Below are 57,671 nucleotides of genomic sequence, written 5' to 3'. Positions count from 1 at the left end.
TATCGACGCCATAGCGGTCTCCGCAGGCCCTGGGCTGGCTGGATGCCTGGCAGTGGGAGTTTCGGGCGCCAAGGCGCTCGCCTGGGCTGCCAACAAGCCGATTTACGGCGTCAACCACGTCATCGGGCACATTGCAGTCACCCAGCTTCAGTTCGGTTCTTTCCCGCCGGACACGTTAGCCCTCATCGTTTCTGGCGGCCATACCTCGCTGCTGCATGTGCAGGACGTGGCTCGGCACGTGGACGTGGTCGGCACCACGCTTGACGACGCCGCAGGGGAGTGCTTCGACAAAGTGGCGCGCCTGCTGGGCTTCCCCTACCCGGGCGGCCCTCACATCGACCGGCATGCCCGGCTTGGCGACCCGCACGCGCTCAAGGTGCCGCAAGGGCTTACCCAAGGGCGTTCCGGTAAGGAGCACCCGTATGATTTCAGTTTCTCGGGCGTCAAGACCGCAGTGGCTCGCTGGGTTGAGGGACGACGAGACCAGGGGCTGGATGTGCCGGTGGATGACGTGTGCGCATCCCTTGCCGACTCGGTGGCCAGCGTGCTGGCTAGCAAGGCGATGAAAGGGTGCGAAGAGTACGGCTCGAACACTCTGATTGTTGGCGGAGGGTTCTCGGCGAATTCGCAGCTGCGCGCAAAACTGCTCGAAGAAGGGGAGCGGCATGGGGTGCAGGTGCGTATTCCGGAACTCAAGCTGTGCACCGACAATGGTGCGATGGTGGCCATGCTCGGCTCGAACCTGGTGGAGGCCGGGGTGAAGCCGTCCAATCCTGATTTTTCCATTGATTCGGCGATGCCGATGAACGTGGTGAGCGTCTGAGTGAGTGGTTCGATGAACGTTAGGCTTGGTGCGACACGCCAGAGTTGGCATTTGGAGTGAAGTCATGTAGTATTTATGTCTTGTGCGGTGGTGATAACAACGCACAGCAGGACATTCCCGCATAGCTCAGTTGGCAGAGCGTCTGACTGTTAATCAGAATGTCGCTGGTTCAAGCCCAGCTGCGGGAGCCGATAAACGGCGGAAATCCAAGGTTTAAGCCTTTCGGATTTCCGCCGTTTCTTTATCCCAGACAGGATTGGACACGATCGTGCAATCTCAGTTAGATTTGGAGCTATAGGAACTGAACGCGGTGTTTTAGAATCCATTTTCATCGGGTTATGGGGTTATTGGGTTAAGTAGCAAAAGGTGTGCTTTATGGAGCGCCTGTCGGGCGTTTCATGTGGTGGTTTTGGGTTAAGTAACAAAAGGTGCTTTGTGATCTATAGGAACTGAACGTGTTGCTTTAGCTCTCATAGACGATATCGTTCCGGCTTGCGGCAAACCTGCAATACTTCTGAACCGGCGAATAGAGTAGACGGTGTAAATGAGACGGACGAATTCTGCGGTGGCTATGAAAAACGATGACAAGCATGTGCTGATGGCGTTCAAGGCGGCGTTCCCGTACACCGTACCCATTTTTGCTGGGTTCTGGTTTTTGGGAATCACCTACGGTGTATATATGCATTCATTGGGATTTTCATGGGTATATCCCACAGTGATGGCTGCTGTTATTTTCGGAGGCTCCCTAGAATTTGTGGTGGCCGACATGCTGCCTCTGGCATTTGACCCGCTCACCGCGCTTATCGTGGCGTTCATCGTGCAGGCACGGCACCTGTTCTACGGTATTTCCATGCTTAAGAAATTCTCCGGAACCGGATGGATGAAACCGTACCTTATCTTTGGCATGTGCGACGAAACCTTCTCGATTCTCTACACCACGGACCCACCCAAAGGCATAGACCGCCGTTGGTTTATGTTCTTCGTCACGCTGCTCAATCAAGTGTATTGGGTTTCCGGTGCCGCCATCGGCGGTCTGGTAGGCGGCATGCTGCACGTCCAGATTCGAGGGCTTTCGTTCGTCATGACGGCTCTGTTCACCGTGATTTTCATCAATCAATGGCAAACTGACAAGCATCACGTCAGCGCCATCATCGGCGGAGTCGTCTCGATTGCATGCTTGGCTGCGTTCGGCGCGGACTCGTTCATGTTACCGACATTGGTCGGTCTGCTGGTGGTCTTTACTGTGATGAGAGCCCCGATGGAGCAGAAGGGATGGCTGGATTGAAGGGATGGTTGACTTGATGGGGGAGAAGCAGTGCGAGCGGATGATAAAGGCGGCAAGAAGACGGGCGACGGATTGAGCGACATCAAGCAACACCGGATTAAGCAACATTGGATTAAACAGTATCGGACTAAGCAACATCAGATCGAGCAATATCGGAAAGGATGTTTGGCATGACTGTGACACAGCAAATCATTACGATCGCCCTATGCGCGCTAGGCACGATGGCAACGCGTTTCCTGCCGTTCCTGCTGTTCGGCAGCAAGAAACCTGTGCCCTCGTACATCACCTACCTAGGCCGTGCCCTCCCTGCCGCTGTTTTTGCGATGCTGGTCGTTTACTGCCTGCGCAACGTCGACTTCCTCTCCGGTACGCATGGCCTGCCCGAGCTGATTGGCATCGCCGTGACCGCTGGGCTGCACCTGTGGAAGCGCAACATGCTCGTCTCAATCGCCGGAGGTACGGCAGTGTATATGGTGCTGTTGGCGGTGGTGTGAGGAGGGGAAAGAATATGATACTTGATAGGATACGTGCTGGGTAGTGTCACAATTTTGAGATGGGGTTTCGTGAACGAGATGTGGGGACTTGTTTTACAGTGTATTAGACAGCTTCCGGTGTAGTCACTGCAATCACCGCAGTCCTTTCTGCGATTGGCGCCGGCATCGCGTACAAAAATCATAATCAGGAGCGTAGTCTGATTGCAGACTTGAACTCTGTTATTCCCAGTGCATCTGGGAAAGTGTCAAATATTGTAGAGGGCGAGAAACGGGATGCAGAGAACGAATATGCGCTTTTATTGTTGCGTAAGCATTTTGCACGATATGTAAAGGAGCGTGTTTCTATTAAAAATTCGAAAGAAAGCGAAGGATTTAAGCTCACAGGAGGCTTTCAATTTAGGGATCGGCTGTTTCAATGGCTGTTTGAAATTCCTAGTTTGATTGTTATCTTCGTAAAGTCTCTTATGCTTCTGGGGTATATCCTGCTCACATTTTCAGGAAAATTTCCGGTGGAGTATTTGGAGAGAGAACTTTCGTCGGAAAGAATTGTATCGACTCTATCGGTGCTTTTACTTCCTGTTGTGCTGATTGGAATAGGTTCAAGTTTTCGAATGCTGAATGTATATATCTGGAGAAGTAGGCTTATCAAGGTTGGCTACAATAAGTATATTAAGCCTGAATTTCTCAGGGTACAGCAACAATCAAGCAATTATGAACTTGTGTCAGGAGCTTATTGCCAATTACGCGAGAGTTTTAGCGTGCTAGTGAATAGTTCAAAAATAGGGCAGCACGCGGGGGTTCGTGGAGGAATAGCTGCTGTATGTTTTGTCGGAGTATTTTATATTTGGGAAGTTAGTACTCTTTTTATCAAGTTATTTGTTCAATCAGATGATTTAGCACGAGTTTTTATACAACTCATATCAGGTACTCTTAGATTAACATGGGTGATGAGTCTACTATTCGCTGACGTTATCTGCCTAATTCAGTATGCAACTCGGAAACGTGAATTGGACTAGGAGACGTTGCATAGGTATGGCATGTAGTTCGAAAGATGATGTGAACATCTTGGTTTTCTGATGAGGATGTCGTCCTGTCTCGTTAGTGTCTTTCCTGATTAGTCTAGAGCGTATTTGTACTCTTCGCGTTGGAGGGCTATGTTAGGTGAGCTCCATTTGCGGTTTCCATATTATTTATATCTTCTTCATTGAACCTGGGGATTAAGGCATTCCGAATAACGATAATATAGTGTTATGGATACTTTACAAGACACACCGGTCTACATTCTCGGTGCAGGTTTTTCAAAGGCAATAAATGATTCTATGCCTTTAATGAACGAGCTTGGTGAGGCAGTTGCCGCTAAATTCAGAGAAAAGACGGGTCGAGAAGTCGGGTATCAGCATGGGCAGTCTTTTGAAGCGTGGCTTTCTTTAGCTTCGGTAGATATGCCGTTTATGAAGAGTTATGAGAATCTTCAGCGTGCAGCGGATGCAGAGTTTTTGGTGTCCTTGATAGCTGAGGAGCTCGATAAGGTTATCGGCGACGGAGATTCCTTTAAGCTTCCTCTTTGGTTGTGTCAACTTATAGATGTGTGGAATGTGGAGCATGCGAAGGTTATAACGTTCAATTATGATATTTTGCTCGAACAGGCCATTAATAGAGTTCGGCCTCTTATTGTCGAGAGCAACCAAGTAACTGCAATGTGCGCTGACCAGTTGGTTTTTCCTAGGCCGAATGCCGAAAGAGATGGCTCGGCCATTGGTTTTGATACTGAAGCTCCCTTTTTGGAATCTATGCAAATTCTGAAATTGCATGGTTCATTAAACTGGTACTGGGCTGCAGATGATGCATTGGGTTCTTCTTTGAGAAGGGTTCCTGTCAGAAATTTGGGTGTAACGGAAGATCATTCGGTTCAAGGACTAGACAGGTTTCTTATTCCTCCGGTTTCCGAAAAATCTAAGTACTATCATCCATATCTAACTCGTTCCCTATGGAGGGATGCGTATGATGCGATTAGAAATGCCTCATCGATTACATTGATGGGGTATTCTCTTCCGAAAACAGATTCGGTTACGGTGGATTTGCTATCCGCTGTAGATCCGACCAATGCGTCGCTTAACATAGTTGATTTAAATCCAACTAAGGGCAATAAAGACTCGTTAAGTAAACGAGCGAGGCGTGCTACAGGTATTAATCGATCAAAGACGCGTGAATATGGTGGGCGTAAGTGTTTTGAACATTTCGTTAACGAACGTGTGAAGAGACTGGCAAGCAATTTACCATTGAAGGAGTTGTTGAGTGGGAATTCTTATTCCGGCGTACTGTTGATGGCGCACGATGCTCAATTATCTGCTTACCCGCGGTTTAAAACCCTTAAGATTCAGGATTCAAAGTTAGTTCCAGGAGATTACGTCGATCCCGGTAATATCAGTGCAATCTCTCCTGGGGACAGTATTTATGACGGGAATAGTGAGGAGCGTTATTATGAAAGCGACGAGTTGCTTGATGTCGAACGCGCCGATAGAATTCTGCAACAGAAAGGGCGTATCGTAATTACTCGTCCAGATTCAGTTGGGAAGAGAGTTCATAAATATAGCGCAATAGGTGCTCAAGCTGTTCCTGTTGGTAATCCTAGGGACATTGCTCTCCAAGTGACACAGATAGGTTAGTCGCAGTTGCAACGCCTCTTCGAATATGTCCGTGCTGTATTCCTCGTACGGAAGGTCGAGGACGATAGGTTTGACCACGTTGCTGCTCATGAATGCCATTGTAGAAGCGTATATTCACAAACATGATTAGCGAATCCACTTTGCAAGACCTACGTGATTTCGTCGACGAACGTGGCTGGGGCAAATACAACACTCCCGATGCTTTGGCGCGCTCCATCAGCATCGAGTCCGGTGAACTGCTCGAGTGCTTCCAGTGGGCACCGGACGCCGCAGATCCTGACATGGAGCATGTCAAGGAAGAGCTCGCCGACGTGCTCATCTACTGCATTGACTTGGCCGATGTCTACGGCTGGGACCTAGACGACGTAATCCTCTGCAAACTAGTGAAGAACAAAGTCAAGTACCCGGCTCAGGCCGTCAAAGGCAGCTTCGGCCAGTACCGAGAGTTGCACGGGGACGCTCGATAGGCAAGTTAGCTCATCGTTCCAAGCCCAGCGCACAACTAAACACAGTCCGCCACATATTGTGGCTGGACATACCGCATGCGCTGTAGTATGCTGGAGCGTATGCGCATTATCATCCACGCTCACGCCCTTGCTCACGGTCTCACGCCAGGGCAAGTGCAGGAGGCATTTGAGACTGGCTCGAACGGGGCGACTATACGCTACCGCGACCGCGCCAGCGAGCCGCAGCGATGGGCGACCGTAGGCTTCGACGCGCAGGGGCGGGCCATTGAACTTGTGTTTATCAGAGGCAACGACAACGCAGTGCTCATCATCCACGCGAATTATCTGACGCAAGGGTTTGCAGGCGAAATACGAACAGGAAGGAAATGAACATGAACAAGGAGCAATTTATTGCGGACAACGGCACGGTCGTCACCGACGAAATGATTGACCAATGGTCGCAAGAAGCCGAAGCGGGGTTCCCGGGTGCCACCATAACCCCGTTCAAGGGGCAAGCCTGGGAAGTCGAAACGGAGCCGCTCAAACCGCGAACCATCCGCGTGAGCGACACACTCTGGAACCTCATCAAGAAGGATGCGGCCGCCGAGCACATCAGCGTCAGCGACTGGGCCCGCCAAGCCCTCACCAACGCCGTAGCCGCACGGTGACCCACTTCTCATACGTAAAGCAATCCCGGGCATAGGGAGCTTACCGTGGTGATTGAGGATCGTTTGAGTCAAATTTCGCTATAACTCGAAAACCTCTATCAGGGCTTGCTCCAGCCTGCCGGTTTTCGCAGGTTGGAGCGTGTCGCAGAGTTTGATGTTGTCGGTTTCGATGCGTATTTCGCTGCTAAACCCGAGGATATAGCGCCGGCAGATCTGGTAGATGATTTCCGTGGGCGCGCAGCCGTACACCTGCTCGGCGAAGATGTGGTTCAGCCGCGCCGCGTCGTCCGGGTAAAGCGCTCGCATGCGGCGGCTACGGAACAGGCGCCGCACGATTTCGGCAACATACATGCCGGATTTCATGTACAAATCAGCAAAAGTGGCGTCCGGATTGTCAAAACACCTCGGATTCTCCCATTCCAGCCCGTCCACCATGTCATTGACCACGGCTAAGCATAGCGGAGTTTCAGATACCACTAAGCTATATGCTTGCGCTGCGTATTTTTAGCTAGCTTAGTTATGTTTTGAAGGTGAAAACAGAGCCAGTTTATTGGTCCCGTACCCTCGAGACGTATTTTGCGTTCAACGCGTTTGATGAGGTTTCTCTCGGCGATTTGGTTAGTTATTCTTTCCATTTCGTTGAGGAGAGTGGCAATTTCTTTTGGCAACGGGCTCTTCTGTATGGTGTTTAACTCATTCTGCTTACCATGTAGTGGTATCTTAGAAAAACTGTTATCGATGCTTTTCCGGTAAACATGATATTTGTACATGTTCAAAAGAACATCGGCATAGCAGTCGATGAAATCTGAGAAATTAGCAATATCGGATTGCCTGAAAATAAGTCTCATCTCATAAGCCACGTTGCGCATGTTTTCAAGTTTCATCAGCAGTGTTCGCTGCGATTCCGGTTCCAGCGGGTGATTTACTGCTCCTTGAATGCTTTCGAGGAAGGTATTGTTGGTTAGCCAATTAAATTCATCCTGAAAAGTGAGAGCGTAACCGTCTTCTTCTATCAGTTTGCAGGAACCAATCAACAATGACCGATTATCTTCATACAAGGTTAGGAGTCCCTTGCAAATACTCCAATCTTTGAGGCGGAGTTGGAATAGTTCTTGCCGGTTACTAAGGTGCCCTTGCCATACCGTGAGTCCGAGAGCAACCATAGCTGCCATTGCAGTAACGATACTTGTTACTAGTTGTAATGAAGCCTCAGGCATGACGATATTCCTTAACACTTAAACGGCCTTCAAGCAGAAGTTTGTGCATGAGGTTCTTACCATGATCTTCGTTATCCAGAGTTCCGCCATATCTGGTAAGAAGCTTCGTAACTTTTTGGAACATGCTTTGCTGTGCTTCGGTAAGTGAGCAGGGCGTTCCACTATCGTCTATTTGGTACCGTTTGTAGTAGAAGATCAATCGAGTCTGACTGTGATAAAGATTCACGGTATCAAAGATTGCTTGGAAGTATGAGTAATCGGCCTCATTAAGCGAATGGCCATAAAATTTAATCAGCGATGTCGGCTCTTGGTCGTCGTTTCTATGTACAAGTTTCTTACGGTCGGGATTATTGAGAGCCAGTAAACGGTAAGTTTTGGTAAATAGCAGTGCCTGGGAGTCTTTTTTCAGGTTTGTGCCGTCAATCCCTATGATGATATTGGTGCTATCAAGTCTTCCGTGGATGTTGACTTCTGTATCATCAGGGGAGAGAACTCCGGCTATTCCCAACCTTGTATAGTTGAAATTTAACACCGATGTGTGAACTTCTACTGTCGGGCCTATAGGGAAGAACTCATCATTTGCCAAGGTGCGAAGCAGGGAAACTGACTTTTGTGTATAAGCGGCGTGCTGATCTTTTTCTTCGAGGTAAAGATAAGTAGCAAAGGCATTTTCGAAGGCATGTAAATCGTCGAGTAAAAACTGATAAATATTTCTTAGGTAATCTGCCTGAGTGTCGTATGGATTATTTACAGTCCTCAGATATAGAGCAACGGCCAAATCGCAGTCATTACGATAACCTGAATTTTCACCCAGCAGACTTACCATTTCGGATGGAGATTTGTTTATCAGTCTTATGGCCTGTTCGAGTGGACTCAATATTGAAGAAACGAGATTATTTCCGTCTTTCGAAACGCTGTCATCGTTAGCGGAAGAGTCTGCAGTCCATACGGTTATTAAGCGCTCTATGTCGCACCAGTTTTCTTCGTTCTTCTTCGTAAGACGCAAAATAACATCCCAAACTGTTAAAGCAAGGTCTTGTAAATCTTCCCCCCATGTCTCGCTAAAAGGTAGTTGATTAAGTTTTGCTTCTCTTTCTTCAAAGAAATCAGTGAATCTGGACTTCAAACCACATTCTAGGTCGAATCCATTACCCAGCACGATGAGTTGATGTTCTATCGGTAGAATTCCGAGCTTATCAGTGGTGGGCTCATATCGCATAATGCACTTCCTCAGATTTACGCAAGTTGCAGCTGATAGTTCTCTTCTATGGGAAGCTTCGACGGCTCAGCTTCTCCATTCGGCGGGCCAGTTGGCGGGTTGGGGGAGTTCCTCTAGGGCGGGGAGGGTTTCAACGATGTCGAGGGTGTTCATGCTGACGGTGATGACGCTTTCGACCAGATCCGCGATGTAGCGCGGGTCGTCGGAGTACTCGTTCGGGTCGTTGACAATGCCGGACTTCTTGTCGGTGGTGACCCTGTAGCGGTCGATGAGCCAACCGATGGCGCTCTTGCCGTTGACCACATAATCGTAGGCGCGCATAGGGATGCCCTCGATGGTGAGGTTCTCGGCCACCTGCAGCACCGTCATGTCCGGGACCTTCTTGCCTGATTCCGAGTCCTTGACCTTCTTCGGATAGGTCATCTTCTCGGTGCGCCCGGGGTCCATGCTGTCACCGATTTCGTGCACCGGCCAATGGTCGATGGTCTCATAGTCCAAGTGCAGATGGGCGAGTTCGCGCCCGGCTTTCATGAACGCCTTGAAATCCTTGGCCAGCGGGATGCGAGGCAGCTCCTTCTTGAGATTGTTGCCGAAGCGCTCGCGGTATTCGGGGCTGTGCAGGATGCCGTACACGTAGTAGAAGATGTCCTCCTTGGTGATTTTTGTGTGAGGATATGCTTCGCGGAAGACTTTCAATCCTGCATTCGTGATTGCATCATGGCGTATATAACCATGCGAGTCTGCGTTCGCTGAGTTAAGACCTGTGAGCAAATTTATATTCTCTTTACCTGAATCTTCATACCAGTTTAGAGGGAAATATTGTCCGTTAAATTGCAGCTGAATATCTGGCATAAACTGCGCCATAATTGGATATGAATCGCGGCCTTTTGGCAAGCATATTTCGAAATTCATTACTTCAGCGTATGGGAACAGCTTGGGTTGCTGATAAATCATTTCATTTGTTTGTCTATCGAACCATAGAAATTGTTTGCAGAAAGGACGATAGATGGCAGTGATTACATTTCCTAGGCGTTTGTTTATCTGGTTTCCCTTTGCAAAGCTTTGTCTAAATCCGCGTGTCCAGTTGATGTGTGGATTGTCATTTATATAAGAGGATTTATTCTTGCCTGGTTCCGTATTGTTTTGGAGAGTAAGTTGCTGATTATAATAATCTATCGTGTCGTTCATGGAGTTGACGACTTGGTTATAGGAGAAGTTGTAAGCCCAAGCATCGCGGCCAGATTGAATTCCACGCGACCATGTTTTGAAGAGGCCGGTAGGTAATTTCTTTGAGCCATCCTGTATGCCCATGGGTATGAACTGGGTGTAGCTGTCGTCGCGGTGGTTGAGCCAGTCGCCGTGCTTGTCTTGTTCAAGTCGATTCCACTCCGGGTCGGCGGTGGTGCAGTCTTTGAGGATGTTGAGTTTGGTTTCGCGGCTGAGGTAGTCGCCGATATTGTGGTAGTAGATCGCCCCGTGCTCGTTGGAGGTGGGGTTCTTGACTAGCATGGTGATGGTGATGGTTGTTCGTGTCCCCGCGCCGAAGACGTTGTCCTTTTCTTTGCGGCGTTGTTCTCCTTGGGTTCTGGCGTTGCCGCGTAGGTTGTAGACGTGGATGGTGTTGAATTCGCTGCTGAAGCAGCGGCGGACGCCGGCTCCTGAGTTGCCGGTGAGCCAGCCGCCGTTGGAGACGAAGCAGACGATGCCGGAGTCGCCGATGCGGTCGGAGGCCCAGCGGAAGGCGCGGATGTAATGGTCATACAACGAGTTGTTGTTATTTGCGTCTGACCCTATTGCGTAGGTCTGTTCGATGCGCTGGTCGAGAGAGGGGTATTTGGTGTTCTGGTTGCCGGTGTTGTCGCTGTCGCCGGCGCGGTAGGGCGGGTTGCCGATGATGATCCTGATGGGAAGGTCCATCTGCTGCCTGACGCGCTGGGTGTTCTCGGTGAACATGGTGTCGTCGAGGGTGTCGCCTTCCTCGTGCATCTGGAACGTGTCCGTCAGGAGCGCGCCGGGGAAGGGCTGGTAGTCGCCGCCCATGCGTTTGTGGTAGGACTGTTCGATGTTGATGTCCATGATGGTTGCCGCAAGCGGCACGATCTCGTTGGAGTGCAGGTCGTGCGCGTACTTGTAGGGCAGGTCCCGGTCGCTGATGAGGGTCTGGTCCTCGATGAGGCGGCAGATGTAGGTGCCGGTGCCGGCGAACCCGTCGAGGATATGCACGTTACGGTCGCCTAGCGACTGGCCGAACTCGTGTTGCAGGGCGCGTTGGACCATGTGGAGCTGGGCGTCCACGACCTCGACGGGCGTGTAGACGATGCCGAGGCTGTCAGCGGTGTCCTTGAACGCCTTGGTGAAGAACTCGTTGTAGATCTCTTTGATGAGGTTCTGCTTGGCCGCGTCGCTCTGCACCTGGCTGGCCGAGAGCCGAACCGAAGAGTACAGGTCGTTCAGGGTGGGGTTGTCGATGGCTTTGGGCAGTCCGGCCTCGTACAGGGAGTCGAGCGCTCGGTCCAGGCCACGCACGATGGGGTTGCCTTCCAGGACCTCCTTGTTGGTGAAGAGCGTCTGGAAGATGGGTTTGGTGATCTCGTGCTGGGCGAGCACTGCGATGGCGTCCTCGTCCTTGTAGCCCGGGTTGAGCGAGTCGCGCAGTCCTTGGGCGAACGCGGTGAACGATTCGCGGGCGGCACCGGTGTTCACGAGGTCAGTGATTTGCGTGATGCGGTGTTTGGCGATGCTGGCGATGTCGTCAGTCCATTCGCCCCAATACATCTTGGTGCCGCAACGGCGCACGATTTCGGCGTTGATGTTGCGTGCCATCTCGCTGGAGACCAGGTCAAACTCTGGCTGCATCGCGCCAGAGCTGGAACTAGATCCGGTATCTTCGCCATCGTGGCCATCAAATTCTCCCGGATCCACGTTGCTGCCGATAGGTGGCACATTGTTGGCTTTGGGTTTCTTGTGCAGGCGCAGTTTGGTTTGGTCAAGCACCTCAACTTCGACGATGCGTTTCAGTGAATCGGTATCTCCTAGTGCGGCCGCGTTGATGACCGCGTCGAGCCTCTCGTCGTGGCTGCGCAGGGCGCGCACGACTTCCCATACGGTGTCGTAGGCGCCAGAGGAGAGCACGGTGTCAGGGTCAGCTCCCATTGGCACAACCACGGGGATAATGATGTAGCCATACTCCTTGCCCGGCGCTTTGCGCATCACGCGACCTACGGACTGGATGATATCCACGCGGCTGCGGCGGGCCGAAAGGTACATGACTGCGTCCAGATCGGGTACGTCGATGCCTTCAGCCAAGCAACGGGCGTTCGAAAGGATATGGCATTCATTGTCAGCAGTATCTCGAGCAAGCCAGTCAAGTTTCCTATGCCGAGTCTGGGAGTCCATGCCACCGTCGACGTGGTCAATTTCGACTTGAACTTGTTTACCAGCCTCAATCATGCCCGCGTTCTCGGCTGTAGGTTCGAGTGACTTCGTGTAATCTGCTATGACCGCGCGGAACTTGTTTGTCAGAGCCTTGGATGCCTTGATGGACGGAGCAAAAGCGATGGCATGATGGAGCACGCGCTTGGCATCATCATGGGGTTGTGTATCCGCCACTTCACTATCTGCACCGGTTTCACTGTTTTCGATGAGGTCGCTAACGCCTTGCGCGTGGCGACGGTCGAAGAGTGCCTTCCAGCAGCCTACGAACTTCATGGCGTCATCGAGCTCTAGTTCCGAGCCAGCGCCTTTGCCGTAATGTTGCTGCATGGTCGAGCTCATCATGTTCTCGGCCACTTGCATGACGACGATTTTGTAATCGGTAAGCAGATCCATATCCACGGCTTTGCCGAAGCTTAGCCGGTAAGCTATATTGCCGTAGGTATCTGGGTCGTCCATGCTGGCAATTTCAACGGCGCCTTGTACGGCCTTGTTTTTCGCGCCTTGGTCGAAGATGCGCGGCGTAGCGGTCATGTAGAGACGCTTGGCTGAGCGGATGAACTCGCTGTCGTGCACCTTTTGGAACGCAGCCTCGCCGTCCATCACGCCGGTGGTGCGGTGCGCCTCGTCGCAGATGGTCAGGTCGAAGTCGAACAATCCTTCCTCTTGCGCCTCGTGGATGACGTCGATGCTCTGATACGTGGAGAAGATGACGTTCAGTGCGCCGTCCTCCCTGTGGAAACGCTCGGCGACTGTGTGCGCATTCGTTGTGGCTGGGAAGGGGATGTCCGTAAGGCTTCCGTAAGACTCATCTTGCTTGACTTCGCTGGCGCGGTGGTCTGAGCACACTACGTACACGTGAATCTTGCCGCGCACCTGGTTAACCCAGTCGCGCATAGACTGCGATACCAAGCTGATGGAAGGCGCGAGATACAGTACAGTGCCGCCATTGCCTACGAACTCCTCGGTGAATCGTAGCGCCGTCAAGGTCTTGCCGGTGCCGCATGCCATGACCAGCGAGCAGCGGTCTGCGGTAGAAAGCTCCTTGCTGACCTTATCGATGGCTTCGCGCTGGTGCGGGCGCGGGTCGAACACCGTGCGATTAGCGGGAGTCTCGCCGTTCATGAAAGCGTTCCAGTCGAGATTCGCGTCGCGCATGGTGTCGAGGTCAAGACGCACTAAATCTTTGCTCGAACTCAGAATGAAATTAAGCGAAAAATCTTCAAGGTTGGAGGTGTAGGACGGTGCGGTATCGGCCAGCATAAGGTGCCCGTAAGTATCGTCTGCACTGGCATTCATGAAGAACGTCGACACATCGCGCTCGCCGAGAGTTTTGTTGTAGCATTTGGCCTGAATTGCCCAGTAGGAGCCATCGGTATCCTTGGCTACAAGGTCAATGCCGGTATCCTGTTTCCCGTGATTCGTAGGCGCGTCATCCCACATCCACACGTCTTCGATGTGCTCAGACCAGCTTGGATCGTTGCGCAGGAAGAACTCCACCGCCCGCTCGAACCTCGTGCCCTGCTCTCGCGTATCAGCCGAGTCCTCTACGATCTTCGCAAAAATCTCATCAATCGACATGCTGTTCCTCCCCGTTGCTCAATACTCCAAGGATACCGTGTGGAGGGTGCATTAGGTGCTTCAATCTACTAAGCTGAAGCTATGGAAGATAATGAAGGTAACAGGAAAGACCAAGATTCTAGCAGTGATGCTACGAAAACTACTGACCAATTTTTTACTATGAATGCATTTGCATGGTTCGAACTCATTTGCGCAAGAGTTTAGTAAAACAGTGAGCCCAACACTAATTGGCGCGTTCGGAATTTAGATACTTTTAATCAGATGTATAAAGGCAATGTGCAAGGCATTCTTAATATACTGACTCCGATACAGACCAATTTGGATAGTCTTACTCGGTTTGGATCGGTTGTAACTGAAAGCATTGATAAAAGTATCAGTATAGGTCTGCAGAACTTCGCCGAGAACATCGCTGGTTTGTCGAAGGTTAATTTCGCACATTTTGCCAAAAGTTTTGAGGCGGGCTTTGCTGGTTTGAATATTGCTCCTCAAATTAATACGGTAGTGACGGACAGCTTTAGCTTAGGGTGCACAGTATAGCTAAGACTTTCAGCGAGAGCAGCAATTATCTTGTCAGCAGTCTGAATGCGGCCCTGCAGAATATATCTTCATTTCAGTACCCGAAGAATTATTACCCTTCAAATATAATGGAAACCGCGGAGAGTTTTTCTTTCGAAGACTTGTATGAGATTGAATATAATGACGGAATTGCTGTGTTCCATGTTATGCGTCCAAGGCTGATTGATTGTTTTTTACGTGCTAAGAAAGGTCAAGAGCGAAGAGTGATTTTGTCTGATGCATACTTTCAGATCTTGGACGACTGCCAGCAAGCGATAGATGAATCCAAAACAGTGGCATCGATTTCCGAGAGAAGGAAGAAACAGGATGAATGAGTGAAGAATGGTTCGTGTCCCTCCTCGAAGAGGCGATATGCGTATTACGAGAAGAGAAGTATGCTGCAGGGGAGTCGCTACTTGCAAATCTAGTAGAGCCGCTTGCGGAGCGTTTAAAAATCAGCTATGAGGGCATGGAAGAAGACATATCCTTAAAGAGAAGCCCTTACAAGCATTACATGCCATTTGCAAAGGAAAAATCCAGTTCTGAAGAATTACTGAAAGAGAAGGATACACGTTTTGTTTTAGGATTCCTTCCGGTTTATGTTGCTATGCAGCATTTCAGAGTAGAAAAAGGGGATGGAATGCCCAAGGAATTCTCCCGACACGCTATTGCACATAAGCCCACCAAACAGCAATTCTCAAAAACGAACGCAGCTCAAGGTGCTCTATGTGTGACTTCATTGATGGCATACCACTTTCAGTGGGACCTGCGGTGATGGAGTAAGTTCTCAAGTCATGTAGTATTGCGTGTTTGATAATAACATCGGTAGCAAAGTAGATATGCTACTTACGACATCTCCTAAAAGCAGCAGCGAGATACTGCGGCACGGTGCTGCTGATTAATGTCTTCAAGAGGGAAAGATGAGCCGGAACTCATCGAGCCGCTCCAGCTGATCTCCGAACTCGCGGTACGCATACATCGAGAACACCGACGAGGCAACCGACACCTTGTCGCCGCTCTTGATGGTGCGCACCAAATCGTCCTTGACCAGCTCGGTCCGGTTATCAATGAATCCTGAAGGCATAGGTACCAGTGTAGCTGTGCATGGATAAATTGCAGCATGCCATAATTCTGCACTGTGCTATTTCGAAGCAGCGGCTTCCTTGAGTTCCTCATTCCAGTAGTGGTCAAAATGATTTACATCATCTAGGGTTTCGAAGTACCACTGTGCGACTTCAATGATTTGTTCTCGATCGTAATCGTTTGGATTAATTTCGAAGTCGTATAGTTCGTGAGAGTTAACGTCCATACCTTTTTTCAGCTCTGAAACGATATCATACCTGACAGGATCATCACTATTTTGAGTAATAAGTTCTTCGATGCCTTTGGCACCGTTGAATTTTGCGTATGTTGTTAAGATGCGGCGCAGAGGGTTCCACATGAGACCGGGTTCGTTCGCTTCGTAAGCGTGGTGAAGTTCATGCCATAGTGACGTATAGCCAGTTTGAATGTCCTCTTCGGGTCTAGTAATTTTCTGCAGCTGTGTTGAATTATTGTGCTTGTAGAGTGTAAAGCACGCAACCCTTCCATCGTTGGGGGTCCATCCATATGGTCTGCAGTTCAAGAAGAAATGCGTGTTGTGAGTAAGCACAACCAGGATGTCATCATCTTTCATTATTGAGGGTGACCGTTTTTGTAAGCCGTAGTAATGTTGAATGCAACTGTACATGAGATACTGGGAAGTTTCGTCATTGCTATTCATTGGATCATCAATAATTGTTAAAACTGGTTTCTCAGCAGATATGGCTGTCAATTGTTGCATGAAGTACAGGAAGGCAACAAGATTCATTTCTCCAGTGCTCAAGGAACTGATTTTTCTTTCCTCACCATCGCTTATGATGCGGTACTGGCCAGAGCTGGTTCCATCGCCATCATCAAGAAGGCGCAGTTCGAACGATGTCATTCCAATGGATTGAAGTAGTTTCGTGATATTTTCTGCTGCGAGTGAAGTGTCAACTGTACTTTTCCGAATTTCGTCCTTTTTACGTTTCAGAATTGATAACTGTTTTTCGGCCTCGTTGTAATCGGAATCTGCGGTGTCTAAAAGTGCCTTGGCTTGAGTGATAGCATCGCACAGTTCCTGGTGGCTGTGGCTGTCGTATTTTGCAGAATCTAATAGCTCGGCGACCATGCTTAAACGCAGTTTTTCCTTGGCTCGCCGCTGCTTTTCTTCAAGCGCGTTTCCGTATGCAATATTCTCGGCATGTAGCGCGTCAAATGCAGACTGGTTTTCTGCTAATGTGATTGTTGGTATTTGCTTGGTTATCTTTTCGAGCGTGGCAAAGACATCATCTTTTTTCTGCTTCAATTGTGAAAGAAGGAATTCTAAATAAGATATCGCCGCTGAAACATTTTCTGATACAGATAGATTCAGATCTGTAATCTGCTGTCGGTACGGTGAGTAGTAAGTGGAACTGTCGATTGAGACAACTGATTTCAATTCGCTTATCGCATTATTTATGGCGTCGTACTCTTGTCCTAAATCATTTTTGAAATCTGCTGTAGCTTTGCTAAAGAGCCTGTCGAGCTCTCTCCAGCGGTCATCAGTGAGCGGACCTCCGCAGAACGCACAATATGAGTCGTGTTGTCGATCATGACATTTCATGCCTTGTTCAGCGAATCGTCTTTTCGCCGGGTCATCGCCAATTCCTCGTAATTCTGCCGTTGCTGTGATGCTTGTAGTTACTAGTGTGTTGACGGATTGAGTTAATTCTTGGAGATTAGGAGTTGGATATGTTATCTTCACTGGTTCCGTAAGTTGCTCGCTCAAACATTCAGACTTAGCGGCTTCTATATCTGAGTCGCTAAGTCGGAGAGCATTAGACCTATCTTGCTTAAAATTGTTAATGTTATATGTTGGAATCGATATGGTCGGGTTGCTTGTTCTTTTAATCTTGGCAGCTTGTTCCGTGTAAAAATGAGTTAATTTATTGCCGGCAGTTGTGTAATTCTTCTGTGCGCGGTCGCGTTTGCTGTATAGATTTTCTATTTCTGAGTCCACAGATAGTTGCGAAACGATCTCTGCAATTTTGGGGTTCAATTCATTAATCTTGTTTTGCGCAGAAGTGTTGATTTCCCCCATTGTGATGGCGTTCAATTCATCATTTCCTGCCACTAATCCTTTGAAACCGTCAAAACGTTTCACTTGATAGGAGTCCATAAACTGCTCGTATAGCATATTGGCGAGTGAGGTTTTGCCCGTTCCGTTCTTGCCGTAGAAAAAGTTCACCCGGCTTAGCGAGATATCTTTCGACTCAAAAGTAGGGTGGGCGGAAGTTGAACAATCTAGTTTTAGAACGGGCATGGTTGGTTTTCTTTCATGAGTTATTGTTTTTGGACGTGCGGAGAGATATGAGAGTTGCCTTTACTGAGCCACTGTATTAGCTTTCCACCTCCTCAAACTTCCTCTTCATGGTTTCGTTGCCGCGGGTGAGTTTGCGGATGGTTACGTCGTCGGCCTTTTTGCTGGCGAGTTCTAGGTTGCGCTGGGAGCCGACCAGGTTTTCGCGGATTTTGTTGAGGTGGTCAATGGACTTGTCGATCTCCTCGATGGCGGTGTTGAACTTGCGGGCGGCCAGGTCCACGTTTTTGCCGAACGCGGTTTTGAACGTGTCGAGCTGCTCTTCGAAATGCGTGATGTCGATGTTCTGTGCGCGCTCGGCCGCCAGCGCCTTCTTGTACTGCAGCGACCCGAGCGCGGCGTTGCGCAGCAGCGTGATGATCGGTATGAAGAACTGCGGCCGTACCACGTACATCTTCTCATACTTGTACGAGACGTCCACGATGCCCGCGTTGTACAGCTCGCTCTCCGGCTCCAGCAGCGTCACCAGCACGGCGTATTCGCAGCTCTTGTCGCGCCGGTCCTTGTTAAGCTTCTTGAAGAAGTCCTCATTGCGGTGCTTCTTGGAAAGCGTGTCCTCGTCGTTCTGGTTCTTCATCTCGAACATGATTGAGATGACTTCGGTGCCAGCTTCGTCGCTTTCCCGGAAGATGAAGTCGCCCTTAGTCCCGCCGACGCTCGTGTCGTTGTCCTTCTCGAAGTAGGCGGTGGGGAAGGCGGCGGCGCGGATCTTGTTGAATTCGCTCTGGCAATACTGCTCGAGCGACTCGCCGATCTCCTTTGTGCTCAGTTTCGACTTCATGTCGCGCAGCCGCTCTATCTGGTCGTCCCGATCCTGGATCTGCGTCTCGTACTTTTCCTTGAGCGACTTCGCCTCAATACTGTTCTTGAGTTTCGCCTCGTCCAGGCTGTGCTGCAGCTCGAGTATCGTGCCGTCCTTCTTTGCGGCCGCCTCCTGTAGTGCGGCCTTGCGCTCGGCTTCGGCAAGTTTGGCGGCGGCGACCTTCTCACTATTCGCTCGTTCCAAGTCGTTCTTGAGCTGGTCGCGCTCCTTCTCTACGGCGCTCACGGCATCGGTTATTTCGTGCTGTTTGGCGCTCTGCGCGCCGTCCAGCTCGTTCTTGAGTGAGCTGATCTCTACGTCCTTCTTGGCGATTGCCTCGTTGAGCTTTCCGGTAGCCTGGCTTTGCGCCAAGTCAAGCGCCGCCTGCCGCTCATGCTCGGCCTGGTCAAGCTGCGCCGTTAGGGAGCTGACCTGCTCTTCCAACGGCTTGAGTGCATCGTTCACCGCGAGCTTGCGCGCGGACTCCTCGCCATCCAGCTGTGCCTTGAGTTCCTGGGCTTTGGTATCCAGCTGTGCCCGGAGCTCCGCAATTTCGGCATCCTTGCCGGCGGCCGTCTTCTGCAGTTCGCCTGCAGCCTCGGCCTTGGCGAGCTCCAGCTCTTTCTGCCTCGCGTCTTCCGCCGCTTCCAGCCGCTCGTGCAGCTGCTTGTCGAACTCCTTATCGCGCACCTGCTTGACGATGTCGGCGTAGCCCGCTTCGTCCACTGTGAACATCGCTCCGCACTTCGGGCATTTGATTTCATGCATTGCGTCCTCCGATGCTTCATTGCATGCTTCGGATATTTGAGGTATCCCACGCAAGCTTTTGTACATAATATACTATGTTGCATGAATATGATTCGAACCCAGTGAAGATGGGTAAGCGTGAGGTATGTGACAGCTTTGTCTATTCTGTGGCTTTCGAGATTTATACAAGGCCGGGATTGTGTAAGTATGAACATTTACTTTGATTGAAGTGCATCAATGACGTGTGAATACGAATCATAAGTCACGTAATTAGTGTCCATCAGCACAAGCATTCGCTCACGTGACGTATGTACTATTCGCTTTTGCAAATTTTCCCAAACGCACCACAACCCCACCCCTTCATGTCGGTTGCCAACCGCCGTAACCGTGTTCTGAATGTGGCGTTTCGCCTGCCGCTGCGCCATATTCTGAATATTGACAAGGAGGTTGACGATGGCGTTTCATGAGCAATCCGTGATGGATTATCTGTCGAACAGGCGTGATTTTGTGCCGGCTGCCGACTTGGCTGAGGCGCTTAATGTTTCTGCACGCACGGTGGAGCGAGCCGTTAAGCATATCAACGCTTCGAACCCCGGAGCGGCCCCCATTCTTTCCCGCCGGGGCAGGGGATACCGTGTTTCCGATTCCTACGCGGCTCCGAGCGCCGACCCGTTCGCCTTGCCGGTTGACGCCGTGGTGGCATCATCGTGGCGAGATGGCAGTGGCAGCGGTAACAGTAATGGCAACGGCAGCAGTAACAGAGGAAACAGTTCCAGCCGCTCCAGCAACAGCACCAACGGTTCCAGCGGCGACACAGCCGGCAGAGAGCGCATGGGCGGCCTGACGTCCGTGGAACGCCGCAGCGAAGTGTTGAAAACATTGCTCATGACCGCGCCTCAGCATCACCGGGTCACGGACTTGTGGGGCAGATATTTCATCAGTGATTCCGCCATCGCCATGGATGTGCGCAAGTTGCGCGACATGCTCGCCGGCTACGACTGTACCGTGGAGCGCAGCGGTGACATGGTGTGGGCCGCCGGCCCGGAGTCCGGCATTCGCAAGGCCATTTGCGACCTGCTCTCCAGCTCTGACGTGGTGAAAACCGGACGGTTTCTCAAAACCGATCAGCTGGTGCAGCGCCGTGACGCTGCGTTCGTACAGCGCCAGCTCGAGCACATCGAACAGCTCACCGGCGCCAACATCACCTATCCATACAGCGTGAACTTGTTCACGCACCTCTACATTCTCATCGAACGTTACCGTGAGGTGGGGGTGCTGCCCGCGGAGAACATTCCCGCCGAAGCGCGCGCGGACCTCGAGCGTCACCCCGGCTGGCTGGCGGTATGCCGGTCCATCATCCACAACGTCAACGTGTATCTTGACACGTCCCTGCCCGAAATCGAAACGTACTACCTCTACCAGTACCTCTCATCCTCGCGCATTGACACCGCTCTGCCGCAATCCCAATCACAGGAGATGCCGCAGCTGGTGGGCGAAGTGACGCACTGTCTTATCGCCGAGGTGCTTGCCGCACCGCGATACCGTGACATCGATGGCGACGAGTTGTTCGTGAGCCTGGCGAAACACATGAAACCGCTCATCAACCGGCTGCAGAACAAGATTCGTGTCAACAACAACCTGCTCGGTCAGATCATCCTCGAATATCCCGACCTGTTCCAAACGGTGAAAGAGGCGGTGGCACGCACGGCGGAACGGTTCGGATTGCCTCAAGTGGACGACGAAGAAGTGGGATTCATTGCCGTGTATTTTGCCAATGCATTCGACACGGTGCGCCCCAAGGTCAATATGCTGCTGGTGTGCACCACCGGCATGGGCACCGCTCAGCTGCTGCAAGGCAAAATCGAGCGCAGGTTCTCCGAATTCAACATCGTGAGCACGGTGGCCTCCAAAGATTTGCGCAACGTGTTGGCGCAACACCCAGAGGTCGATCTCGTGGTCTCCACAGTGGCGTTGCCGCACGACATCAAAGCGCCGGTTCTGGTGGTGAGTGCCATGCTCACCATCGAAGACCAGCAGCGTCTGGAACGGCAAGCGGACACCATTCGTTCCGAGCGCTTGGCCCGGGACGCAGGGGGTGAACAATGAAGCGACTCGTGAACTGGAACGATACCGAGATGCAAAGGTGCCAAGACATGCCGCATGCGTTGGAAACGGTGGCCGTCTATGCGCAGCGTCAAGGGTTGACGGGCGACCAGGCCGCGCTCGCCGCCGCACTGCGCGAGCGCGTGGCCGTGGGAGACGTGACGCTTGCCGCCGGTCTGGTCAATCCGCACGCCAAGAGTTCGTGTGTGAAACACAGCGCGTTGATATACATCAACTTTGGCACTGAAGCGCGGCCGCGAACCCTTGGGTTTGACCGCATGATGGTGACGCTGCTGCCCGAACGCCCCGACGCCGAGGACGTGCAGGAGATGAAAGCCTGGTATCGCGCTTTGGCCGACGAGACCATGTTGGCGCATCTGGCCAACGGAACAGAACAAGAAATCCGGTCGCTGGTACTGGAGGAAGGGGAATCATGACCGAACCGAGCGAAACTGACACGTCGGCGCTGGCCGAGGTGCTTGATGAGAGAACGATCGTAGCGGGTCTGGAGGCGCATAGCAAAGATGAGGTGTTCCAAGACCTCACCAAGCGTCTTCTTGACGCCGGGTACATCAGCAATGCCGATGCGTTCATCGAAGCTGTTCACGAGCGTGAACGGCAAGGTGCCACCGGCATCGGCGACCATGTGGCCATTCCGCACGGTCGCAGCGATACCGTCGTGCGTAACGGCATCGCCATCGCCATTCTGCGCAACGAAGTGGCATGGGAATCCTTGGACGACACCGGTGCCAAAGTGGTCGTGCTCTTCGCCGTCGGCTCCGACGACGCGGATTCGAAACGGCACCTGCGACTGCTTTCGCTCTTCGCGCGCAGACTCGCCAAAGCTGACGTGGTCGCCGCGCTGACAGCGGCCGACAGTGTGGGCGACGTCAGGCATGCGCTGCTTGGGCAGTGACGTGCGTGCGACCTGTACCGGTCTCAGCGTCATAGCGTCGCAGCGACACAACACTTTGGGCACACCTTGCGGAAGCTCAACACAACAAGATACCAACCAAACACAAGGAGAACCAGATGAACATCGTAGGAATCACCGCATGCACCATCGGCATCGCGCACACCTATCTGGCGCAGCAAAAGCTCGAGGATGCCGCGAAAGCCAACGGAGACAACATAAAGATCGAAACCCAAGGCACCATCGGCATCGAGAACGCGTTGACCGCCGAAGACATTGCCGCCGCAGACGTGGTGATCTTGGCGGTCGACGTCAAAATCGCCGACGAGGGCAGGTTCGAGGGCAAGAAAGTGGTCAAGGTCTCCACTGACACCGCCATCAAATCCCCGAACAAACTCATCGCCAAACTTCACGAAATCGCCGAGAAATAAACCGTAAGGCAACACCACATATAACGAAAGGAAAGGAGAAGTTCAATGAAGAATTTCTGGAAGCAAGCAAACTTTAAGGGCCATCTACTCACGGCCATCTCGTACATGATCCCGATTGTGTGCGGAGCCGGCTTCATCATCGCCATCGGCATGGCGTTCGGCGGCAAGAGCCAGGACTCGCTCGTCATGGGCAAGTTCGACTTCTGGCAGGCACTCGCCACCCTCGGCGGCAAGGCCTTGGGCCTGCTGCCTGTCATCATTGCCACCGGCATCGCCTTCTCGATTGCCGGCAAGCCTGGCATCGCTCCCGGTTTTGTAACCGGTCTGGCGGCCGTTTCAATCAGTGCCGGCTTCATCGGCGGCATCTTGGGCGGTTATATCGCCGGCTGGCTCGCCTTCGCCGTGCTCAAGTATTTCAAGGTGCCGAGTTGGGCGAAAGGCCTCATGCCCACGTTGATCGTCCCGTTCTGCGCCTCGCTGGTCAGCGGCCTGATCATGGTCTATATCATCGGCACGCCGGTCTCGTGGTTCACCAACTGGCTCACCAACTTGCTCACCAGCCTCAACGGCACCTCCAACCTGGTGCTCGGCGGCGTCATCGGCGGGCTGAGCATCGTCGATTTCGGCGGCCCGATCAACAAGACCGTCTTCGCGTTCGCCCTCACCCTGCAGGCCCAGGGCATCAACGGCCCCGTCACCGCGCTGCAGCTGACGAACACCGCCACCCCGATCGGTTTCGGCTTCGCCTACCTCGTTGCCAAGCTGCTGCGTAAGCGCATCTACACCAACGAAGAGGTGGAGACCCTGAAGTCCGCGGTGCCGATGGGCGTGGTCAACATCGTCGAAGGCTCCATCCCGATTGTCATGAACGACATCGTGCGTGGCGTCATCGCTGCCGCCTGCGGTGGCGTGGTCGAAGGCGCGATCCTCATGTCCCTGACAGGCGGCAAGGGTGCGACCGTGCCCTTCGGCGGCTTCCTCATGCTGCCCACCATGGGCGGGCTGTGGTGGGTCGGCCTGCTGGCCATCGCTGCCAACATCGTGGTGACCGGCATCGTCTACGCCATCATCAAGAAGAACGTCCCCGCCGAGGAGCTGGAAGGCAAGGCCGCCAGCGCCGAGGATGAGGACGATCTGGATCTGGACGACATCCAGGTCATGTAACCACACTTGCCGCCGCACATTGCCTATCCTCGCGCGGCGGCATCCCCGTCCACATGATGCTCCTGCCGCAACGCCGCAACGGCACGGCAGGAGCGTACGAACGAAAGGACCACAATGACGACAACTTCCACCGCAGACCTTAAAGCTGGTCGTCCCATCCAGCTCGCCCCATCGTTGATGACGATGGATCTCGACCAGTTCAAGGAACAGATCGAGTTTCTCAACCCGCGCGTCAACATGTACCACATCGACATCATGGACGGCCATTTCGTGCCGAACATCACGCTTTCTCCCTGGTTCATCGAGCAGACGCGCAAGATCTCGAACGTGCCCATGAGTGCCCACTTGATGGTGACCGACGCTCCCTTCTGGGTGCAGCAGCTCATCGACATCAAGTGCGAGGAGATCAGCATGCCCGCCGAAGTGACCAACGGCGTGGCGTTCCGACTCATCGACCAGATTCACGACGCAGGGCTCAAGGCCGGCATGGTGATGAACCCCGAGACCCCGGTGAGCGCACTCATGCCCTACATCGACCTGCTCGACAGCGTCATGGTCATGACGATCGACCCCGGATTTGCCGGTCAGCGCTTCCTTCAGGTGTGCCTCGACAAGATCACCGAGCTGCGCGAGCTGCGCGAAAGGCACGGCTACACGTATCGCATCGAGATGGACGGGTCCACCAACCGTAAGCATTGGAAGATGATCTCGGACGCGAACCCCGACGTGTACGTTATCGGCCGCTCCGGTCTCTTCGGCCTCACCGACAACATCCAGGACTCCTGGAACCAGATGGTGGACGAATACGAGGAGACCACCGGGTATCGCTTCGATACCGGTCGTATGCAATGAAACGCATGAGCATCAGGAGCTGCAATTCTTGCCATCATGGCGAGGGTGTTGCAACCGTATTCGTTGTGCGGCAGGTGGGCATATCTGCCAGCCGCACAACGAATACGAATCACTATGAATCACATGGCATTGATCGATGACAATCATGCCGGTACTTACGCACGATAGAGGAACAATATGGCACAATCATTTACTTTTACGGTTACCGATCCCGACGGCATCCACGCGCGCCCGGCCAGTGAGCTGGTGGCGAAATGCCAGACGTTCTCATCAACAGTGCATTTGGCTCTTGCCGGGCATGAGGCTGACGCCAAGAGCATCCTTGCGGTGATGGGACTTGGAGCCAGGAACGGTGACACCTTGAACGTAAGCGTTGACGGAGACGACGAGCAGGCTGCGGCAGCGCAATTGGAGACGTTCTTTAAGGAGAATCTGTGATGAGGAACATTCAAGGCACTGGAGTATCGGCAGGTGTCATTCTGGGGCGTATCTCAGTGTTCAGAGAAAAGAACGCCGTTGAACGTCACGACGTGCAGGACCGCGATGCTGAACTGGAACGTTTCCACGCAGCGCAAACCCGTGCTGAAGAACAGTTGGACGCACTGCGCATCAGCACAGCGGCATCCCTGAGCGAGAACGAGGCACAGCTGTTCGACGCGCACAAGCTGATATTGCAGGACCCGGAGTATGTCAGCTGCATCGAACAATCCATCAGCGGCGAGGGGGTTAATGCCGAGTACGCCGTCGAAACTGCCTCGAGGACGTTTGAAGACATGTTCAAGGCGATGGACAACGACTATATGCGTGCGCGCGCTGCAGATGTGCACGATGTCTCACAGCGCCTGATATCGGTGCTGACGGGGGAGTCGGGAGATAGTGGCGCTGTTGCCGGTGGCGATGAACCAGTCATCATTGTCGCCGACGATCTCACGCCGAGTCAGACGGCTCAGCTTGACCGTACTAAAATTCTCGCTCTGGTCACAGCCAAAGGGTCCAGCAACGCGCATACCGCAATTCTGGCCCGAACGATGGGATTGCCTGCGGTAATCGGCATAGGTAATGCATTCGATGTTCGCGATGATGGTCATGAGGCCATCGTGGACGGTACCGGCGGCACTGTGCTTATTGACCCGGACCAGGCAAGTCTTGAGCAATACCGCAAGCAGCGCAGCGACTGGGAGGAACACCAGCGCCTGCTGCAAGAGCTGAAGGGCAAACCCACCCAGAGCACCACAGGACAGAAGGTGAAATTGTATGCCAACATCGGGCGCCCCTCTGACGTGGACGATGTGCTTGCCAATGATGCGGAAGGTATCGGCCTGTTCCGCAGCGAGTTCCTCTACCTCGACAGCAGCGACTACCCTACGGAAGAGTTTCAGTTCGAAGCGTATCGCGAGGTGGCGCAACGCATGAACGGCAAACCGGTGGTGGTACGTACGCTTGACATCGGCGCCGATAAACAGGTTGACTATTTCAATCTCGATCATGAGGCCAACCCGGCGCTCGGCTACCGCGCGATTCGCATCTGCCTGACCCGACCCGACATATTCAAAGTGCAGCTGCGCGCCATTCTGCGTGCCTCGGCATTCGGCGACGTGTCCATCATGCTGCCCATGATCACCGCTGTGAGTGAAGTGCGCCAGGCCAAGGCGCTCATTGAGCAAGCCAAAAGCGAACTTATGGACGAGCATGTCGACTTCGACGAGCACATCGCTGTCGGCATTATGGTGGAAACGCCTGCTTCGGTGGTGATGGCGCCGGAATTGGCGCAAGAAGTCGATTTCTTCTCGATCGGTACCAATGATTTGACGCAGTATACGTTGGCATGCGATCGGCAGAATCCCAATCTAGGGCGTTTTGCCGACCCGCACTCGCCGGCTGTGCTTCGCATGATTGAAATGACCGCCAAGGCTGCACATGATGCCGGCATTTGGTGCGGCATCTGCGGAGAGCTGGGAGCTGATCGCGAACTGACCGCCACATTCCTGCAATACGGGATCGATGAGCTATCGGTCACGCCATCGAGTGTGTTGGCAGTGCGAGCAGCGGTGCGTGAACAGTAGTTGTCTTGATTGTCTTCTAGTGATGTAGGCGGCTAGAATTGAAACCATGTAAGTCGGTAGTACACAATTGCATGGGAGATATCATGGTAAACGGTTGCACAACGAACAACAACGAGACGCAGGACAAAGACGGTGAAACGGCGAGTGAGTCGCACAAGGCGCTCATCATCGTAGACGTGCAACCCACATTCTGTGAGGGCGGTGAGCTTGGCGTGGAGGGCGGCACTGCTGTAGCGGATCGCATCGCGAGCTATGTCAACGCCCATCGCGGCGAATACGCCTACATCGCCACCACGCAGGACTGGCACATCGAGCCTGGTTCCCACTTCTCCGACACTCCGGACTTTGTGGATTCCTGGCCCAAACACGGCTTGGCCGGCACTGCGAATGCGGCACTGATGCCGCAGATTAAAGCGCTGAACGTGGAGCATCACTTCAAAAAAGGACAGTATGCGCCTTCGTACACCGGTTTTGAAGGCATCGAAGACAATTCCGAGCGTGTGCAGACCCGCGAAGAGTTTGCACAGCTTCAAGCGCAAGGCAAGACGCTCGCTCAGGCATTGAGACAGGCCGGCATCACCCATGTGGATGTGGTGGGACTGGCTGAATCGCACTGCGTTAAAGACACAGCGATCGACGCGCGCAACCTGGGCTACGACGTCTCGGTAATCGAAGACCTGACAGCACCGGTGAGCGAGGAACAAGGTGTGGCTGCGCGTGAGGCAATGCGCAAAGCCGGTGTGCGACTCGTGTAATTAATTGTGTCGGGTGGTGGTTGTGCTGTCCTGACGGAACACTGTTGTCATCTGCGTGCGCGCCACACCAGCATTCACCCAAGACTGTGCAGGCGCTCGCAGCGAACCGGTTTATCAACTTGATAAAATGGTGCCATATGTATTGCCACTTACGCCGGTGAGAAGGAGGAATGCACTTGGTAGGAATGCGGGATGTCGCCAAAGCGGCCGGGGTTTCACTGAGCACAGTCTCCTTGGTGGTCAACAACACGGGATACATTTCAGACGCCATGCGTGAACGTGTTCAGCAGGCAATGGACGAGTTGGGTTACGTGCCCAATGAGTTGGCCAGGAACTTCTACCGCGACCGTACCAACATCATCGGCATCATCGTCCCGACCATCAACCACCCGTTCTTCGCCTCATTTACCGCTTCCCTCCAGAAGGAGCTTGCCGGTCTGGGCTTCAGCACGTTGCTGTGTTCGACGGTTGATGCCAAGGGCGGTGAGGCGCAATATGTGGACATGTTGCGCCGCCATATGATGGACGGCATCGTCATGGCGGCTCACACATCCCACGCAGCCGACTATTGGACTTCCATACAACGTCCCATTGTGGCATTCGACCGTTACCTGGGCGCTGGTATACCGTCGGTCAGATCGGATCACCCTCAAGGCGGCAGACTCATAGCACAGCAGCTCATACGAACGCATGCCAAGCACGTGGTCAGTGTAGGGGGTCCGGTCAACCAATTCCATGATTTGGAAGATGGCGGGACGAGTCAGAGCGATACTGATCAAGCCAACTGTAATGATCAAGGGAAGGAATCGAGTTTTCCGACGGTACGGTACCACATGATTTTGGAGCGTGAGCTTGCCGCTGCGAACATACGTTACGATTATGTGGATGCCGGCGAGGTGTATGACTGGAAGAATTATCCTGATGTCGCACGCATGATTTTCGAACGGTTCCCGGACGTTGACGCCATCGTCGGCTCTGACCTGATTGCCGCACACTGCGTGCGTGAGGCTGGACGGAGGCGGATGTCCATTCCCGGGCAAGTGCAGGTCATTGCCTACGACGGAACCTACTTGACGCAAGCCGCCGGGAAGGTTATGACAACTATCAGTCAGGATTGCCGGACCATCGCCCGGCATATCGGTTCGTTGATCGTCGAGCAGATTCATTCGTTGCCGCGAAGTCCGCGACGTGAGGTGCCGTCTGTGAAAGGTTCTGGACCTGTATCTTCCGGAAAGGTCTTGGACGACCCTTCGAACGTCGTCCAAGACCTTGATGTCGTTGTTCCGGTCTCTTTGGTGAGCGGCCAGACCACGAAGCGTTGACCGTGGCAGGAGCGGTTCAGGCGTTGTGCATGAACGTCCGTCGCATCCATGCGGCGAAGAGATCGGGCCATGTCTGGACGCAATCCTCCACACCTTTGACCCCTTGCCAGGCTGTTTCTTCGGTGCCGAGGGAAAGACCGTGAATGCCGTTGGAGAATATGTGGATTTCCATATTCACCCCGGCTTTTGAGTATGCGTCGGTGAGCATCAGGCTATTTTGTATGGGCAGAATCTCGTCGGTGTAGGTGCACCATAAAAACGTCGGGGGAGTCTTGCCGTCTATGTGCTTTTCGATGGAAACTTCGTCCAGCGTTGCTTCGTCGTGGCAACGGTCTCCAAGCAAATGCTCGAAACTGCCGCGGTGGCCGTATTGTCCGGAGCTGATGACCGGGTAGCCAAGCATCATCCCGTTGGGGCGGACCGCGTCGGGGTCATACCCGTGGGCTCGAATCACCTCGTCGCTTGCGGTCGTGGCAAGATTGCCGGCCAAGTGGCCTCCTGCGGAAAAGCCCATCACGACGATGGACTTCGGGTCGACATGCCATTCATCGGCATGCTCACGAATCATGCTCATTGCCGCCGCCGCTTGGATCAAAGACACAGGGTACTGCGAAGGCCAGGTCGCGTAGCGCAGGACGAACGCATGGAATCCGCGGCCTACCATGTTGAGCGCCACAGGTTCAGCTTCACGGTCGGAGGTCATTTCGTAGCCGCCTCCCGGAAGAATGAGCACCGCAGGGCGGACGCGATGCTCTACGATTTCTGGACTGTTGTCTATGACGTAGCCACTGAACCGTGCCGTCGAGCCGTCGATTCCTTCGATATCTTCGTTGATGTACTGCATAAAACTCCTTATATATACATGCTCTCGCTTGGGCATGACAGATACGGTTCCATTGCGGTTCAAGGCTCAATGTCGAACTCTCATGAAGCCATGAACCGCAATGGGTGGGGTATTGGCTGATCAGCCTTTGACGGAACCTGCAAGCATGGCTTTGATGAAGTAGCGTTGCAGGAAGAGGAACAGGATTACCGTTGGCGCCATGATCAGGATTGAACCGGCATTCAGGAGCACCACATCCGTTGAATACTGTCCTACGAAGGATTGCAGGGCTCCGGCCATGGTGCGTTTGTCGGGATCGTTGATCAACACAATCGGCAACAGGAACTGATTCCACGTGGAGAGGAAGGTCAGGATGCCCAGCGAGGAGAGCGATGGTATGGCCAAAGGCAGCTCAATCGAGCGGAAGATCCTCCAATGGCTGGCACCATCTATGCTCGCCGCTTCAATCAGGTCACGGGGCATCTGCTCGAAATTGGACCTCATCCATACGATGCCAAACGACATATTCAGGCCGATCATAGGCAAGATAACCGCCCAACGCGTGTTCAGCAGCCCCATGTCGTTGATTTCGTAGTACAACGGCGTCACCAGCACTTCAAAGGGGACGGTCAGTCCCACCATGAACAGGCCGTACAACAGCCCCTTGCAGGGAACTCTCAGCTGAGCCAGGGCATAGCCTCCCATCGCGGAAAACAGTACGACAGCAGGCACTACGCCAATCACTAAGATAAGACTGGACTTGAGCAGGGGAGTGATATTGGCCGCCGTCCACGCCGCCGCAAAATTCTCCCAGTGAGGGTGTGCGGTGAACTGGATGCCGGAGGGGAGCGTGCCTTGCGGCTGCAAAGCTGCCGAAAACATACTGATGAACGGTATGATCGAGAACAAAATCGTCAAAGCCAGCATAAGGCTGCCCATGACGCGTACGGTGCGTGATTGCTTCACTGTCCTCACTCATCCTTTCCTTTAATCAAGGCTTGCAGCGGCCCGACCACCAAGAGCACCAGTACCATGAGCACCGTCGCTAGAGCGGATGCCAGCCCTACCCGGCTTTGGGTGAATGCCAATCGGTACACCTGCACTCCGGGAACCATGGTCGAGGTACCTGGTCCGCCTTGCGTAGACATGAACACCACATCGAAGCTGGCCAAAGCGGCAACGATGGTCATGGTCAGGCATACGCTCAACTGTCCGCGCAGTCCGGGAAGCGTGACTGAGAACAGTTGCTTCCACCAGCCGGCTCCATCCAGTGCGGCCGCCTCATATAATTCCTGGTCGATGGCACCCATACCCGAAAGCAGCAGGATGATGCAGAATCCAAGTTGCAGCCAGAAACCGATGAGGCCAACTGATGCCAGTGCTGTCTTCTGTTCGCCGAGCCACACATGCGACAGGCTGCCCAGGCCGGCGAACTTCAGCAACTGGTTGACTGTGCCGTTGTCGGCAAGCATCCAGCTCCATGCCACCGCGGCAGCGGCACCGGGAATGATTCTGGGCAGGAACAGGCAGACTTGCGCGAAACTCCGCATTTTCTGAGATTTCATATCCTTGATCAATGCGGCAATCATCAAACCGATGAGAATGGGCATGAACGAGAAAAAGATGATCAGGAAGAACGAATGGCCGATACTGCCCAACAACTGTGGGTCGGTAAAGACTTTGATGTAATTGTTCAGCCCCACCCACTTGCTTTGGTCGATGCCGTTCCAGTCGTACATCGAGTACCATGCCGCCTCCACAATCGGCACAATGACGAAGACGAGATAAAACACCAAGCCGGGAGCCAAGAACAGCAACCCCATAAGCGAGGAGTTTCCCTTCGTTCTCGCACGTCGTGTAAAGAGGGGTTTGCGGATGTTGGCAGGTCCTGACTGCGGCTGCGCGCTGGGCGCACCGCCACGCCCGTTGCCGAGCGTGGCGCTACTGTGACTTCCGGCTCTCATCCGTCAGTCCCTTCCCAATTCCGATTCATACTCGTTCTGCACGGCCTTGGTGAAATCCGCTGGTTTCATGGTGCCGTCCAGTAGCTGCTGGGCATTGGGTTCCAAACCGCTTTGCTGCATGCCGGCAGTGGCGTCCGAAATGAAGTTCGTGGTCTCACCGTTCTTGAGAATGCCGTCATATGCCGTGAACAGATCGGATTTGATGCCGCCTTGTACGCTTGGCAGGTCGCCGGTGCCGGAAGGTACATAGCTGCTCTTTGCCGTGACTTCGCGTCCCTCTTTGGAGACGACGAAGTTCAGGAACGCAGCCGCGGCGTTCTTGTTCTTGGCTTTTGCGGGAATGCCTAGTGTGGTGGCGTTCAAAGCGCCCACCACGGGTGAGGTTTCTGTCTCTCCGGGGAAGGCGAAGAAGCCTGTGTGGTCATCCGCGGTCTTGGCCAAGTCCGAAACCGACCAGCCGCCTTGGAAGAAGAAGAGTCCTTCGCCATTTGCGAAGCGGCCCAAAGCCGTTGTGCCGTCGATGGCGTTGACTCCATTGGGCAAGTACCCCTTGCCGGGCCATGCCTGCAGTTCTTCGGCGGTTTTGCGAGCATGTTCGGTGTCGAATGTGGCGCCGTCGCGCTGCAGCACCCATTGCTCCAATTCGTCTTTGCCGTATCGGCTCATCATCAGACTTTGGAAGATAAACGAGGTTCCTCCGTCTTTGCCGTTCACCATGACCGGCAGAATGCCGGCGTCTTTGGCCTTATCCATGTCTGAGTAGAACTCGTCTATGGTTTTGGGGGCCTGGGTCATGCCGATTTTGGCACCAAGCTCTTTGTTCCAGTACACGCCGGTGAAGGAAAGTCCTACAGGCATGCTGTACAGGTCGCCTTTGGCGAGTTCGCCGTTCTTGTTCGCGCTGTAGAAGCGAGTCTGGAAGTCGGGAAGTTTCCACCCGTACGCCTTGGAGTAGGGGGTCAGGTCGGTAACGTGCCCACCTTTGACCGCCGAGGCCACGTCGGTGATTCGCGCGATGTCCGGCACATCGGAGGAGGAAATGATTTTCGGTCCGTTGGTGCGCGTCATATTGTCGGGGTCATAGGTGGCTTTGATTTTGATGTTCGGATATTTCTTTTGGAACGCGGCAATCAGTGAGTCGTCCAGGACTTTCAACCCCGATCCGTCCCAAAGGCGCAACTCATAATCACCTTTGCTGACGTCGGTGCTGACTTGCTCGTTGTTTTCGCTCGCATCGTTTGACGATCCGGGGCCGCAAGCGGCCATGGAGAGCAAAGCCGTCAGGGAGACAACCCCTGCCAGACCTCGTTTGAAGTATGTTGCGAATGACATGGTATTTCCTTTCTCGCGCTTAGAGAGCTGAAACTGATATCAACTTCGATAATCCAATTTAGCTAAGCGCTTAGTACCTAGTCTAAGACATGTCGAACCGGTTTGTCAATTTGCGGATGCCGAGAGCGTGAGTTATTATCAAACCGGTTCGATTTACGCGTCTTTCGACGACGACCCGCGTAACGGCCATTGACACCGCCAAAGGAGAGCGTCATGAACAACCAAGTACAACTTATTGCCTATGCTGACCGATTTGGCGATGGCACGCTGCAATCACTGACCGATATTCTTCGCACTCGATTCTCAGGTGTCTACACCGGCGTGCACATTTTGCCGTTCTTCACGCCCTTCGATGGTGCGGACGCTGGATTTGACCCTATCGACCATACGAGCGTCGATCCTCGCTTGGGCTCGTGGGAAGACGTCACTGAACTGAGCCGCAGCCATAGCGTCATGGTCGATGCCATTGTTAACCATATGTCCTGCCAATCGGCGCAGTTCAAAGATGTCCAAGCTCATGGCGAGCAGAGCCCGCACTATGAACTGTTCCTCACCATGTCGAGCGTATTTCCCGACGGTGCCACCGAAGCCGACCTGACCGGTATCTATCGTCCGCGCCCAGGTCTGCCGTTCACTCCCTACTCGTGGAATGGCACAACACGCTTGGTGTGGACCACCTTCACCCCACAGCAGGTTGATATCAATACCGATTCGGATGAAGGATGGAACTATATTCTCTCCATTTTGGACCGTCTTGCCCAGAGCCACGTTTCATCCGTGCGCCTCGACGCGGTCGGGTATGGAGCCAAGCAGGCGCACACCAGCAGCTTCATGACACCTAAGACATTCGCACTCATCGAACGCATCAAGAAGGCTGCGCAGCAGCGTGGTCTTGAGACCCTCATTGAGGTGCATTCGTATTATGCCAAGCAGATCAGCATTGCCTCAAAAGTGGATCGTGTGTACGATTTTGCGCTGCCTCCGCTGCTCCTGCACAGTGTGTTTACCGGGGATATCGACGCTCTTGCGCATTGGGTCGACGTGCGTCCGCGGAACGCGGTCACTGTTCTCGACACGCATGATGGCATCGGTGTCATTGATATTGGCTCAGATCAAGACGATCGTTCGCTCAAAGGTCTCATCGATGACATTGAAGTGGACCGCATCGTGGAGACCATTCATGCCAACACCAACGGTGAATCACGGGCGGCGACAGGGGAGGCCTCAAGCAATCTCGACCTGTACCAGGTTAATTCCACGTACTATTCGGCTTTGGGCTGCAACGATCAGCACTATCTTGCCGCTCGTGCCGTCCAGTTCTTCCTCCCCGGAGTGCCGCAGGTCTACTACGTGGGAGCACTGGCCGGAGGCAATGACATGGATCTTCTCAAGCGCACGAACAATGGACGTGATATCAACCGTCATTACTATTCCTTCAAAGAGATCGATGAGAATCTTGCCAGACCTGTGGTACGTGCGCTCAACGCGTTGTGCACGTTGCGTAACAGTCTTCCCGCATTCGACGGTGAGTTTTCCTCCCATACTGAAAACCGCACCATAATATTCGATTGGCAGAGCAAGACCAGCCATACCGCTTTGCGTTTCACACCGAGTCTCAGCACAGATGCTCACGACGAGACGCCCATTGCCTCGCTGTCTTGGAACGACGAACGTGGGGAACATGTTGTCGACGATTTGATGGAACTGCCCAAATATGTCGAGTGAGAATTTTACGAGGCGACAAGCAACAGTACCGACGAAATGCAATGAGGAATGATGACAGACAACAATATGTCCGCAGATTGGTGGAAACAAGCGGTCGTTTACCAAGTGTATCCCAGAAGTTTCAAAGATACCGACGGCAACGGGCTCGGTGATATCGGTGGCATCACCGAGAAGATGGGATATCTGCAGGACCTGGGTGTAGACGCGCTATGGCTTTCGCCATTCTATCCGTCCGAATTGGCCGATGGCGGTTATGACGTGATCGATTACCGCAATGTGGCACCCGAGCTCGGAACCATGGGCGAGTTCGATGCGATGGTGGCCGCAGCGCATGGGCGGGGCATCAAAATCATCGTCGATATCGTTGCCAACCACAGCTCAAATCAGCATGCCTGGTTCCAGGAAGCTCTGCGTGAGGGTCGAGGATCTCGTGCCCGAGAGCGCTACATCTTCAGAGAAGGGCGAGGCGAACACGGAGAGATTGCCCCCAACGATTGGATCTGTGGTTTTGGCGGGTCGGCGTGGACGCGTGTGGAAGACGGGCAGTGGTATCTGCACATGTTTGCCAAAGAGCAGCCTGACTTCAACTGGCATAATGAAGAGGTTCACGAGGACTTCAAAACCACCCTGCGTTTCTGGTCGGACCATGGTGTGGACGGATTCAGAGTCGATGCCGCCAATGCGCTGTCCAAAGATCTCGATTCCCGACCTCTCGATGAATTCCCCGTCGACAGCATCCAACACGGCGCCTCGCCCGATGGCAGCAACCCGGTGTGGGATCGTTTGGCAGTGCATGACATCTACCGTGAATGGCGAGAGGTGTTCAACGAATATGATCCGCCACGTTTCGCTGTAGCGGAGGCGTCGGCACCTCCCGAACAGCAGAAACTCTACGCATCCGCAAATGAACTCGGGCAGGTTTTCAACTTTGCCTTCACCGATGCCAATTGGGATGCTCACGAGATGCGCGCCGCCATACATGCTGGTCTCGAAGCCGCGCAATCCTCAGGCTCTACGACCACATGGACTCTTGGCAACCATGATCGGATTCGTCAAGCCAGCAGATTCGCACTGCCCCAAGTGCCGTCGCTCACCATGAACCAATTCGCCAAAGACTGGCTGCTGCGTGACGGATCATGCTACCGGGAAGACCGTGACCTAGGTCAGAGGCGTGCCCGTGCCGCCATCATGCTCGAACTGGCTCTGCCGGGTTCCACCTACTTGTATCAAGGTGAGGAGCTGGGATTGTTTGAAGTGGCCGATATTCCTTGGACAAGACTCGAAGATCCCACAGCATTCGGCACCGCCGACGCGCTCAAGGAGAAAGGGCGCGACGGATGCAGGGTGCCTCTCCCGTGGAACAGCAAGGATTGCCCGGAACCGGCCTCATGGAATCCGGACTTCGGGTCCGGCGCCAGTTTTGGTTTTTCGCCGGCCATGCGTGCAGACGGGAAGCCCAGCGCCGATCCGCATCTGCCGCAGCCGCTCTGGTTCAAAGACTATTGCGTGGACCGTGAACGGGTGAATGCAGATTCCATGCTCAACCTCTATCGAGACGTGCTGCGTGTACGTAAGGAAATGCTGAGTCGGACGGTAAGCGACGATCTGCAGTGGCTTGATGGATACGACGAGTCAGTCATAGCGTTCACCCGTGTGTGTGCAACGTCGCAGAGAGAACAAGCATATCAAGGAAAACGCATGGCATGCATTACCAATTTTAAACGCACGCCGATCGACTTGCCAGGCGGCACCATAATGCTGTCATCAAGTCCGATCGACGATGCACGTCTGCCTTCGGATACCACGGCATGGGTGGTCTTGGAGTAGGAGCGTAGCGTTCTTTAGCCCTTACCTGTACAGTTGATTTATGCTGGCCAGTGAAGCGCGAAGGTAATGATTCGGGAACGTATTTGGAGCACCCTGCGCCGGGGAAGGGACTACAGATGCATAATGCTACGATCGCCGATGTGGCCAAAGCCGCCGGCGTCTCTACATTCACCGTATCGCGCGCATTGCGAGGTAAGGAACATGTAGCCTCAAAGACCAGAGAAAAAGTCATTGCCGCAGCTCAGGAACTCAACTATGTGCCTTCAACCTCGGCTTCATCGCTGGCGAGCGGGAAGACCAAACGTATAGCACTGCTATCGCGAGACAGTCTTTCCGGTTGGTTCATCGGTGAACTGCTCGATGGCTTATATGACGTGCTCCGCCCCGAAGACTACGACATCACCGTATACCGGGCCGGCAATGAACAGGAACGTTCGGCATTCTTCGACCGGCTGCCGACCAATAAGAACGCCGATGCCCTCATCGTCACCGGATTTTCAACAACGCGCCAGGAAAGCGAAGTCCTCGCCAAGATGGAGGTTCCCATACTGTGCGTCAACTCACCCAATTTTGAGTCGGCTCAAGGGCTGATCGCCATTGATGATGAAAAGGCTGAAGCGGAGGTCGTACGGTATCTCGCTTCCATCGGGCACCGACGCTTCGCTTACGTCGGCAGAACCGACCCGTTGACCGGATCCCAATGGGGTTATGACCTGCGATCCCATGGGTATCAAGATGCCATCGCCGAACTGGGGCTGACCAATTGCGGCAAGTTTTTCGTCGACTCAAGTGTGGAAGATTCCGCACGAAAGACAGTATCGTCGATATTGTCCTTGCCGGAACCGCCAACTGCCATCTGCGTATGGTCGGACTATTACGCGCTGCGCATCCTGCATGAACTCAGGCTGGCCGGGGTGCGAGTGCCGCAGGACATATCCGTCTTCGGTTTCGACGGGTCCGATGTTGCCAGCGATATTGGACTGAGCACCGTATCGCAGCCTGCTCGCGACATGGGACGGTTGGCAGCCAGCATGGCATTGAAGCTGATCAACCAACAGCCATTGTCGGATGCTCAAATCATCATCCCCGTTACCATGCGTGCCGGCGAGACGAGCGCGCCGGGAAGGAATGACGCGGCGCTGCCTGATTCGCTCTCGTGAACCGCCTGTCGTTGACCCGTCAATGTGGTAGATATGGGAGAAGTTGCGCTCGCGATTGTGTGGGTGTTGTCAGTGTGGTCGAGATAGCGAGAAAAGGGGACAGTCGTGGAGCAAGGGTCAGGCTGGGGACAGGAGCCGATGTGGGGCCAACAGTCGGACGGCGTGCAGGAGCCGGGGTGGGAGCCTGGCGCGGAACCGGTGGATTTGGGTATGGAAAGCGAACCAGAACCCGATCCGGAAGGCATGCGGCCCACCGCGTGGGAGCAGGAAGAGCTGAACCGGCAAATGGCGGCGGAACAAGCCGCCCAGCCAGCATTCACAAAGCCGCAGGCACGCTATGAGGAGCCGGAAGTCATTGCCCGAACTGCAGAAGAGCTGGTCGGCGGCCTCAATCCGCAGCAGTCCGAAGCGGTGCAGTCCACTGCGCCGGCCCTACTTATCGGAGCAGGCGCCGGATCAGGTAAAACCCGCGTGTTGACACGGCGCGTGGCTTGGATTCTGAGCCAGTTCGGCGCGTGGCCCAGCCAGGTTCTTGCAATCACGTTCACCAACAAGGCCGCCGCCGAGATGCGGGAACGCCTCGGCACACTCATCGGCCCGGTGGCAGGGCGCATGTGGATTTCCACCTTCCACTCCGCCTGTGTGCGTATTCTGCGCCGCGACGGCAAGGAAATCGGTCTCAAGTCAGGCTTTTCCATCTACGATACGGCCGATTGCCAGCGTCTCATCAAACTCATCTGCGCCGACCTCAACATTGATGTCAAGCGATATACCCCCAAGTCGATTCTCGCCAAGATCTCTGACTACAAGAATGGCCTGACCAGTTGGCAAAGCCTCCTACAGCAGTATGCTCCCGGCTATAAGCCTGGGCAGCGTGGCTACCAGCTGGGGCGATATGACAACGTGGAGGAACTGTACGCCGTCGTCTTCGCCGAGTATGAATACCGCTTGGCCGCCGCCAACGCAGTGGACTTCGACGACCTCATCGTGCGTACTGTTGAGCTGCTGCGTGACCGGCCGCAAGTGGCTGAGTATTATCATCACAAGTTCCGCTACATTCTGGTGGACGAGTATCAGGACACCAACCACGCCCAATATGTGCTTATCCGAGAGCTTGCAGGTGTAGACGCGGGGGAGCAGCCCAGCCCCACAGCGCGCTTTGCAGGCAAAACAGGCCCGGCATGGGTGACGGTGGTGGGGGACTCCGACCAGTCCATCTATGCGTTCCGCGGTGCTGATATCAGCAACATCCAGGATTTCGAAAAGGATTTCCCTGGAGCCAAAACCATCATGCTTGAGCAGAACTACCGCTCCACACAAACCATCCTTGATGCGGCCAACGCTGTGATCGCCAAAAACGAGGGGCGTAAGCCCAAGAAGCTCTGGACGGCACTTGGCAAAGGTGAACCGATCGTGGGGTATGCTGCCGACAATGCCCAGCAGGAGGCCGGCTGGATCGCCAACGAAATCGCCAACCTGCGTGCTGAGCATGACATTGCATACAGCGACATGGCCATTATGTACCGCGCCAACGCCCAGTCGAGAGCGTTGGAGGAGGCTCTCATCAATGCCGGCATACCGTACCAGCTGGTAGGCGGGACCAAGTTCTATGAGCGGCGCGAAGTCAAGGATGCCATGGCCTATCTGCAAGCCATCACCAACCCTGCGGACAGTGTGAACATGCGTCGTATCCTCAATGTGCCCAAGCGCGGCTTGGGTGCCCGGGCCGAGGCGATTGTGGCTCAATATGCCGACGAACACAACGTGCCGTTCTGGGAAGGCATCGCTCACTTGGAGGACATTCCTGACCTGCCCACCCGCACGCGCACCATGCTCACCAAGTTCCGTGATACCATGACCGGTCTCACGCAGTTCGCGCAAGACCATGATGCGCAGCCCTCCCAAGTAGTGGCCGAGGTGCTGAATGAATCGGGACTGCTGGAGGAACTGCGCCGTTCCAACGATCCACAGGATGAGTCGCGAGTGGAGAACCTCTCACAGTTGCAGTCCGTGGCCGCCGAGTTCGAGCAGAAAACCCCGGATGCCACACTCGCCGCCTTCTTGGAAACCACGGCTCTCGTGGCGGATTCCGACCAACTGCCGAGCGATGGTGAAGACAGCGGCAAGGTCACGCTGATGACGCTGCACACCGCCAAAGGCTTGGAATACCCGGTGGTGTTCCTCACCGGTATGGAACAGGGCACGTTCCCGCATTCGCGTTCGTTGGAGGATGAGAAGGAGCTGTCCGAGGAGCGTCGGCTGGCTTACGTGGGCATCACCCGAGCCAAGCAGCGGCTCTACGTCACGCGCGCCGCAGTACGTGCCCAATGGGGGCAGGCTGCTGAAATGCTGCCCAGCCAGTTCCTTGACGAGATCCCAGACAACTTGCTTGAGTGGAAGCGCCGCGAAGCCGGCGTGGAACGCATGCGTTCGGGCTGGGGCGGGTCAGGCGGTGATGAGTTCGGTGACGATGAGTTCGGCGGCTGGGATGATGAGGACGGGTTCTCTTCCGGCAGCACGTTCGGAGGTTCAGGCTCGTCTTATGGGTCTCGATCTTCCTACGGATCTCGCTCAGCTTATGGCTCAGGGCGTGGCAGCTCATCCGGCTCTTCCGGCGCATATGGCTCCAGATCCAGCTATGGCTCGCGTTCAGGCTCCGGCTCGGGGTACGGCGGTTCGTATGGCTCGGGCAAATCCTATAGCGGTTCGTCGTACGGGTCTGGGCGCTCCAGTTCGACCTCCGGCTCCCGGTCCGGGTCCGGCTATGGTTCGCGTTCTGGGTCGTCATCCGGCACCCGTGGCGGCAAGGTCTCCACTCGTCGTGTCAAACCCACGGCGGCGAAAGCGGTTCCGGCGTCCAGCCTGAGCAAAGACAACAACCTGTCCATAGCGGACTTCGCTGTCGGCGACAAGGTGACACACGACCAGTTCGGCTTGGGCAAGGTGATCGACACGCAAGACAAAGGCCGCAACTCCATCATCACAGTCGACTTTGGATCCGGTGGCGTCAAACGCCTCATGTTGCGAGTCGCTCCGATTGAAAAGCTGTAACGAGAGGGCTTAGGTATGGGCGACGTAACTGCTGATGTACTCGACAATCAGAAGAACTGGAACGACAGAGCCGATGTACACGCCGCGGGAGGATACGGCGATTTGGAGGCTTTCGCAGCCGATGAATCTGCCATCACCAGTGTGGTCAGTCGCGATATGGAAGTGCTTGCGCCGCATGTGCCGAACGGGTCTGTCCACGGCTTGAGTCTGCTCCACCTGCAATGCCATATCGGTACCGACACGCTCAGCTGGGCTAGGCTCGGGGCGCTCGACGTGCATGGTTTGGATTTTTCCGAACAGTCATTGGAACACGCAAGAAGCCTGGCGGCGCGAGCCGGTCGCGACATCACCTATGTACTGGGGATGCTCGTCAATCCGCAGCGGTTATGCCCGGCAAATGTTTCGATGTCATCGTCACGAGCGTTGGCACGGTCACGTGGCTGCCGGATTTAGAGGACTGGGCACATTCCATCGCCATGCTGCTCAAGCCGGGCGGTGTGTTCATGATTCGTGACACGCATCCGCTACTGTTTGCACTTGACGATTCCGGTCTGGCTATCGGCACCGACTATTGCTCAGGCACTGAGGATTCGTGGGAGAGCAACGAGACATACATCATGTCTTCTGATGGCTCCTACAAGACACGTGAGGCATCGGCGCACATTATGCACACCCGCAACCATAACTGGGCGCATGACTTCTCTGAAATGACGCGCGTGCTGCTGGACGCAGGTCTCGAGATTCGCGCCCTTGGCGAACATGAGGAGAGCGACTGGAAATCCACACCGTTGCTCGAATACAGCAAAGAGCGCGACTCGTGGCATATGCCGGCTGGTGCTCCGCGCATTCCGCTCATGTTTTCCATAGTGGCACGCAAGCCCGAACGCTGATGTAATGCGGGAAGCGGCATAGTCCGCTCGCAATGCTCGAATTGTACCCATTCGATATGCTACCGCGGTAGTTGCGCAGGCGGGCGACTATGGACGGATTGGCCGGTACTACTGTGCGGAGGGATGTTGGGCCGGCAAACGGGAGAACCTGGACGGGCACGCCACTATCCTAACGTGCGTGTAGCATGAAAGACTGTATCTGCCGCAATGACAGGTGCTATCTGGAGTCTTAGCCCATCAGTGGGTCGGCGGTTCGAAGGTCAGACGTGCAAGCGGATGGTATTTGAGCCGTTCGTGCTTCGGCACGATTGAAGCACTGGAGAGGCCCGGCTCAGCGTAGTTTCCGCAAGGTTGCTACGTTCCGTTCAGATAACGACAGAATAAAAGGAATACAGAATGACTAACGTTCAGCGTTCTCGCCGTCAGGTGCGTCTTTCGCGCGCCCTCGGCATCGCACTGACCCCCAAGGCTCAGCGCATCTTCGAGAAGCGCCCGTATGCTCCTGGTGAGCACGGCCGCACCCGCCGCCGCACCGAATCCGATTATGCGGTTCGCCTGCGTGAAAAGCAGCGTCTGCGCGCCCAGTACGGTCTCTCCGAGAAGCAGCTTCGCGCCGCTTATGAGAAGGGTACCCACACCAAGGGTCAGACCGGCGACGCTATGCTCACCGATCTTGAGACCCGTCTCGACGCCTTGGTGCTGCGTGCAGGCATCGCCCGCACTACCGCTCAGGCACGTCAGTTCGTGGTGCACCGTCACATCATGGTCGACGGCAATGTGGTGGACCGTCCGTCCTACCGCGTCAAGCCCGGCCAGACCATTCAGGTCAAGCCCAAGAGCCAGACCACCGTTCCCTTCCAGATGGCTGCTGAGGGCGTGCACCGCGATGTGCTCCCCGCAGTTCCCGGTTACTTGGATGTGAACCTGGCTTCGCTCAAGGCAACGCTTACCCGCAAGCCGGAGACTTCTGAGATTCCGGTTGAGGTCAACATTCAGTACGTGGTCGAGTACTACGCTCGCTAAGGTCTGAATCCACCTAAAGTTTTAGGGACATACATACAAGTTGAGGCCCCGCGCTCGAATGAGTCGCGGGGCCTCAACTTATGCAATAGTATGGTATTATTGGTAAAGCCAGATATACAGATAGTCAATGGAGAATGAGATATATGCGAACGACAATTATTGGTATTACCGGTGGTCATGATACTGGGAAAACTACACTTCTGGAAAGTTTAAAAGAAACCCTCGTCTCAAAGCACGGGTTTCATGCTGATTATACAGCACCTGCTGATAAGTCTCGCAAAGACCATGATTATATTTTAAGCGGAGTAAACGTCGATGGGAATCCGATAAAGGTTGCCATATGCACAGCAGGTGACACTCAGGAAATTGTAAAGGATAACATTCAAGACATTAAAACGAACAATAACAATGTTCTTCCGGACTACTTTATCAGTGCCTGCCGTGTTGATTACTCCGAGACAGATGGTTATTTCAGTCTTGTTGAAGAGGCGAAGAAAAACGATTACGGATGGTATGCAATTCGAATGAGTCCCATTGAGCCGCAAACTATGAATGACTATAAAATTGGTTCGATTATTGCTCGAATTATGATTTAATCTGTTTCAGAAAAGATATAGGCGGTGCTAATCCTGTCTCCATATGTTAATAGTGCCAGGATTAGCAAGCCTACAGCCCGATGACGGACTCGACTAGCCAGCTGACCAACATCATGATGAACGAGCCGAGCACCGACACCCAGAAACCGCGGATCACCACTCCGGTGCCGAACAGGGCAAGCGCCAGCCATGATGCCAGGCACATGCACAGCCAGTTCACGACAAGCGAGCCGAAGCCGAACGTAAGGATGGAGAACGGCAGCGAGAACAACTGCATGACCGGCTTGATGGACGCGTTGATAAGTGCCGTGAACAGGGCAAACGCGGCCACGCCGACGATGGCGGGATGGCCGATCGGCCGCATGCCGGGGATGAGAGCCACCATCACTCCCGCAGCGATGGTGAGTACGAACCAGCGTGAAAGAAAGCGTGTCATATTCGCCATTATTGCATATTCGCGCATACTCTCGCAGGCTTACGCTATGCGCGGCGAATGCAGCGTGAGATAATAGGCGTATGATGCTGCATGTACACTTGGTCCGCCACGGGCAGACCTATTTCAACCGTTACAACCGCCTGCAGGGGTGGTCAAACTCTCCGCTGACCGAAGACGGTCTGGCCGATGCCGACAAAGCTGCCGCCAAACTCTCAGATAGGACGTTTGCAGCGGCGTTCTGCTCGGATACCACACGTGCTCAGCAGACGGCCCTGCGTATTCTCGATGCAAATGAACAAGCAGGGCACCAGCGCCCCCAACTGATTGCCGACATGCACTTTCGCGAACAGTTCTACGGCTATTTTGAGGGTCAGGACATGAATTCGGCATGGTGGGCAGCCGGCGCACCACATGGCGCGAATACCTATAACAGCATCGTGGAACAGTATGGGCTCAAGGCCACCAGGGACTTTCTCAAAGAGGCTGACCCGTTCCACGACGCTGAATCAGACGATGAATACTGGGAACGAATAGAAGGCGGATTCGCACTCATTGCAGCAAATCCATCGTTGCATGATCATGATCACGTTCTCCTCATCTCGCACGGCAACACCTTGCTCAGTCTTATGCACCGGTTCGCGGGTCCAGGGTACGACCTGTCTCAACGGCCCGCGAATGGGAGCGTCACCGAGCTTGATTTCGACACGTCGGTGCCCTTCGCGCAAGCGGTGAGTGTTCGCCGTTACAACCTTTGAACGCGTCTGGGGCGTTGGATACCCTTAGGCACAGTATTGTGCGCAGCTCAGTGCAGGCGCACTGTGAGGTTCATGCCGAGAGAAGAGAGGCTCAAGATGAGTATCGGAGACATTGCAGGTCTGGTCGCCGCCATCGCGTTCACCGTGCTGGTCGGGTTCATGATCTACCCACTCATCCGTTTGGGCAAACTGTTCGACCAGCTTGCCCAAACCGTCAAGGATTCAGGTGAGCATGCCATTCCAGCACTTGATGAAGGCGTGTCCACTGTCAAGCAGGTCAACAAGTCGCTTGAGGACGTCAACCGCATTTCCGAGGCTGCCTCTACAACGGCAGACAACATCGGAGCGTTGACGGACTTGTACAGCTCCTTCTTAGGTAAGCCGATTATCAAAATCGCCTCTGCCGGGTATGCGCTGAAGTCAACCTTCAAGTCATTCATGAATGGCAAGGGCAACGCTTCAAGCAGATCCACCACAACCGTGTCGGTAAAGGAGCAGTAGATGTTCAAACGAATTTTCTGGGTGGCTCTGGGCATGGGCTTGGGAGTGGTCGCAGTCTCCAAGGCGCAGGCGTACGTTCGCGCCAACACTCCTGATGGGGCCAGACAGTTCATCTTGGGGCCGGATCAAGATAACGTGTCGGCACGAACGTTGAAGGGTCTGTTGGACGAATTCAATGCCACACGAGCCATGCGTGAGGATGAGCTCAACCGCAAGTACGAGGAGCGCGCAGGCGAGCAATGAGCCGCCGAGTATCGCTCGTCGTTTTCTGATTTTACCGATTCGTGCAGGTACTGCACGTGGACATGACATATAACGGACGTGCTGTCAGGCACGCAATATAAGGAGCAATGCGAATGCGCACTTCGGAGATCGCCAACCGCTTCCAACGGTATTTCGAAAGCAAGGGTCATCTGGTGCTTCCTTCGGCCTCGCTGATTTCACCCAACCCGACCACGCTGTTCACCATAGCCGGCATGGTGCCCTTTATTCCGTACTTGCTCGGTGAGCAAACCCCGCCCTCAAAGCGCGTCACATCGAATCAAAAGTGCGTGCGCACCTTGGATATCGATGAGGTCGGTAAGACCACACGTCACGGCACGTTCTTCCAAATGCTCGGCAACTTCTCGTTCGGCGACTATTTCAAGGAAGAAGCCATTCACTATGCCTGGGAGCTGCTGACCAGCCCGCAAAGCGAAGGCGGATACGGCTTCGATCCAGACACCCTGTGGGTCACCACCTATACCGATGACGATGAGGCACGTAGCCTGTGGAAGAACGAGGGTTTCAACCCCGAGCACATGGAAATTCTCGGTATGGAGGACAACTTCTGGACCACTGGAGGCCCCGGTCCCGGCGGCCCGTGCTCCGAGATTTATGTGGATCGCGGCCCTGAATACGGCAAAGAAGGCGGCCCCAGCGCCGATGAGAACAGGTATATCGAAATCTGGGATTTGGTGTTCGAGAACTATGAAGTCGACAACGTCAAATCCAAGACCGACCTGCACATCGTAGGTGAGCTGCAGAACAAGAACATCGATACCGGTGCCGGCCTGGAGCGTCTGGCTTACCTCATGCAAGGCAAGCAGAACATCTACGAGACCGACGAGGTGTACCCGGTCATCGAGGCGGCCGAGAAGCTGTCGGGGCATCGTTACGGTGAGAACGAGTCGGACGATGTGCGCTTCCGTGTGGTTGCAGACCATGTGCGCTCGGCTTTGATGATCATGAGCGATGGTGTACGTCCGAGCAACGTGGGCCGAGGCTACGTCCTGCGCCGCCTGCTGCGCCGCACCGTGCGCTCCATGAAGATGCTCGGTGTTAATGACGCCGTGCTGCCCACGCTGTTCCCGGTTTCCAAAGATGCCATGGTGGCGAGCTACCCGGAGCTGAACGATGTGTTCCACGACGTGTCCGAGTCTGCCTATGGTGAGGAAGATGCATTCCGCCGCACGCTGGAAAACGGCACGACCATTCTCGACGTGGCTGTGAGCAAGGCCAAAGCTGACGGCAAATCAGTCTCCGGCGACGATGCCTTCACTCTGCACGATACCTATGGTTTCCCCATTGAGTTGACGCTTGAAATGGCCGGCGAACAAGGTGTGAGCGTGGATGAGGACGGCTTCAAAGCCTTGATGGCCGAGCAGAAGTCTCGTGCCCGTGCCGATGCGCTCAAGAAGCGTCACAATGTGGATCTGAGCGTCTATGACGACTTCAAGAAGACGTTGGCGCATCCCATAGAGTTCCTTGGATATAAGGAATACTCCAGCAAAGCAACTGTGTTGGGCATCGTCGATGCCAAGCAAGGCTTGGTGGAAAGCATCAGCGGCGCGGCGGAAGTGGAGGTCATCCTTGACCGCACACCGTTCTATGCGGAGCAAGGTGGACAGTTGGCAGATGAAGGCGAGATCGTCTCAGACAACGGAGCCGTGCTGGAAGTCGACGACGTGCAGAAGCCGATCAAGGACTTGATCGTGCACAGCTGCCGCATTACCGACGGCACGCTGCATGTCGGTGACACGGTCAATGCCAGCATCGACGTGGAACGCCGCAAGGCGCTGGGACGCTCCCACACCGCCACGCATGTGCTGCACAAGGTGATTCGCGAAGTGATGGGGGATCAGGCCACCCAGCGCGGCTCGTTGGTGGCACCGGATTACCTGCATTTCGACTTCCAGACGTCCGCAGCTCCCACCAAAGAACAGATTGCGCAGATTGAAGCGCGCGTGGTTGAGCGAGTGCAGGACGATCTACCGGTCACCATGGAGGAGATGGACTACCAGGATGCGCTCGACATGGGCGCCATGCATCTCTTCGGTGAGAAATATACCGACCGCGTGCGTGTGGCATCGATTGGAGAAGACGGTTGGAGCCGTGAACTGTGCGGTGGTACCCATCTGAACGCCACTGGCAAGATTGGCGAGTTCGTCATCACTTCCGAGTCGTCGGTCGGCTCCGGCGTGCGTCGTATCGAAGCCTACATGGGCAAGAAGGCCTATGAGTTCAATGCGAACACCCACACCACGCTCTCCAGCCTTGCCGATGCGCTCAACGTTCGCCCTGATGAGCTCAGTGCCCGCATTGAGGCTCTGATGGACAAGGGACGTGAAGCCGACCGCAAGCTGGCGCAAGTCTACGAGGCACAATTGGCCGCGACCGTGCCCGCACTTGTCGATGGGGCACAGCGTGCAGGCCAAACCATGCTGGTGGCTGCCAATGTGGGCAGCTTCGGCTCGTTCGAAGCATTGCGCAAGACGGTGCTCGACATCCGTTCTCGCATCGGTGACGACCAGCCCGCAGTAGTGGTGCTGGCCGGTGTCAGCGGCGAGGACAAGCCTATGCTGGCGGCAGCCACCAACGAGGCTGCACGCCAGGCAGGTCTCAAAGCCGGAGACTTGGTACGAGTGGCGGCCAAGACCCTCGGCGGTGGTGGCGGCGGCAAGCCTGACTTCGCCCAAGGTGGCGGAGCGGATGCTGCAAAGATTAATGAGGCTCTTGACGCTGTGCGCAGCACGGTGACGAAGGCCTGACGCATGGTATGGATCGGAGTGGATCTGGGGGAGGCTCGGGTCGGCATGGCGATGTCTGACCCCGAGCTCACCTTGGCGCACCCCGAGGATAACCTCTATGCGGGTGGGGACACGTTCCGAGTGTTGGACGACGTGGTCGATATGGTCATTGAACACCATGCCGAATGCGTTGTGGTGGGATTGCCGTTGCTGCTCAGCGGTGAAGAAGGCAAAAGCGCCAAGAAAGCTCGACGCTGGGCCGCCAATCTGGATAAACGTTTGCATATGGCTGCTGAGGATGGGCGTATTGCGTCAACCAGTCTGCCGCAAATCATTATGGAAGACGAACGCCTGACCACAGTGAGCGCACACCGCCAACTCAGCCAGACCGGGGTGAACAATCGTGATCACCGCCCCAAAGTCGATCGGCAGTCCGCAGTGTTGATTTTGCAGTCGGCAATGGATAGGCTGCGCCCCAGAAACGAGGCACAATGAGTGACGACTTTTATGACATCTTCGACGAGCAACCGTCGTGGGATGGTTCGACTGAGAACGATGCCGGATTCTCTCAGCCACCCATGCCTCCGAACGGTGATTTTTATCCCAATGATGACGATTACTCCCCTCGTATAAGCAGAAGGCAACGCCGTGAGATGGAGCAACGCCGTAATCGACGGCGTATGGTGATCGGCATCATCCTTGTGTTGGCATTGGTATTGTTGGTTGTCGGCGGGTATTGCGGTGCTCGTGCCGTCTCCGGAGCCATTGCCAAACGCAACGAGAACAGTAAAGTCGAAATCGATTATCCAGGCCCCGGTACGGGAGAAGTGCAATTCAACATCGATAGCGGCGAATCCGTCACCTCCATCGCCTCAAGGCTGCAAAAGCTCGATGTGGTGAAATCGGCGGATGCTTTCGCCAGTTCGGTGGGAGCCAATAACAGCACGCTATATCCCGGTTCCTATACGCTCAAGAAGCGTATGTCGAGCGCGCAGGCCGTCAACGTGCTTTCCGATCCCACCAAGGCGGGCGGCATCGTGCAGGTGCGTGCAGGGGAACGCATCAGTCAGGTATTTGCCGAAGCATCCGCAGTGTCCGGCATTGACCAGGCGCAATTCAGCGCGCTGAGCCAGGCAGGCGGAGATGGCATTCTTCCTCCTGAGGCCAACGGCAGTTTTGAAGGATGGTTCGAGCCCGGTTCCTACATCGTCAAAGGCAAGAAGAGCGCTGCCGAAGTGCTCAAACCCATGGTGGACAAGCGAATCGCCAAATTGGACGAGATGAAGGCGCCGACTGGAGCCGAACGCGAACGCATGCTGATTATTGCCTCAATCGCCGAATCTGAGGTGAATTCACAGGCTTACTACGGCAAGGTGTCTCGGGTCATCCTCAACCGGCTGAACATCAACATGCCGTTGGGCATGGATTCCACGGTCGCCTATGGAGCCGGAGTCAAACCGAACGCGCTGACCGACGCTATGCTCTCCGACAGTTCGAACCGGTACAACACACGCATCAACCGTGGTTTGCCGCCGACTCCCATCAGCAGCCCCGGAGACAACGCGCTTCAGGCGGCGATGAACCCTGAGCAGGGGGATTGGCTCTATTTCGTTACGACGAATCTGAAGACCGGCGAGACCAAGTTCACCAGCTCTGACACGGAGTTCATGAAGCTGCGAGACGAATACAAGCGGTCGAACGCCAACGCGAACTAATCCGTTCGCAGGTCTCGCCGCGCCAGCACGTATGGGGTGTCTTCGTAGGTATCCACCTGTATACAAGGCTTTATGAGAGTGCGATTGCCGCCATCGCTGCGATGACGATGACCGGTACGAACGGCACTTTGCGGGTGCCTGATGACATGCCTTCTTGGATTGGTTCGTTGGCACCGTCATCGGAATCGGCCGGTAATGGGTGGTGTGGTCGCTGAAGACGCGGCCACACCGCAATCCATAGGCATCCTACGAGTCCCATGGCCAACCACCACAGCAGGAACGTATCGAGTCCAAACAGCCCGACGGTGATGCCCATCATGCAGGAGCATGTTACATCCCCGAACCCCAGCGAACCGGGAGCGACGTAGGAAAGCAGGAACTGAATCGTTCCCGCCGCCAGACCATATGCTGCGGGCAGCAACACCAGGGACCAATCGCCGATCACAGTAGCGCGCATCGCGAGCGCCAGGAGTTGCAGACTGATGCCCGCCAATACCCATAGGCGCGGCACAGTGCGGCGGTTCAGGTCGTGCGCGCACAGGGCAAGTCCACAGAGCAAGCCAGGCAAGGCGAGTAGGTATGACATACCAGTAAGATAGTCATAGATACAGAGAATCGAACGGGGGAACACGTATGTTGCGTTGGCAGACAGCGGGGGAATCGCACGGACAGGCGCTTGTGGCCATGATTGAGGGCCTGCCGGCCGGTGTGGAGATAACCACGCAGGATGTGGTCGATGCGCTGGCTCGTCGCCGGCTCGGCTATGGGCGTGGGGCGAGAATGAAGTTTGAGCAGGATCAGGTGCGTCTGCTCACCGGCGTGCGGCATGGCCTGACGTTGGGTTCCCCGGTCGCCATCGAGATCGGCAACACGGAGTGGCCGAAGTGGACCGAGGTCATGAGCGCCGACCCGCTTGACCACGAGCTGCCGCCCACCGGACGCAATGAGCCGTTGACCCGGCCACGCCCCGGGCATGCCGATTTGACTGGTATGCGCAAATACGGCTTTGATGCGGCGCGCAATGTCTTGGAGCGCTCCAGTGCCAGGGAGACCGCCTCTCGTGTCGCTTTGGGCGAGGTGGCAGCACACTTCCTTGAACAGGCTCTTGGCATCCGCACCGTGGCTCACGTTGTCGCCTTGGGCGGCGAGAGTGTCTCTGCGGAAGCGAAGTTGCCGGTGCCGGAAGACTTGGAGGCTCTCGATGCTTCCCCGGTGCGTACGCTCGACAAAGATGCCGAAGCGCGCATGGTGGCCCGTATTGATGAAGCCAAGGCGCAGGCCGACACTTTGGGTGGCGTGGTGGAGGTCATCGCGTATGGAGTGCCCGCCGGATTGGGCACCTATGTGGAATCGGACCGCAGACTGGACGCGGCATTGGCATCGGCATTGATGGGTATTCAGGCCATGAAGGGCGTGGAGATCGGCGACGGGTTCCTCGAGGCGGCGCGCCCCGGCTCTCAAGCCCATGATGAGATGATGCCAGGGGAAGATGGTCGTATAGAGCGATTGAGCAACCGTGCAGGAGGTATTGAGGGGGGCATGTCGAACGGTCAGCCCATTCGTGTGCGTGTGGCCATGAAGCCGATTCCCTCGATCCCCAAGGCGCTGCGCACAGTGGACACCACTACCGGTGAGGCTGCCAAAGCCATCAACCAACGTTCCGACAGTACCGCTGTGCCTGCTGCTGCAGTAGTGGCAGAAGCGATGGTGCGTCTGATGCTGGCGCAGTTCGCGTTGGACAAGTTCGGCGGAGACAGCGTGGACGAGATTCGCCGTAACGCCCAATCCTATCTCGATTCATGGAGCGAACACATGCGCTGATGCGCGTGATAGTCAGATAGTTGTAGAGGAGTCAGGCATGCAACCGTTAGCGGTGATTATCGGAATGCCCGGAGCTGGGAAAACGCGTGTGGGGCGCGAGGCCGCACATATGCTCGGTGTGGATTTCACCGATGCCGATCATGCCATCGAACGGCGTGAAGGCATGCCCATCCCCGCTTATTTCAAGCGCTATGGTGAACGCCGGTTCCGTGAGGTCGAAGAGCAGACCGTGACCGATCTGCTCGCTGAGAGAAGCGGTGTGGTGGCGCTGGGTGGAGGCGCGCCCATGACCCCAGGCGTGCGCGATGAGCTGGAACGATATGTGCGGCGTGGCGGCAAACTCATCTACCTTGAGGCGGATAAAACCGAGGCCATGACCCGAGCCACCAAAGCGGGTGGTCGTCCCATGCTCAACGGTGATGCTCAAGCCAACTGGGAGAGGCTGTTTGAACAACGCGACCCGGTGTTCCGAGCGATCGCTAATTGTACCGTCCGCACGCACGGTTCCACGCCGAGAGGCGCTGCGAGAAAGTTGAAGAACATGATAGAGACACGAATGGTACACGTCGACGGTGCAGGCATTGAGCCATATGATGTGAGCATTGGCGAGGGTGCAATGAACGCACTGGCTGACGCAGTGGGGCAGAAGGCCTTGCGAGTGGCGTTGATTCATACGGCAAGTGTGGGGCGGCACAGCGATCAGGCGCGTACTGCCTTGCGTCGGGCCGGGTACGAGGTGAGTGACATCGTCATTCCCGATGCCGAGGAAGGCAAAACCATAGATGTGGCATCCGGTGTGTGGCAGCGCCTGGGGTCTACCGGCTTTACTCGTTCCGATGCCATCGTGGGGCTTGGCGGGGGAGCGGCCACCGATGTGGCTGGATTCATCGCCGCCACGTGGATGCGCGGCATCCGTTACGTGAACTGTCCCACGTCGCTGCTGGCCATGGTAGATGCGTCAACAGGCGGTAAAACCGGCATCAACACCGCGGAAGGCAAGAACCTGGTAGGTTCGTTCTATACGCCGGCCGCTGTGCTGGCGGACACTCGCACACTGCAGACCCTGCCTGCGGATATTTTTACCGAGGGGCTCGGGGAAGTGGCCAAGTCGGGCTTTATTCGCGATGGTGAGATTCTTAACATTCTCGAGGACCATGCCGCTGAACTGCGAGGTTTTGACGGTGCGTCGTTCTTGGGCTCGTCGCTTGAACCCGTGGTTGGGGAGCTGATCGAGCGCACAGTGAGAGTGAAAGCACATCATGTCTCCAGCGATCTGCGAGAGGCGGGACTACGCGAATTCCTCAACTACGGGCACACGTTGGGCCATGCCATCGAGCAAATCGAGCACTTCCGTTGGCGTCATGGCAATGCTGTGGCGGTCGGTTGCGTATTCGCCGCCGAACTCTCAGGTCTGCTCGGCTATCTGGATGAGGATGAGGTGGCGCTGCACCGAAACCTTCTGCAATCTTTGGGACTGCCGGTGCAGTGGGGCGGCGGTTCATGGAACCGCGTGCTCAAGCTCATGCATCGCGATAAGAAAACTCGGGGCAATACGCTTCGGTTTGTGGTGCTGCGGGGTCTTGGCGATCCCATGGTTGTCGAAGGTCCCCCCGAAGACATTCTTGAAGAAGCATTCCGTCGCATCCGTCCATAAGAGGTGTATATATGCAAAGAGTAATAGTAGTTAATGGCCCTAATCTAGGTCGTCTCGGTGTACGCGAGCCGGATATTTACGGCGATCAAAATCTGGACACCTTACGCCGCGACTGCGGGGAGTGGGGGCGCACGTTCGGTCTGGACGTGGAAGTGCGCCAGTCTGATGACGAAGCTGAAGTCATCGGGTGGATGCACCAGGCAGTGGATGAGGGCACGCCGGTGGTCATGAACCCGGCGGCATTCACCCATTACAGCTACGGTTTGGCGGACGCGGCGCACATGGTCACCGACGCAGGCCTGCCGCTGATGGAAGTGCATATCTCCAACCCTTCGGCCCGTGACACGTTCCGCAAGCACAGTGTGATCAGCCCCGTGGCCACAGGAACCATAACCGGTATGGGCTTCTTCGGGTACTATCTCGCTCTTGAGGCAGTGGCGCACCTCATGGCGGACGGCTCAGAGCGAAACGCCGAGTCGTAGAGACATGATAAATTGGAGTCCCATGGCAAGTAGCAATCACGATAATCCCAAAGCCCATGTAACCAAGCACATTTTTGTCACTGGTGGCGTCGTTTCATCCTTAGGTAAAGGTCTGACGGCTTCCTCGCTCGGACGCCTGCTGCGCAGCCGAGGCATCCACGTTCTGCAGCAAAAGCTCGATCCCTATATCAATGTGGATCCAGGAACGATGAACCCCTTCCAGCATGGTGAGGTCTACGTCACCGAAGATGGTGCTGAGACCGATCTGGACATCGGCCACTACGAGCGTTTCCTCGATGTGTTCCTGTCCCAGAAGGCCAATGTCACTACCGGCCAGATCTATCAGTCGGTGCTTGAAAAAGAGCGCGCCGGCAAGTATCTCGGCCAGTGCGTGCAGGTGATTCCGCACGTCACCAACGAGATCAAGAGCCGCATGCGTGCGCAGGCAGGCCCTGACGTCGACGTCATCATCACCGAAATCGGCGGTACCGTCGGAGACATCGAATCACAGCCCTTCATGGAAGCCGCACGTGAGGTGCGCCGCGAACTGGGGCCTGAGAACTGCATGTTCGTGCATGTCTCCCTGGTGCCGTACCTGCCGGCGGCTCACGAACTGAAAACCAAGCCCACCCAGCATTCGGTGATGAGCTTGCGCCAGCTCGGCATCACACCCGACGCACTGGTGCTGCGTAGCGACAGGCCGTTGGCGGATTCCATCAAAGACAAAATCGCGCTGATGTGCGACGTGGACGCTGAGGGCGTCGTCAACTGCGTGGATGCGGACTCCATCTACGACGTGCCGAAGATCCTGTTCAATGAAGGGCTCGACACATATGTGGTCCGTAAACTCAAGCTGGCCTTCCACGACGTGGATTGGGCAGAATGGGACGATTTGCTGGAGCGCGTGCACCACCCCAAGCATGAGGTGAACATCGCTGTGGTGGGCAAGTACATCGATCTGCCCGATGCTTACCTGTCGGTGATCGAGGCGGTGAAGGCCGGCGGTTTCGGCAACTGGGCCAAGGTTAATGTCAAACTGGTGGCTGCCGACCTGTGTGAGAGCGAAGCCGGCGCCGAAGCGGAACTGCGTGAGATGGACGGTATCGTCATCCCCGGCGGATTCGGTATTCGAGGCATCGAAGGCAAGATTGGCGCCCTGCGGTATGCGCGTGAGCACAAGCTGCCGGCACTTGGCCTGTGCTTGGGATTGCAATCCATTGTCATCGAATATGCGCGCGATGTGCTGCACCTTGAGGATGCTGGTTCTTCTGAGTTCGAAACAGACTGCAAGAATCCGGTCATCGCCACCATGGAAGAGCAGAAGGACATCCTTGCCAACGGCGACATGGGGCACACCATGCGCTTGGGCTCCTACCCGGCGACGCTTGAGGAAGGCTCACTGGTTGCACAGCTGTACGGACGCACCGACGTTACCGAGCGTCATCGCCACCGCTACGAGGTGAACGTGGCTTACAAGGATCGTCTGCGCGAAGCCGGTCTGGTAATCAGTGGACAGAGCCCGGATGGTGAGCTTACCGAATTCGTCGAGCTGCCTCAGGACGTGCATCCCTTCTATGTGGGTACCCAAGCACATCCCGAGTTCAAGTCCCGTCCCACCAAGCCGCATCCGCTCTTCAAGGGTCTTGTCAAGGCGGCGCTCGACCATCAGGCAGCTCGCGAGAACGCGTGATGCAGTGAGTTGTGTTTGTGAAAAGTAACATGCAAAACGTGATGTATGTTACTTTTCGCTGACAGGGCGCTCACCACTTTGGCGCTTCCCCTCTGCTTCTGATAGATTAGGGCGTGAATTCTATGTTCAATCAATGGAGGGGAGGCGCCGCGAGGTGACACAACAGACAGCCCCAGGTACCGCGTCCGATGCGGAGATGAGCCAGTATGTGGCCGATCGAGAACGCGTCAACGAGGATAAAATCAAACAGGATGACGAGATCATCGACCAGTTCGGAGATTACAACTACGGCTGGCATGACTCCGATGCTGCAGGCGAGGCGGCAAAAAAGGGCATCGATGAGGATGTGATTCGCGCCATTTCCGCCGATAAGAACGAGCCGGAGTGGATGCTCGACTATCGGTTGCAGGGTTACCGTGCCTTCTTGGAGAAGCCGATGCCCCAGTGGGGTGTGGATCTGACCGATTTCAACGCTGACGACTTCAAGTATTACGTCAAGCCGGTTGACAAGCAGGCCGCCACGTGGGATGATCTGCCCGATGACATCCGCAACACCTACGACAAGCTTGGCATCCCCGACGCAGAGAAGAACCGGCTCGTTTCCGGCGTGGCAGCACAGTACGAGTCCGAAGTGATTTACAATTCCATTCAGGATGATCTGGCCAAGCAAGGCGTCATCTTTGTGGACACCGACACCGCAGTGCGCGAGTATCCCGAATTGGTCAAGAAATACTTCGCGACTGTCATCCCGCCGGACGACAACAAGTTCGCCGCACTGAACACAGCGGCATGGTCAGGCGGTTCGTTCGTGTATGTTCCCAAGGGAGTACACGTCGAGATTCCGTTGCAGGCGTACTTCCGCATCAACACACCCAACATGGGGCAGTTCGAGCGCACGCTCATCATCGCTGACGAAGGCTCGTACGTGCACTATGTGGAAGGCTGCACCGCACCCATCTACGCCACTGACTCGCTGCATGCGGCCAACGTGGAAATCGTTGTCGAAAAGCATGCCCGCGTGCGCTACACTACCGTGCAGAATTGGTCGAACAACGTCTACAACCTAGTCACCCAGCGCTCCTACGTCAAGGAGGGCGGCACCATGGAATGGGTGGACGGCAACATCGGTTCCAAGGCTACCATGAAATACCCGGCGTGCATCTTGGCTGAGCCGTATGCCAAAGCGGAAACGCTCTCCTTGGGCTTTGCAGGTGAAGGGCAATACCAAGACACCGGTGCCAAGATGATTCACCTGGCCCCTCACACCAGCTCCACCATCGTGTCGAAGTCCATCTCTCGCGCAGGCGGGCGAGCGGCTTACCGCGGCTTGGTGAAGGTGGTTGATGGTGCCTACGATTCAAGTTCCTCGGTGGTGTGCGACGCACTGCTGGTGGATGACTATTCCCGTTCCGACACCTATCCGCATGTGGATGTACGCGAGGACGACGTCTCCATGGCCCACGAGGCCACGGTCTCCAAGGTCTCCGAAGACCAGCTCTTCTACCTGATGAGCCGAGGTCTGGCGCAGGAGGAGGCCATGGGCATGATTGTGCGCGGGTTTGTGGAGCCCATTAGCCGCGAGCTGCCGATGGAATACGCCTTGGAACTCAATAGACTTGTCGAGCTACAGATGGAAGGATCGGTGGGCTGATTCGATGGCAGATACAACAGAAATCAACATTCCAGTGGCGGACCCCAACGACCCGTATGCGGTGCCTGCGGCCATGCCGTCCAGCGCTGACCGCGCGCCACGCTCGTTCAGCGTTGACGCATTTGCGGTTCCCACTCGTCGTCAGGAAGACTGGCGCTACACCCCTGTGGAACGTCTCGAAGAATTCTTCGACGTGTTCCAACCAAGTTCCGAAACCGAGGTGAGTGTCTCCAACATCGACGGTACCGCTCTTGACGAGACTGTGGTACGTGTGGAACGTATTGCGCGCGCCACCGCTCCTTCAGGAACGGTGATGAAACCCAACGACCGCGTCTCTGCTGTGGAGTGGAACGTCGGCACTGAGTCCACACTTGTGCACGTTACCGCTGACCTGACCCAGCCGGTACTGGTCAAAGTCAATGGTGCAGGACTCGATTTGGATTCTCTGCACTTGGTGCTTAAGGTCGACGACGGCTGCACCGCCGATATCGTGGTGGAGCATCAAGGCAAGGCTCGCCTGGCAGAAGGTGTGGAAATCGAGACGGGGCAGAACTCCAAGGTCTCGACCACCTTCGTTCAGGAATGGGACAAAGGTTCCAAACAAGTCG

General features: G+C 55.0%; 52 protein-coding genes and 1 tRNA gene (2 of these 53 only partly in view). 40 read left to right on the top strand and 13 right to left on the bottom strand.

All coding sequences use genetic code 11. From position 1 onward, the window contains the following. The 9 genes from tsaD to AC3B5A_RS02110 all read left to right on the top strand — a co-directional run. Positions 1–823, top strand: partial view of a tRNA (adenosine(37)-N6)-threonylcarbamoyltransferase complex transferase subunit TsaD gene (gene tsaD, locus AC3B5A_RS02150; RefSeq protein ID WP_489798425.1) — the 3' portion only. Its footprint begins 221 nt before the window's first position; the window shows 823 of its 1,044 coding nt (coding positions 222–1,044); its start codon lies off the left edge, out of view; the stop codon is at positions 821–823. Between the two features lie 115 nt (positions 824–938). Continuing rightward, positions 939–1,011 (top strand) — tRNA-Asn (locus tag AC3B5A_RS02145). 356 nt (positions 1,012–1,367) lie between these two features. Beyond that, positions 1,368–2,108 (top strand): AzlC family ABC transporter permease, encoded by a 741-nt coding sequence (locus AC3B5A_RS02140; protein WP_489798423.1) that lies wholly within the window; start codon positions 1,368–1,370, stop codon positions 2,106–2,108. Between the two features lie 161 nt (positions 2,109–2,269). Further along, positions 2,270–2,602 (top strand): branched-chain amino acid transporter permease, encoded by a 333-nt coding sequence (locus AC3B5A_RS02135; protein ID WP_489798422.1) that lies wholly within the window; start codon positions 2,270–2,272, stop codon positions 2,600–2,602. A 209-nt stretch (positions 2,603–2,811) separates the two neighbouring features. After that, positions 2,812–3,618 (top strand): hypothetical protein, encoded by an 807-nt coding sequence (locus AC3B5A_RS02130; RefSeq protein ID WP_489798421.1) that lies wholly within the window; start codon positions 2,812–2,814, stop codon positions 3,616–3,618. Positions 3,619–3,852: 234 nt separating this feature from the next. Next, complete coding sequence (locus tag AC3B5A_RS02125; protein WP_489798419.1) at positions 3,853–5,268, top strand: hypothetical protein; 1,416 nt, start codon at positions 3,853–3,855, stop codon at positions 5,266–5,268. Between the two features lie 122 nt (positions 5,269–5,390). After that, positions 5,391–5,735, top strand: coding sequence for a nucleotide pyrophosphohydrolase (locus AC3B5A_RS02120; protein WP_489798417.1), 345 nt, complete (start codon positions 5,391–5,393; stop codon positions 5,733–5,735). A 99-nt stretch (positions 5,736–5,834) separates the two neighbouring features. Then, entirely contained in the window at positions 5,835–6,104 is a 270-nt protein-coding gene (locus AC3B5A_RS02115; RefSeq protein ID WP_489798416.1) for a hypothetical protein, read from the top strand. A gap of 2 nt (positions 6,105–6,106) precedes the next feature. Continuing rightward, complete coding sequence (locus AC3B5A_RS02110) at positions 6,107–6,382, top strand: hypothetical protein (RefSeq protein WP_489798414.1); 276 nt, start codon at positions 6,107–6,109, stop codon at positions 6,380–6,382. A gap of 78 nt (positions 6,383–6,460) precedes the next feature. On the opposite strand, the gene AC3B5A_RS02105 is transcribed toward AC3B5A_RS02110, so the two are convergent. From AC3B5A_RS02105 to AC3B5A_RS02090, 4 genes are all read right to left on the bottom strand, one after another. Beyond that, entirely contained in the window at positions 6,461–6,829 is a 369-nt protein-coding gene (locus AC3B5A_RS02105; protein ID WP_489798412.1) for a hypothetical protein, read from the bottom strand. 29 nt (positions 6,830–6,858) lie between these two features. Beyond that, positions 6,859–7,599: a hypothetical protein gene (locus tag AC3B5A_RS02100; protein ID WP_489798410.1), complete on the bottom strand. Its 741-nt coding sequence runs from the start codon at positions 7,597–7,599 to the stop codon at positions 6,859–6,861. Beyond that, positions 7,592–8,818, bottom strand: a complete 1,227-nt coding sequence (locus tag AC3B5A_RS02095) for an AbiH family protein (RefSeq protein ID WP_489798408.1) — start codon at positions 8,816–8,818, stop codon at positions 7,592–7,594. Before AC3B5A_RS02095 ends, AC3B5A_RS02100 begins: the two co-directional genes overlap by 8 nt. Positions 8,819–8,884: 66 nt before the next feature. After that, a complete protein-coding gene (locus tag AC3B5A_RS02090) occupies positions 8,885–13,831 on the bottom strand; it encodes a type ISP restriction/modification enzyme (protein WP_489798406.1) in 4,947 nt (1,648 codons plus the stop codon). 886 nt (positions 13,832–14,717) lie between these two features. Between AC3B5A_RS02090 and AC3B5A_RS02085 the strand changes: the two genes are divergently transcribed. Beyond that, positions 14,718–15,161: a hypothetical protein gene (locus AC3B5A_RS02085; RefSeq protein ID WP_489798404.1), complete on the top strand. Its 444-nt coding sequence runs from the start codon at positions 14,718–14,720 to the stop codon at positions 15,159–15,161. A 132-nt stretch (positions 15,162–15,293) separates the two neighbouring features. Here AC3B5A_RS02085 and AC3B5A_RS02080 read toward each other — a convergent pair whose 3' ends face one another. The 3 genes from AC3B5A_RS02080 to AC3B5A_RS02070 all read right to left on the bottom strand — a co-directional run bounded on the left by AC3B5A_RS02080 (position 15,294) and on the right by AC3B5A_RS02070 (position 19,377). Then, positions 15,294–15,470 carry a hypothetical protein gene (locus AC3B5A_RS02080; protein WP_489798402.1) on the bottom strand — a complete coding sequence of 59 codons (177 nt, stop codon included), beginning with the start codon at positions 15,468–15,470 and terminating at the stop codon, positions 15,294–15,296. Positions 15,471–15,527: 57 nt separating this feature from the next. Continuing rightward, entirely contained in the window at positions 15,528–17,750 is a 2,223-nt protein-coding gene (locus tag AC3B5A_RS02075; RefSeq protein ID WP_489798401.1) for an AAA family ATPase, read from the bottom strand. A gap of 76 nt (positions 17,751–17,826) precedes the next feature. Then, a complete protein-coding gene (locus tag AC3B5A_RS02070; RefSeq protein WP_489798399.1) occupies positions 17,827–19,377 on the bottom strand; it encodes a DUF2130 domain-containing protein in 1,551 nt (516 codons plus the stop codon). 432 nt (positions 19,378–19,809) lie between these two features. Between AC3B5A_RS02070 and AC3B5A_RS02065 the strand changes: the two genes are divergently transcribed. The 10 genes from AC3B5A_RS02065 to AC3B5A_RS02020 all read left to right on the top strand — a co-directional run bounded on the left by AC3B5A_RS02065 (position 19,810) and on the right by AC3B5A_RS02020 (position 28,959). Beyond that, a complete protein-coding gene (locus AC3B5A_RS02065) occupies positions 19,810–21,462 on the top strand; it encodes a BglG family transcription antiterminator (RefSeq protein ID WP_489798397.1) in 1,653 nt (550 codons plus the stop codon). An 8-nt stretch (positions 21,463–21,470) separates the two neighbouring features. Beyond that, the gene (locus AC3B5A_RS02060) at positions 21,471–21,896 is read left to right on the top strand and encodes a hypothetical protein (protein ID WP_489798396.1); all 426 of its coding nucleotides are present in this window, start codon (positions 21,471–21,473) and stop codon (positions 21,894–21,896) included. Beyond that, complete coding sequence (locus AC3B5A_RS02055; protein ID WP_489798394.1) at positions 21,893–22,375, top strand: PTS sugar transporter subunit IIA; 483 nt, start codon at positions 21,893–21,895, stop codon at positions 22,373–22,375. Before AC3B5A_RS02060 ends, AC3B5A_RS02055 begins: the two co-directional genes overlap by 4 nt. Before the next feature lie 116 nt (positions 22,376–22,491). Further along, positions 22,492–22,803: a PTS fructose transporter subunit IIB gene (locus AC3B5A_RS02050; RefSeq protein WP_489760785.1), complete on the top strand. Its 312-nt coding sequence runs from the start codon at positions 22,492–22,494 to the stop codon at positions 22,801–22,803. Between the two features lie 45 nt (positions 22,804–22,848). Further along, a complete protein-coding gene (locus AC3B5A_RS02045; protein ID WP_489798393.1) occupies positions 22,849–23,967 on the top strand; it encodes a PTS fructose transporter subunit IIC in 1,119 nt (372 codons plus the stop codon). Positions 23,968–24,081: 114 nt separating this feature from the next. Next, positions 24,082–24,819 (top strand): D-allulose 6-phosphate 3-epimerase, encoded by a 738-nt coding sequence (alsE, locus tag AC3B5A_RS02040; protein WP_489760787.1) that lies wholly within the window; start codon positions 24,082–24,084, stop codon positions 24,817–24,819. 177 nt (positions 24,820–24,996) lie between these two features. Continuing rightward, complete coding sequence (locus tag AC3B5A_RS02035) at positions 24,997–25,257, top strand: HPr family phosphocarrier protein (protein WP_489760788.1); 261 nt, start codon at positions 24,997–24,999, stop codon at positions 25,255–25,257. Continuing rightward, a complete protein-coding gene (gene ptsP / locus AC3B5A_RS02030; protein ID WP_489798525.1) occupies positions 25,257–26,882 on the top strand; it encodes a phosphoenolpyruvate--protein phosphotransferase in 1,626 nt (541 codons plus the stop codon). The genes AC3B5A_RS02035 and ptsP overlap by 1 nt, the downstream gene beginning before the upstream one ends. A gap of 71 nt (positions 26,883–26,953) precedes the next feature. After that, a complete protein-coding gene (locus tag AC3B5A_RS02025) occupies positions 26,954–27,637 on the top strand; it encodes an isochorismatase family protein (protein ID WP_489798391.1) in 684 nt (227 codons plus the stop codon). Positions 27,638–27,813: 176 nt separating this feature from the next. Further along, positions 27,814–28,959, top strand: a complete 1,146-nt coding sequence (locus tag AC3B5A_RS02020; RefSeq protein WP_489760806.1) for a LacI family DNA-binding transcriptional regulator — start codon at positions 27,814–27,816, stop codon at positions 28,957–28,959. 16 nt (positions 28,960–28,975) lie between these two features. Here the strand turns inward: AC3B5A_RS02020 and AC3B5A_RS02015 are convergent, their stop codons facing one another. The 4 genes from AC3B5A_RS02015 to AC3B5A_RS02000 form a co-directional block, all read right to left on the bottom strand. Beyond that, positions 28,976–29,803: an alpha/beta hydrolase gene (locus AC3B5A_RS02015; RefSeq protein WP_489798390.1), complete on the bottom strand. Its 828-nt coding sequence runs from the start codon at positions 29,801–29,803 to the stop codon at positions 28,976–28,978. A 120-nt stretch (positions 29,804–29,923) separates the two neighbouring features. Beyond that, positions 29,924–30,748, bottom strand: a complete 825-nt coding sequence (locus tag AC3B5A_RS02010) for a carbohydrate ABC transporter permease (protein ID WP_489760807.1) — start codon at positions 30,746–30,748, stop codon at positions 29,924–29,926. A gap of 5 nt (positions 30,749–30,753) precedes the next feature. Continuing rightward, the gene (locus AC3B5A_RS02005) at positions 30,754–31,605 is read right to left on the bottom strand and encodes a carbohydrate ABC transporter permease (RefSeq protein WP_489760808.1); all 852 of its coding nucleotides are present in this window, start codon (positions 31,603–31,605) and stop codon (positions 30,754–30,756) included. A gap of 144 nt (positions 31,606–31,749) precedes the next feature. Continuing rightward, complete coding sequence (locus AC3B5A_RS02000; protein ID WP_489760791.1) at positions 31,750–33,078, bottom strand: ABC transporter substrate-binding protein; 1,329 nt, start codon at positions 33,076–33,078, stop codon at positions 31,750–31,752. Between the two features lie 213 nt (positions 33,079–33,291). Between AC3B5A_RS02000 and gtfA the strand changes: the two genes are divergently transcribed. The 8 genes from gtfA (at position 33,292) to AC3B5A_RS01960 (ending at position 43,350) form a co-directional block, all read left to right on the top strand. Beyond that, complete coding sequence (gene gtfA, locus AC3B5A_RS01995) at positions 33,292–34,803, top strand: sucrose phosphorylase (protein WP_489798388.1); 1,512 nt, start codon at positions 33,292–33,294, stop codon at positions 34,801–34,803. Between the two features lie 51 nt (positions 34,804–34,854). Continuing rightward, positions 34,855–36,630 (top strand): glycoside hydrolase family 13 protein, encoded by a 1,776-nt coding sequence (locus AC3B5A_RS01990; protein ID WP_489798386.1) that lies wholly within the window; start codon positions 34,855–34,857, stop codon positions 36,628–36,630. 116 nt (positions 36,631–36,746) lie between these two features. Then, complete coding sequence (locus tag AC3B5A_RS01985; protein WP_489798384.1) at positions 36,747–37,790, top strand: LacI family DNA-binding transcriptional regulator; 1,044 nt, start codon at positions 36,747–36,749, stop codon at positions 37,788–37,790. Between the two features lie 285 nt (positions 37,791–38,075). Next, positions 38,076–40,841 (top strand): ATP-dependent helicase, encoded by a 2,766-nt coding sequence (locus AC3B5A_RS01980; RefSeq protein WP_489798524.1) that lies wholly within the window; start codon positions 38,076–38,078, stop codon positions 40,839–40,841. Between the two features lie 15 nt (positions 40,842–40,856). Beyond that, positions 40,857–41,294: a class I SAM-dependent methyltransferase gene (locus tag AC3B5A_RS01975; RefSeq protein ID WP_489798382.1), complete on the top strand. Its 438-nt coding sequence runs from the start codon at positions 40,857–40,859 to the stop codon at positions 41,292–41,294. Then, the gene (locus AC3B5A_RS01970; protein WP_489798381.1) at positions 41,228–41,731 is read left to right on the top strand and encodes a hypothetical protein; all 504 of its coding nucleotides are present in this window, start codon (positions 41,228–41,230) and stop codon (positions 41,729–41,731) included. Before AC3B5A_RS01975 ends, AC3B5A_RS01970 begins: the two co-directional genes overlap by 67 nt. A gap of 396 nt (positions 41,732–42,127) precedes the next feature. Continuing rightward, entirely contained in the window at positions 42,128–42,754 is a 627-nt protein-coding gene (rpsD, locus tag AC3B5A_RS01965) for a 30S ribosomal protein S4 (RefSeq protein WP_489760795.1), read from the top strand. Between the two features lie 143 nt (positions 42,755–42,897). After that, positions 42,898–43,350, top strand: coding sequence for a hypothetical protein (locus AC3B5A_RS01960; RefSeq protein ID WP_489798379.1), 453 nt, complete (start codon positions 42,898–42,900; stop codon positions 43,348–43,350). A gap of 70 nt (positions 43,351–43,420) precedes the next feature. Here the strand turns inward: AC3B5A_RS01960 and AC3B5A_RS01955 are convergent, their stop codons facing one another. Next, positions 43,421–43,786: a phage holin family protein gene (locus AC3B5A_RS01955; protein ID WP_489798378.1), complete on the bottom strand. Its 366-nt coding sequence runs from the start codon at positions 43,784–43,786 to the stop codon at positions 43,421–43,423. Between the two features lie 80 nt (positions 43,787–43,866). Here AC3B5A_RS01955 and AC3B5A_RS01950 point away from each other — a divergent pair, with 80 nt between their 5' ends. The 6 genes from AC3B5A_RS01950 (at position 43,867) to mltG (ending at position 49,765) form a co-directional block, all read left to right on the top strand. Then, a complete protein-coding gene (locus AC3B5A_RS01950; protein ID WP_489760797.1) occupies positions 43,867–44,541 on the top strand; it encodes a histidine phosphatase family protein in 675 nt (224 codons plus the stop codon). Positions 44,542–44,637: 96 nt separating this feature from the next. Beyond that, complete coding sequence (locus AC3B5A_RS01945) at positions 44,638–45,042, top strand: DUF948 domain-containing protein (RefSeq protein ID WP_489760798.1); 405 nt, start codon at positions 44,638–44,640, stop codon at positions 45,040–45,042. After that, positions 45,043–45,285, top strand: coding sequence for a hypothetical protein (locus tag AC3B5A_RS01940; protein WP_489798377.1), 243 nt, complete (start codon positions 45,043–45,045; stop codon positions 45,283–45,285). 113 nt (positions 45,286–45,398) lie between these two features. Further along, positions 45,399–48,071, top strand: coding sequence for an alanine--tRNA ligase (gene alaS, locus AC3B5A_RS01935; protein WP_489760800.1), 2,673 nt, complete (start codon positions 45,399–45,401; stop codon positions 48,069–48,071). A 3-nt stretch (positions 48,072–48,074) separates the two neighbouring features. Further along, on the top strand, positions 48,075–48,545 hold the full coding sequence (ruvX, locus tag AC3B5A_RS01930; RefSeq protein WP_489760801.1) for a Holliday junction resolvase RuvX: 471 nt from the start codon (positions 48,075–48,077) through the stop codon (positions 48,543–48,545). After that, positions 48,542–49,765, top strand: coding sequence for an endolytic transglycosylase MltG (gene mltG / locus AC3B5A_RS01925; protein ID WP_489760802.1), 1,224 nt, complete (start codon positions 48,542–48,544; stop codon positions 49,763–49,765). The genes ruvX and mltG overlap by 4 nt, the downstream gene beginning before the upstream one ends. Before the next feature lie 70 nt (positions 49,766–49,835). Here mltG and AC3B5A_RS01920 read toward each other — a convergent pair whose 3' ends face one another. After that, positions 49,836–50,351, bottom strand: coding sequence for a peptidase A24 (locus AC3B5A_RS01920; RefSeq protein ID WP_489760803.1), 516 nt, complete (start codon positions 50,349–50,351; stop codon positions 49,836–49,838). A 47-nt stretch (positions 50,352–50,398) separates the two neighbouring features. On the opposite strand from AC3B5A_RS01920, the gene aroC reads away from it, so the two are divergent. The 6 genes from aroC to sufD all read left to right on the top strand — a co-directional run. Continuing rightward, complete coding sequence (gene aroC / locus AC3B5A_RS01915) at positions 50,399–51,586, top strand: chorismate synthase (protein WP_489798375.1); 1,188 nt, start codon at positions 50,399–50,401, stop codon at positions 51,584–51,586. A gap of 37 nt (positions 51,587–51,623) precedes the next feature. After that, complete coding sequence (locus tag AC3B5A_RS01910) at positions 51,624–53,240, top strand: bifunctional shikimate kinase/3-dehydroquinate synthase (protein WP_489798373.1); 1,617 nt, start codon at positions 51,624–51,626, stop codon at positions 53,238–53,240. An 11-nt stretch (positions 53,241–53,251) separates the two neighbouring features. Beyond that, the gene (locus AC3B5A_RS01905; RefSeq protein ID WP_489798371.1) at positions 53,252–53,722 is read left to right on the top strand and encodes a type II 3-dehydroquinate dehydratase; all 471 of its coding nucleotides are present in this window, start codon (positions 53,252–53,254) and stop codon (positions 53,720–53,722) included. 22 nt (positions 53,723–53,744) lie between these two features. Then, on the top strand, positions 53,745–55,412 hold the full coding sequence (gene pyrG, locus AC3B5A_RS01900; protein WP_489798369.1) for a CTP synthase: 1,668 nt from the start codon (positions 53,745–53,747) through the stop codon (positions 55,410–55,412). A 133-nt stretch (positions 55,413–55,545) separates the two neighbouring features. Continuing rightward, positions 55,546–57,063 carry a Fe-S cluster assembly protein SufB gene (sufB, locus tag AC3B5A_RS01895; protein WP_489798367.1) on the top strand — a complete coding sequence of 506 codons (1,518 nt, stop codon included), beginning with the start codon at positions 55,546–55,548 and terminating at the stop codon, positions 57,061–57,063. Between the two features lie 4 nt (positions 57,064–57,067). Then, positions 57,068–57,671: the beginning of a Fe-S cluster assembly protein SufD gene (gene sufD / locus AC3B5A_RS01890; protein WP_489798365.1), read on the top strand. Its footprint extends 623 nt past the window's final position; 604 of the gene's 1,227 nt are visible here — the first part of the coding sequence; it begins with the start codon at positions 57,068–57,070; its stop codon lies beyond the right edge, outside the window.

This window comes from Bifidobacterium sp. ESL1133 (assembly GCF_058107325.1).
The sequence above is the reverse complement of the archived record's forward strand: the minus strand, read 5'-3'. Positions and strand labels throughout refer to the sequence as shown.

Coding starts and splice junctions, on each gene's coding strand:
- AC3B5A_RS02140 (WP_489798423.1), top strand. CDS start 1,368: ATGAGACGGACGAATTCTGCGGTGGCTATGAAAAACGATGACAAGCAT.
- AC3B5A_RS02135 (WP_489798422.1), top strand. CDS start 2,270: ATGTTTGGCATGACTGTGACACAGCAAATCATTACGATCGCCCTATGC.
- AC3B5A_RS02125 (WP_489798419.1), top strand. CDS start 3,853: ATGGATACTTTACAAGACACACCGGTCTACATTCTCGGTGCAGGTTTT.
- AC3B5A_RS02120 (WP_489798417.1), top strand. CDS start 5,391: ATGATTAGCGAATCCACTTTGCAAGACCTACGTGATTTCGTCGACGAA.
- AC3B5A_RS02115 (WP_489798416.1), top strand. CDS start 5,835: ATGCGCATTATCATCCACGCTCACGCCCTTGCTCACGGTCTCACGCCA.
- AC3B5A_RS02110 (WP_489798414.1), top strand. CDS start 6,107: ATGAACAAGGAGCAATTTATTGCGGACAACGGCACGGTCGTCACCGAC.
- AC3B5A_RS02100 (WP_489798410.1), bottom strand. CDS start 7,599: ATGCCTGAGGCTTCATTACAACTAGTAACAAGTATCGTTACTGCAATG.
- AC3B5A_RS02095 (WP_489798408.1), bottom strand. CDS start 8,818: ATGCGATATGAGCCCACCACTGATAAGCTCGGAATTCTACCGATAGAA.
- AC3B5A_RS02090 (WP_489798406.1), bottom strand. CDS start 13,831: ATGTCGATTGATGAGATTTTTGCGAAGATCGTAGAGGACTCGGCTGAT.
- AC3B5A_RS02085 (WP_489798404.1), top strand. CDS start 14,718: ATGAGTGAAGAATGGTTCGTGTCCCTCCTCGAAGAGGCGATATGCGTA.
- AC3B5A_RS02080 (WP_489798402.1), bottom strand. CDS start 15,470: ATGCCTTCAGGATTCATTGATAACCGGACCGAGCTGGTCAAGGACGAT.
- AC3B5A_RS02075 (WP_489798401.1), bottom strand. CDS start 17,750: ATGCCCGTTCTAAAACTAGATTGTTCAACTTCCGCCCACCCTACTTTT.
- AC3B5A_RS02070 (WP_489798399.1), bottom strand. CDS start 19,377: ATGCATGAAATCAAATGCCCGAAGTGCGGAGCGATGTTCACAGTGGAC.
- AC3B5A_RS02065 (WP_489798397.1), top strand. CDS start 19,810: ATGGCGTTTCATGAGCAATCCGTGATGGATTATCTGTCGAACAGGCGT.
- AC3B5A_RS02055 (WP_489798394.1), top strand. CDS start 21,893: ATGACCGAACCGAGCGAAACTGACACGTCGGCGCTGGCCGAGGTGCTT.
- AC3B5A_RS02050 (WP_489760785.1), top strand. CDS start 22,492: ATGAACATCGTAGGAATCACCGCATGCACCATCGGCATCGCGCACACC.
- AC3B5A_RS02045 (WP_489798393.1), top strand. CDS start 22,849: ATGAAGAATTTCTGGAAGCAAGCAAACTTTAAGGGCCATCTACTCACG.
- alsE (WP_489760787.1), top strand. CDS start 24,082: ATGACGACAACTTCCACCGCAGACCTTAAAGCTGGTCGTCCCATCCAG.
- AC3B5A_RS02035 (WP_489760788.1), top strand. CDS start 24,997: ATGGCACAATCATTTACTTTTACGGTTACCGATCCCGACGGCATCCAC.
- ptsP (WP_489798525.1), top strand. CDS start 25,257: ATGAGGAACATTCAAGGCACTGGAGTATCGGCAGGTGTCATTCTGGGG.
- AC3B5A_RS02025 (WP_489798391.1), top strand. CDS start 26,954: ATGGGAGATATCATGGTAAACGGTTGCACAACGAACAACAACGAGACG.
- AC3B5A_RS02015 (WP_489798390.1), bottom strand. CDS start 29,803: ATGCAGTACATCAACGAAGATATCGAAGGAATCGACGGCTCGACGGCA.
- AC3B5A_RS02005 (WP_489760808.1), bottom strand. CDS start 31,605: ATGGGGTTGCTGTTCTTGGCTCCCGGCTTGGTGTTTTATCTCGTCTTC.
- AC3B5A_RS02000 (WP_489760791.1), bottom strand. CDS start 33,078: ATGTCATTCGCAACATACTTCAAACGAGGTCTGGCAGGGGTTGTCTCC.
- gtfA (WP_489798388.1), top strand. CDS start 33,292: ATGAACAACCAAGTACAACTTATTGCCTATGCTGACCGATTTGGCGAT.
- AC3B5A_RS01990 (WP_489798386.1), top strand. CDS start 34,855: ATGACAGACAACAATATGTCCGCAGATTGGTGGAAACAAGCGGTCGTT.
- AC3B5A_RS01985 (WP_489798384.1), top strand. CDS start 36,747: ATGCATAATGCTACGATCGCCGATGTGGCCAAAGCCGCCGGCGTCTCT.
- AC3B5A_RS01980 (WP_489798524.1), top strand. CDS start 38,076: ATGGCGGCGGAACAAGCCGCCCAGCCAGCATTCACAAAGCCGCAGGCA.
- AC3B5A_RS01975 (WP_489798382.1), top strand. CDS start 40,857: ATGGGCGACGTAACTGCTGATGTACTCGACAATCAGAAGAACTGGAAC.
- AC3B5A_RS01970 (WP_489798381.1), top strand. CDS start 41,228: ATGCCCGGCAAATGTTTCGATGTCATCGTCACGAGCGTTGGCACGGTC.
- rpsD (WP_489760795.1), top strand. CDS start 42,128: ATGACTAACGTTCAGCGTTCTCGCCGTCAGGTGCGTCTTTCGCGCGCC.
- AC3B5A_RS01960 (WP_489798379.1), top strand. CDS start 42,898: ATGCGAACGACAATTATTGGTATTACCGGTGGTCATGATACTGGGAAA.
- AC3B5A_RS01955 (WP_489798378.1), bottom strand. CDS start 43,786: ATGACACGCTTTCTTTCACGCTGGTTCGTACTCACCATCGCTGCGGGA.
- AC3B5A_RS01950 (WP_489760797.1), top strand. CDS start 43,867: ATGATGCTGCATGTACACTTGGTCCGCCACGGGCAGACCTATTTCAAC.
- AC3B5A_RS01945 (WP_489760798.1), top strand. CDS start 44,638: ATGAGTATCGGAGACATTGCAGGTCTGGTCGCCGCCATCGCGTTCACC.
- AC3B5A_RS01940 (WP_489798377.1), top strand. CDS start 45,043: ATGTTCAAACGAATTTTCTGGGTGGCTCTGGGCATGGGCTTGGGAGTG.
- alaS (WP_489760800.1), top strand. CDS start 45,399: ATGCGCACTTCGGAGATCGCCAACCGCTTCCAACGGTATTTCGAAAGC.
- ruvX (WP_489760801.1), top strand. CDS start 48,075: ATGGTATGGATCGGAGTGGATCTGGGGGAGGCTCGGGTCGGCATGGCG.
- mltG (WP_489760802.1), top strand. CDS start 48,542: ATGAGTGACGACTTTTATGACATCTTCGACGAGCAACCGTCGTGGGAT.
- AC3B5A_RS01920 (WP_489760803.1), bottom strand. CDS start 50,351: ATGTCATACCTACTCGCCTTGCCTGGCTTGCTCTGTGGACTTGCCCTG.
- aroC (WP_489798375.1), top strand. CDS start 50,399: ATGTTGCGTTGGCAGACAGCGGGGGAATCGCACGGACAGGCGCTTGTG.
- AC3B5A_RS01910 (WP_489798373.1), top strand. CDS start 51,624: ATGCAACCGTTAGCGGTGATTATCGGAATGCCCGGAGCTGGGAAAACG.
- AC3B5A_RS01905 (WP_489798371.1), top strand. CDS start 53,252: ATGCAAAGAGTAATAGTAGTTAATGGCCCTAATCTAGGTCGTCTCGGT.
- pyrG (WP_489798369.1), top strand. CDS start 53,745: ATGGCAAGTAGCAATCACGATAATCCCAAAGCCCATGTAACCAAGCAC.
- sufB (WP_489798367.1), top strand. CDS start 55,546: ATGGAGGGGAGGCGCCGCGAGGTGACACAACAGACAGCCCCAGGTACC.